This is a genomic window from Gimesia alba (genome assembly GCF_007744675.1).
GTDB classification, from domain to species: domain Bacteria; phylum Planctomycetota; class Planctomycetia; order Planctomycetales; family Planctomycetaceae; genus Gimesia; species Gimesia alba.
In genome coordinates this window covers 2,216,451-2,274,121 of record NZ_CP036269.1, presented here as the reverse complement: position 1 = coordinate 2,274,121, position 57,671 = coordinate 2,216,451, and the positions used below count along the sequence as shown (strand labels likewise).

Genomic DNA, 57,671 nt, shown 5'->3' with positions numbered 1-57,671 from the left:
AAGATAATCCGGTTCGTCGAGGGGGCCCCGGCGGTTTTGGACCTCCCCGACCTGACTCTCGAAGAACAGATACAAACAACCGCAGGCACAGGCGTGGCCCAGCCGGTCCGATGAATCACAGCCGCTCCACTCCTCGACCGGGAAAGAAAATTTCGCCGGATGACGTCCCTGTAATCAACGCAGACCTGTATACTCCGTTTGTGTTGCGGACGATCTTCATCAATTTCGAAAACAAGGACTGGGAAGCAGAACTGGAAGACTTCCATGGAACTGATGTCGAAGTTCCCGCCACACTGATTGTTGACAGGAAAGAGTACCCTGGTTGCGGAATTCACTTTCGTGGCATGTCCAGCTATATGATGGTACCTGCGGGCTATAAACGATCGTTGAACGTGTCTCTGGATTTTACCAACGAAGAACAGAGACTGCTGGGAGCGAAAACCCTGAACCTGCTGAACTGTAACGGCGACGACTCTCTGCTGAGTACCGTGCTCTATTCCCATATCGCCCGCAAACATATGCCTGCCCCAAAAGCGAATCTGGTTCGCGTGGTCATCAATGGCGAAAACTGGGGAATTTTTACGAACGTCCAACAGTTCAATAAAGATTTTTTGAAGGAAAACTACCCGTCAGCAAAAGGAACCCGCTGGAAAGTCAGTGGCTCTCCCAGAGGGGGAGGCGGACTCGATTACAGAGGTGAGTCACCTGAATTATATGGGTATCCCTATGAAATGAAGAATGGCGATGAAAAGTCGCTCAAGAAGTTAATCGAATTCTGTCGCATTCTGAATCAGACTCCTGCCAGTGAGCTGGAATCAGCACTGACTGACAAAGTGGACATGAACGAACTTCTCTGGTTCCTAGCCCTCGATAACGCGCTCTGCAACTCTGATGGCTACTGGATCCGTGCCAGCGACTACAGTATTTTTCTTGATAAACAGGACCGTTTTCATTTCTTTCCCCACGACATGAATGAGGCGTTTCGATTCGTCAGAGGAGGTCCAGGCTTTGGTCCGCCTGGTGGTCCACCAGGCAGATTTCGCGAGAGGCGTGCAGGCACGGGTTCTCGGGGAGCAGGACCACCAGATGGCTTTGGCCCTCCGGGTCCATCAGGTGGCCCTCCCCGGGGATTCCCCGCGCAACCCGGATTTGATCCCAGACATGCTAACGGCAAACAAAATGAAGGCGGCCAGCTGGATCCCCTGATCGGTCTGGATGATTCACAAAAGCCGCTCCGCAGCAAGATTCTGGCAGTCCCCAACCTGCGGGCCAGCTATCTGCAAAAGATTCGTATGATCGCTGAAGATCTTGACTGGAACGAACTGGGACCAGTCGTTGACCAGTACCGTCAACTCCTACTCAAGGAAGTCAAGCAGGACACACGCAAACTGGGTTCCTACGAGAATTTCCTCAAATTGACAGCCAATCGAATCCCCAGGTCTACTACCGGCGGTCATGGGCCGGGAGGTCATGGAGCCGTTAATCTTCACCAGTTCGCCAGAGAACGCCGCGAATATTTATTGAAAGTCACTCCCAAAGAATAACGAATTTCAAGCTTGGTGTTGATCTCGTTTTCCCCTGTTACATTACAATACTTTTGTCGATTCTTGAGAGGAGCCCCTGTTTTGGACTTGAATCATGTCGTGCCGGAATCTGACACCGTTCGTGTTTATCAGGCCAGGGATCGTCGCGTAGAACTCAAATTCATTCTTCCCAAAGCATTAAGCAACTCTGTTCGCAACTGGGCAAAAGAGCGGATGGATCCCGACCCGCATTGTCAGACGTTTCCAAGCGACAGCTATGAAATTCATACCCTGTATCTGGATACTTCATCTCTAGATATTTATCGCAAGACCGGGGTGGCAGGCTTAACCAAGCATCGACTACGGTGCTATGGCAATGAGAGCAATATCTGGGTGGAAACCAAACGTAAAAAAAACAATATCGTCCTGAAAAAACGCTCGACAATCTCTGCTGAAGAACTGGAATTCATTCATCAGCCTCACTCAGCAGAGTCACTCTGGACCGGTGCCTGGTTTCAACAACGGGTGCTTCAAAAAAACTTACAACCCACTGCCCTGGTTCACTACCAGCGATTTGCCCAAACGGCCCGTCATCAGAATCGAACGATTCGTTTAACAATTGACAGCCAGCTCACTGGTTGCAGAAGCAGTCTCTGGGAGGTTCCCAATCGTGCCCCCAGGTGGACCAGCCTGTCGCCGGAGATAGAAATACTGGAACTCAAATTTCACAATGTTCTGCCTCCCCTTTTCAAAAAACTGCTGCTTGAATTTCCTATACTCTCAACCGGCTTCTCAAAATATCGTACGGTGATGGCAGCCAGCGAATGCATTGCCAGTCAGCCTGCCTCACTCTGATTCCAGAATCGACGTTGTACAATGACAGACTGGTTTACCAATATCAGCGTTTCCTCCGAACCGGCAGTCGGTGTGATTCTAGTACACCTGCTCCTCTCTTGGGCTGCCGGCTGTGGAGTCGCTTATCTGGCACGACTCCATCAGAAAAATGTGACTGATGAAACGCTTTCGGTAACACTGGTTCTGATGTGTGTCCTGATCGCGATGGCGACACAAATCATCGGCGAGAATGTGGCGCGGGCCTTCAGTCTGGTGGGAGCGCTCTCCATTGTACGATTCCGGACAGCGATGCAGACAACACAGGATGTCGCGTTTGTCCTGTTTGCCGTGGTAATCGGAATGGCCATCGGAGCCGGTCAATACTGGGTAGCAACTCTGGGATTCATTGTCATCGGAGCCGCCACTCATTTCCAGCCATCCTGGTCCACCTTCCAGACCGCGGAAATCATGCATCCTGCGGGAGTCATGTTACTCCGCATGCAGATTGCGTTGGGGGCGGAAAATATCTGGGATGAAATCCTGTCAGAACTTTGTGAATCGTATGAAAATACAGGCGCAGAAACGATTCGTAAGGGAAGTGCCTTTGCTTTAGAATTTCACGTCATTCTGCGTGAACACATCAATGCAGACACGGTCATTATGCGTCTGGGACGGCTCGAACAAATTGAATCAGTCCAAATCAAACGTTGCCGAAAATAGTGCCTTCTAAAAACACGAAAATCAACTTCGAACTGATCTCAGCCGAACAATTCGGAAACGGCTTCGCCGGTATCGAGCAAAGGCATCGGGCGGTCCAGACGATCACGCAAGATCACACGTTGGGGATCGATTCCCAAATGTCGATAAATGGTTGCTGCGACGTCTTGTGGACCGACAGGACGTTCCACGACATCTTCACCACGGCTACTGGACCGACCAATGATCTGCCCCATCTTCATGCCTCCGCAACCCATCAGCACACTAAATGCTCGGCCCCAGTGATCACGGCCGGCATAGCGATTTATGCGTGGGGTACGACCGAATTCGCCCATCGCCACAACCAGCGTTTTCTCGTACAAGCCGCGGTCCATTAAATCGCGGACGAGACCTGCGATCGCTGCATCAAGCGGGGGAATCAGTTTGCGTGCTCCCTCTTCGGTTTTATACCGACCTGCAGAACCATGATGGTCCCACGGCACACAGTTAACGGTAACAAATGTCGCGCCATGTTCAATCAGTCTTCGAGCCAATAAAGCGCTTTGACCGAAAGTATGTCGGCCGTAACTGTCACGCAGGGAATCCGATTCTGCTGTGATGTCGAACGCAGATCGAACACCTTTTGAAGCGAGCAACTCAAATGCTTTCTGCTGATGCTCATCCAGATCGCGGAATGCTTTTTCATGATCGCGTGGCAACACATCGAGTGAGCCCAAGAGTTCCCGACGATTCTTCAATCTGTCTAATGTCAAGTTTTTTGCTAACGTGAGATTTTTGACACTGAAGCTGCTGGTATTCGGATCGGAATTGACAATAAACGGATTGCTGCCACCTCCGATATAGGAGGAATAATGAAACAGATTGTCGGTTCCCCCTCGTAAATGCGGCACCCCGACATAAGGTAGCATTCCCGCCTGATTTGCACCGCGCAAAAAGGAAGCCGCGGAACCCATCGAGGGACGCCTTTGCACACGGTTATCGGGGGCATTGAATGCAGGGCCTTCAAAGCCGGTGAGCATCCAGTGATTCCCTTTGGTATGATCACCAGAACCGTGATTGACCGTTCGCAAGACGGCGAGGTGCTCGGCCAGCTTTGCCTGCTCCGGCATCAATTCACTGAATTGAACGCCATCGAGACTGGTCGCGATGGATTGGAATGGCCCCCGATAATCAGAGGGCGCTTCCGGTTTGGGATCCCAGGTCTCCATATGACCGGGTCCACCACTTAACCAGAACAGAATGACGCTGGTATCCTGCTGCTTCGGATGAATCGCCCCCTCGGCTTTGAGCTTGAGCAGATCGGCCAGCCCCAAGCCTCCGGCTCCCAGTAAGCCAGCCTGCACAAAATTACGACGCGAAACTCCTTCGCAATTTGTCAGTTTCAGGGATGCTTGTTTTTTCATCGAACGATTTCTTCAGGCAGGAAAGCAATGAGCGATCTTAGCTTGCCATTACATAAGTACAATTTGATTTGTTGATTATCATCAAATTGACGTATCAGGTCAAGTACCGCCCTGCTCGTTTCCATCGGAAGCGATTGTCTGAAAGGCAGCCAGATCTTCGATCCTAAGTCAATTTGAATTCACGACTAACGACCAATAAAGTCCGGGTTTTCTGAACCCCGATATCAAAACAGTTCGCGAATGGGGTGTCCCGTATCGATGATACTTGTGGGGCGACCGGAGGCATCATTGAAATGCGTTTCCAGAGGAACCCCCAACCGTTGATAGATGGTTGCCAGCAAATCCATGGGGCTAGTTTTGCGTTCCACAACGCCACCACCCCATTTTTCGCTGGCGCCGACAACACGCCCGCCTGCGATACCACCTCCGGCAAACATTACCGTAAAACAGTTTGACCAGTGATCTCTTCCCGCGTGACCATTGATCATAGGTGTGCGACCAAATTCCCCCGCACAAAAAATCAGAACATCATTCAGCATGCCACGTTGTTCGAGATCCTGAATCAGTGTAGCAATTGCCCGGTCTAAAGGAGATAACTGTTCCTCGAGACCTTTTTCAATCTCATTATGGTGGTCCCAGTATCCGGTATTGATGGTCACACAACGACTGCCTGCTTCGACAAGTCGTCTCGCCAATAACGCACTTTGACCATATTGGTGTCGACCATATTGATCACGCAGTTTATCGTCTTCACGACTTAAATCGAACGCTTTACGCACGCGTTCCCCGGTGACCATTTCTAATGCTTGCGTTTTAAAAGAGTCCAGGCCTTCAATCACTCCGGATTTATCAACCTCGCGATTCAACGTATCAAATTTTTTCAGCAGTTCACGTCGTGACTCGACGCTTTTTAAGGTTAACCCATCGGGAAGAGCCAGGTTCGGGATCTTAAAGTTTTTGGAATTCGGATCCGCTCCCACTTCAAACGGATTATAGGATTTCCCCAGATAGACTGCTCCCTGATAACCAAAGGCTTCGGACTTGGGAATCGTCACATAAGGGGGCATATGCTCCGACTGTGCTCCTAACGTTCGCGAGATCACAGAGCCAAAGGATGGTTTTTGTGGTGCATTGCGTGCCAGCGTGGGACCAAAGTATCCCGTTTGCATCCAGTGCGCTGAAGGAGCGTGAATCCCATTTTCATGATGAACCGATCTGACCTGGGAAATATGATGCATGACTTTCGCCTGTAAGGGAAAGCGTTCCGTCACGTGAATGTCAGAAACGGATGTCGAAATGGGGCGATACATGCCGCGATATTCCGCTGGTGCGTCCGGCTTCATATCGTAGGTGTCCTGTTGACTCATCCCGCCATGCGTCCAGAACACAATCAATGATTTTTTTGACTTGGGACGGACCGATTCTTTCGCCGAGGCTTGTACTCTCAACAAATCGGCAAGCCCCAGTCCCAGGAGAGGTGCTCCCAACTGTAAAAAATTACGACGGCTGAATCCGTCATTACCGGAAGATCGAGTTCCTAAAACCGATAACATAAATTCGGTCTCCAAAGTCTGTTTTAAATTGCTGAGCCCGCCTGTGCGATCAATGATTCATCATAAACTCGTTGGTAGCCAATAAAGCCCATAACAGGGAACGATAGCCTTCCTGTCGGCTTTTCTCCGATTTCAAATACTCAACGGCCATTGCTTCTTCAGCCGCACGCGGATTGCGCGACAATGTCCGCAGGAAAATGTCGCGAATGTTTTCAGAATGAGGTTTGGTATTCGCTCCGAGCTTCTCGACATAGCCGTTTTTATCTGTCAGTTTGCGCTGGATCTCTTTCGAATTGACCAGTTCCAGCGCCTGTGACAAAGCGGGAGCATCGGTTCGTTCGCATTCACAAGCCGAAGTCCGGGACGGACGCCCGAATACATCCAGAAAATTGATTCGCACATTTTCATCAGGTAGATTCACCGCCCGCATTCCTTCCGGAAATTGCCCCGGTCCACCAGGAAAGATGGTCGGAACATCCAGAACCTGACTGATACCATCCAGAAGAATCTCGGCTGAGAGCCGTTTCGGATAATATCGGGCAAAGCATTGTGTATCTTCTGAATTCGTCTGATTGGGAACGGAACTGAGTTGATACGCATGGGAGTTGGTAATCAAACGAATCAACCTTTTCACGTCATAGCCATTGGCTGAAAAATCTTTAGCCAGCGCTTCGATCAGTGCTGGATTAGTGGGCGGATTCGAACTGCGTGCATCGTCAATGGGGTGAATGATTCCACGTCCGAAAAAGTGTCCCCACATTCGATTGACCATCGTACGCGCAAAAAACGGATTTTCCGGACTGGTCATCCATTCTGCTAAACTCTGACGGGGATCGTCAAAACGAGAGACTGCAAAATCCGGTCCCCCTAGGGGACGAGGTTGCATGATTTCGCTGGTACGTGGATTACGAACTTCCCCTTCATTTTTGAGGTAAATGATTTCATTCGTAGGAACCTCTGCATCGGCAAATCCCCCCTTACGTCCCACACGACTGAAATTGGCAGCGAATGAATAATAATCGTCCTGACTCCAGCGTTCGGCTGGATGATGGTGACATTGGGCACATTGAATTCGCACACCCAAAAATGCCTGCGCCACTGATTCCACATAACTGGTCGTATTGCGAACGGAACGGTACCAGATGGCAGGTGGGTTTTCTGCCTGACTGCCTGTCGCGGTGAGAATTTCAGAAACAAACTGATCGTAGGGCTTATTGGAGGCAATAGAATCCCGGATCCAGGCGGAGAATAACATGGTACCCGCGCGTTGTTTCCTGGTTGAATAACCACTTCCCCGATTCTGTAAAATATCGGCCCATTTCAAAGCAAAATAACTGGCGTATTCGGGGCGTTCCAGTAATCGATTGATGAGCCTTTGACGTTTTTGGGGTCTTGTGTCTTCCAGATAAGTCGTCACTTCATCAGCCGTTGGCAACGTACCGCAGATATCGAGCGTCACACGCCGGATGAATGTTGCGTCATCAGTGGGGGGCGACGGGGTGATTCCCAGTTTTTTCCATTGTGCCACTAAGAGCTGGTCAATTTTCGAGAGTTTCCTGTCAGATAAATCCATTTCTTCAACAGTGTTTTCTGAAGAGCCGTAAGGCACAACTCCTTGAAACACGGAAATCTGATCTCCAAACCGGGCCATTACGGCAAATAACCCACCACGGGACTGAGTTGTGACAACTCCTTCCTTATCCACACCAGCAATCTCGGGGTAATTTGATTCGTAAACTGCCTGCCGGGAAACATCGCGTTGTTTCCCATCAGAGAATTGAGCAACCACTTTTAAATTCAGACTGGAATTTCGTTTTAAAGCCTGGTCACGCGGTGAGACATTGATACTGACGAGAACCGGCGCATTGGGATCTGGCCCTGGCGCACCTTGAAGAATCCAGTTACGAAGTACTTTATAATCATCAGAATCGTATTCCAGCAACTTGCCTCCGCCATGCGGAACTCTACCGATGGCCTTTAGTAACAGCAGGCTCCGATCGGGGTCTGCGGGAAAAATTCGTCGGCCCCGTGATTGCAAAGTCATTGCCGAATAATCTAATTCCGGTTCGAAACCCAGTAAAGAAATCTTGAAGCCATTCTGGCCCGTCGACTTTCCATGACAACCGCCGCTATTACAGTTGAGCTTGGTGAGCAGTGGAACGACATCGGTGAGAAAGTGGACCTTCTGTTCCAATTGAGCCGGTTTTGCTTGATTTGAGTTCTCAGCAGCCTGCAGATCGTGACTACAAACCATCAACAGAGCGATCATCAGCCAGGCAACCAGTCGATTCCGGACTGCTAAATTCAAGTTATGATTCAAACGGCACATGTGAATTCGATTCGCTAATGAAAAGTCTACTCTGTAATCTCCAGATCGAGAAAACAGCTTCCATGATAGATTGGCTGATCTTCTACAACCCCGACAGCAAACAATCGTATGGAAGGCTGTTTTCCTAAAGGTGCATCGTCGTTCGCGATAATCTGGAGCGTTCCCTGCTCAGTTTGCCCGACAAAAGTCACTCCCCGTACGCGCAGCCCTTCTAATTTATCGGCGGCTTCGAGTTCGGTGTGAATCTTATTTATGAAACCATTAATTCGTTTCGCAGAATACTTCACCTGGATCGTTTCTCCGCGGCGAATCTTTTGGGGCGCTGAAGTATCGACGGCTACAACAAACGTGGCCGGTTTAACGTCAAACGTCACAGGATTACTAAATACAACAATTGGCTTCTTTCCGACTAAGGCTTGCGTCTGGACGGTAATCGTATACTGCCCCACCGGTAGATAGGGTGGTAAATAAAAACTGAGATACCCTTTGTTTTTTCCGGCCGGAATCGTAGCGGTCTGATTCTGAATCATACCAGGCAGGCTCGCTCCCACGAGATGTACCGGTTCATTCTCGCTAAGGTCACGTCGATCAAGATGAACCGCGATATCGAGAACAGAGCCGGGAGCGTGACGAAGCTCTAATTCACCAAACAGAATATGCTTTCGTACTTGCTGTCTCTCCGCGGAAATTTGAAACGGTGCGTCGTCTGTCACCGCCAGAGGAATTTTAGTCGTAAGTCGACTGGAACCATTGGGAATGTCTGTTCGCACGATCGTCCCGCCGTGGACTTTCCTGGTTCCAGCCTGATCAGAAAACCCATTAAGAGTCAGATCTCCCCAATAGGGTACGGCATGTTCATCCGCGGTAATCGTGAGTAATCCCCGATCCTCCCCCGGTCCCAACCAGATATCAGGACAATGAATTCCTTGCGGTAGATTGCCGGCGCTCACTCGAATCGAGTCGTTCATTCCTCGTTTCCGTAGCGCAATCACATCCAAAACGGCGCGACCACCGCGCTGTAGGTTCAAAGCTGCAGGCGTTTCCTGATGAGAAATGGCCGCCAGGTGGAATTCGGGGACCTGACGTCTGATGCTGAGTCGGTAGACACGCCGCTGATCCTCCGTCAGGCCGCCACGCAGATTCCGAACCATGATCACATACCGACCCTCTTCCGGCACAACCCATTTCCCGGCAGGATCAAGATGGTTGACAGGATATTTCTTCCCCGCAATATTTTTTACTTCATCACGAAACTGTTTCAATGTCTTCTTTGCCGACGCATCTAACACGCTGATATCGAGATCAACGGGAGAATTGATCCGTTGCCCGAACGCATCCAACCAGAGCACTTCTCCACGCTTAGCTTGAATGGCATACCAGTCTCTCTCATTCCCTGCAATCAGCTGACCACTGACTTCAGAGGGGCAGAAAACTTCCTGAGCTGTTTCAGGTGTCTGATGTGATTTGTTTTCCTGAAGGACCGGCACATCCGTCAAACCGATGAATAGCGGTGCGTGACAATGATCTAAATGAAACGCAAATCCATCCACGTCAGCTTGTTCGCTCCGCTGTCGAATGGGGAATGGTCTCACTTCATTTTCTGTGGGAGCTGTAATTGTGACGTCGATCTTCTCTAATTCATAATCCGTACTTGACAGATTCTGAGTGTCCTGTGACTCAGTCTCAGTTTTGACGTCGCCTAATTCCAAACGTCGTCTATCAGCATTCAGAGAGTTGTTACTGGCGATCTCCTGCTTCGAATGATTTTTGAGACTTCCCAGGTTCCAGCCATAAATCGAAACCTGTGAGGTCGCCCCGCGCTGAATGACTGCAGGAACGGAAAATAACATACGAGGGCCGGTATCGATATCAAGTCGGTAGAAATGGTCAGAGCTGCCCGAATAAACGAGATCAAATACCTTCACGAAATAGGTACCATCTACAGGCACCTTAAAATTGATTAATGGATCGATTCCTGAAAAGCCTCGATTCACGGCCAGCCGCCGTCCCCGGGAATCATAGACTTCCAATATCGCGCGCAGGCTTGAATCGATTCGATCTGCCCAACACTCGATTACAACGCGTTGTCCCTGCGCGGCCGAGAATTGAAAACAATCAACGTCCCCCTTTTTTTCAATCCGACCATTGACGGAAACATCAAGCAGAGTGGTTTGCGCAGCGGGAACCGTTTCGTTGGGTTCACTTTCGAGTAATTCCGACCGATTCCCGACAAAGAAGGTTCTCGGTGAACTCAAGCCATTTCGACAGAGCACCCGTAAATCGTAGACACCCTCTGGCACACTTTGGGGAATTTTGACGCGGAATCGATTCTTCGCAATCTTCTCTGTGTTGATGTCAGGCTGACTGCAAATCAATCGTGCTACGTCATCCAACCCCGTACCAGATACGGTCACTTCAATCAGACTACCTGACTGTGCTCCTGGAGGGAATACCGACTTCAGAACCGGATTCGGAAGCTCAGCCCAAGCAGATGTCACAACTATAACCAGATAGCTGAGAGCAAACAGACTGAATCGGCCCAGGCGATACACGATGACTTCCCTCTGTTCTCTCGGATTGATTTTCAGCGTCAAATTGACGTAGGCGAGATCTTCAACGATCAAATCACGATGAAGATTGATACAGCGGTGCAGGTTTTTTCTAAAGTTTACTTTACCCGAATCAAACAGTTAAAGTCAAGGTTTTCAAGCTATTCTGACGGCATTCTTGTATTTAATCGATTACCTAAGACAGTAGCCCTTTAACAACCTGGGCACCATCGACGCCAGTGAGTTTGAGATCGAGCCCCTGATATTTCACCGTAAAGCGATTGTGATCGATTCCCAGGCAATGCAGAACGCTGGCGTTTAAATCGTTAATGTGTACCGGATCTCTGACGATGTTATAGCAATGATCGTCGGTCTCGCCGTAATCGATGCCCGGCTTAAATCCGCCGCCGGCAACCCAGGTTGAGAAACAGCGACCGTGATGGTCACGGCCGTGATTGTCTTTCGTCAATGTTCCCTGACTATAAATCGTACGGCCGAATTCGCCACCAAAGATGACAACGGTATCGTCCAACAATCCCCGTTGTTTCAAATCTTTCACCAGGGCGGCTGCGGGCTGATCCACCTTATCACAATTATTGCGAATTGCTTTGGGCAGATTCCCGTGCTGATCCCAGCCACGCTGGAAGAGTTGAATGAAAGGGACGCCGCGTTCCGCCATCCGACGCGCTAAAATGCAGTTTGCAGCGAACGTTCCTTTTTTCTCTGAATCGGGGCCGTACATTTCAAATGTGGCTTTCGTTTCTCCACTCAGGTCCATCAAGCCTGGTACCGAGGTTTGCATCCGATACGCCATTTCGTATTGCGCAATGCGTGCTTCAATTTCCGGATCGCCTGAAAGCTGTGATTTTTCCGCATTGATTTTCGCCAGTCCATCCAGCATTTTACGACGCAGACCTCTGTCCAATCCTTTGGGATCGGACAGAAACAAAACGGGATCTCCGGCACTACGAAACTGAACCCCCTGATGGCGAGAAGGCAAGTTGCCACTGCTCCAAAGCCGCGAATAGAGTGCTTGCCCTGGTGCATTACCGACAGAAATCATCACCACATAAGCGGGCAAATCTTTGTTTGGACTGCCTAATCCATAACTCAGCCACGCGCCAAAACTGGGACGTCCCAACTGCTGGGTTCCCGTATTAATATACGTAATCGCGGGATCATGGTTGATGGCTTCCGTATTCATAGTCCTGATAATCGCAATGTCATCCGCAATCAATGCGGTATGCGGCAGGATGTCTCCATTGATCCAGGTTCCCCGTTCGCCGTAACGTTTGAAATTGAACATGGGCGCCACACAAGGAAACGATTTCTGACCGCTGGTCATTCCCGTGAGTCGTTGTCCCTTGCGAACCGACTCAGGCAGCTCTTTCCCGTGAATCTTCTTCAGTTCCGGTTTGTAGTCAAACAGGTCGATATGACTGGGACCACCGGCCATAAAGAGATAAATCACCCGTTTCGCTTTGGGGGCAAAATGAGGCAGTCCCGGCAAACCTCGTTGATCCGGGTTTGTTGGGCCGGCAGCAGATAGTTTAGGAACGTCTCCCAATAATGTAGCAAGCGCTGTTGCGCCCAGGCATCCACGAGAGCGTGATAACAATTGTCGACGCGTTAACTGTCGCTGGTATTCTTCCAGAGGATTCATTGCGATTTACTCACGAGTTAAAGTTTCGTCTAAATTTAAAATCATGTTGGCGACCACCGTCCAGGCTGCCAGTTGCGCGACATTCAAATTTTTATCGCGGGGTGATTCACCAACTTGAAGCAGTTCTTCTGCCGCTTTTAAATTGGTCTGATAGTGCTTCAGACTTTCAGCATAAACATCCAGAAGTACTTCTCTTTCTGTTGATCGAGGCTCTCTGGCCGTTGCCAGTAAAAAGGCATAACCAACCTGTTCGGCATTGGTTGCTCCCCCTTCTTTCAACATTCGTTCTGCAAGGTGACGGGCCGCTTCGACGTACTGGACATCATTCATCGTGACCAATGCCTGCAGAGGCGTATTTGTACGTGGCCGTCGGATCGTACACTTTTCCCGTGTTGGTGCATCAAAGATCTGCATCGACGGAGGGGGCGCAGATCGTTTCCAGTAGGTATATAAGCTGCGGCGATACAGTTTCTCGCCGTGATCCTGCACGAATTTGGGATTTCCCCCCAATCCCACTTCTTTCCAGAGTCCGGGTGGCTGATACGGTTTTACTCCCGGACCTCCCATTTGGGGATTAAGCAATCCACTGATGTCGAGCGCGCTATCGCGGATCATTTCTCCCTGTAAGCGAAAACGCGCACCGCGGGCCAGTAGTCTGTTTGCTGGGTCCCGCAAATAGTCTGCCCGCGATACATCCGATGACTGCCGATATGTAGCAGACATCACAATTTGTTTAAGCATCCGTTTCACATCCCAGCCCGATTCTTTGAAATCGACGGCCAGCCAGTCCAGCAATTGCGGATGACTGGGGAACGCGCCCTGTGAACCGAAATCTTCGGGTGTCGTAACCAGCCCAGTCCCAAATAACATTTGCCAATACCGGTTCACAGTGACGCGAGCGGTAAGAGGATGATTGTCTGCAAAGAGCCATTTCGCCAAGCCCAGGCGATTTTTGGGGGCGCCTTTCGGCATCGGAGGCAAAACCGCCGGTGTACCTGGTTCGACTTTCTGTTTGGTGGGAGCATCATAAGCACCACGGGAGAGGATAAATGTGTCGCGAGGCTTGGGCATGTCCCCCATGATCATGACCGTCGTCAGCGGTTTGAGAAGTTCTGTCTCCTCTGCTTTCAATTCCTGCTTTTTCTTGAGCAACGCGATATATTCTGCGTCTTCCCGTTCCAGATAGTAATTACGCAACTGCTGCTGTTGCTCTGCCGTTCGTTTCTCAGGAGACACAGCCAGGATGGTCGTAATCGGAAGTTGCTTTGTCAGTGTCTCCACTTCAGATTGACTGAGCACACGATTAAAGACAGAAACTTCATCGATAGTCCCCTTTAAACGAGAGCTGGGGTGCCGGCTGCCAATCAGTAACGTTTTGGGTGTGCGAATGGATTCCGTTAAGCGATCCTGCTCGATCTTCCAGTCCCACAATTGACCATCGACATAGATTTTCACGCCCATCGCTTTGGATGAACCATCATAGGTCACCAACACATGCTGCCAGGTTGAAGGTTTGAGTTTTTTCTTGGTCGTTACCTTAATCGCATTCGTAGGCCACGTATTGATGATATGTACCGATATTTGTTCGCCGGAGATGAGGATATCGTACCCGCGATAACTGTTGGCATCATCCATTTTTGCTAAAAGCGCGCCAGATCCTTTCGGGTCGAGATTAATCCAGCCGCCATAGGAAAATGAATCGGTCCGTTCAAAATCACACACGTTCCCCAGATCGACATAGGTTTTGCCATCAAAATGCAGCCCCTGATCGTAAGGAGACTTCACCCAGTCAGCCTTACCATGAATGGTTCCTTTGCGATTCTGATCCACTTGATCGACAACCTTGGTTCCTTTGCCTTCATCGAGCCTGAACTGCAGGATCTGTCCCTCAATCTGTGAAGGCGCTGCATGTTGTGCTTTTTCTTTCGCCGCCAACCAGGCTGTAAACTGAGGCTCAGCTGACTTTTGACGAGCGGCGATCTGCTGCTGGTTTTCTTTGATTCTCTCTCGTATATCCGGCAGTTTCTTTTGTTTTTCCGGATCAACCAGTGCCACCGTCGGTTTAGCATTTCCATTTCGTGTCTGACTACCGGCGTCAGCGCTGATATTGAAAAAACCGAAGAAGCGGTAATAGTCCTCATGTGAAATAGGATCATATTTATGCTCATGGCATTGAGCGCATTCCATGCTGAGTCCTAACCAGACCGTGGACGTCGTTTTCACCCTATCGACAGCGTACTCAACGCGGTACTCTTCCGGAATCAGGCCTCCTTCATCAGTTGTCCCGTTATTCCGATTAAATCCGGAAGACACCATTTGCAATGGCGTTGCATTGGGAAGCAAATCTCCCGCCAGTTGTTCTGTTGAAAACTGGTCAAAGGGAATATTTTCGTTATACATCTGCACGATGCGATCGCGCCAGGCCCACATATCGCGTGGCCCATCTGCATGATACACGCTCGTATCACCATAACGGGCCGCATCCAGCCACATCAGAGCCATTCGCTCGCCGTACTGTTTTGAACTTAGCAGACGGTCAACCAGTTTTTCATAGGCGTTAGGAGATTCATCATTCAGAAAATTGTTAATCTCCGGAATGGTGGGCGGCAGCCCCGTCAAATCAAATGTCAGTCGGCGAATCAAAGTACGACGGCTGGCTTCTCTTGAAGGCTGCAACTGTTGAGATTCTATTTGTGCCAAAACAAACTGATCGATGGGATTGCGTACCCACTGGTTGTTTTTGACTGCTGGTAATGATGATTTTTCTGGAGCGAGAAACGCCCAGTGACTGGTCCATTCAGCTCCCTCATCAATCCAGCGTTTGAGCAACTCTCTCTGCTCGGCAGTCAATTTTTTATTTGAATCAGCGGGAGGCATTTGAAGATCCGCATCAGTGCTGCTGATCCGTTTGTAAAATTCACTCTGATCCGAATGCCCGGGAACAATCGAATCTGCTTTCGCCGCTTCTTCCAGGTCTAGCCGAAGATCACCTTCGCGATGTTTCGTGTCGGGACCATGGCAATGAAAGCAGTTTTCAGAAAGAATTGGTCGAATATCACGGCTGAAATCAATTTTCGTTTTCGAAGCGGCGTCGTGTTTAGCCTGATCATTTCCAGCCAGACAGACATTGATTGTCAGAGCGAGAAAACTCGACCACAATAAGAAAACGGAGCGAGGAAGCATGCGCATACTCAATTATGTCCTTAAAATCTGAACACAATTAACGATCCTGGTGCGTCTCAAGAAATACCGAAACTGCGACATCGCAGCACGAGGAGAACAGGTGGGTCCCAAATGAATGATCGTTACTTAGATAGTAAGTTTGCATGAAGACAATTGTCAAGGCTTTTCAAGTCAAAGATGAATGCAGACTGCTGAATGGTCCCGTGTTGCATTTCTAACGTTCAGTGAAAGCAATCGACTTTCGCTACCATCTTCCCAAAACCCCTGATATATTGGGATCAAGAGTTCCGATTTATAGATCAAACCATTTTTGGTTTTCAATGCTGCTCAAAGGATATCTATCGTGAACGCAATCAAGATGATTTTGATCGCTTTGCCGGCAACGCTATTGACCTGCGTTGCTGCTGCAGAAGAAACAATCGAATTCAATCGCGATGTCCTGCCGATTCTCTCAAATCATTGTTTTACGTGTCACGGCCCCGATTCGGCAACCCGTGCAGCAGACCTGCGATTGGATCAGCGAGAATCAGCAATCGGCAAAGCAGACTCAGGCAAGAGGGTAATCACACCCGGTAAAGTGCAATCGAGCGAACTGATTCATCGCATCACGACACAAGATGAAAATGAGCGTATGCCTCCCGCTGATGGGCCGAATCCACTGAACGCAAAACAGATTGCCATTCTGAAAACATGGATCGAACAAGGAGCAGAATACGAAGCACATTGGGCCTTTGTCGCACCGAAACAACCGGCGATCCCCAAGACTCAGAATTCATCCTGGGCAAAGAACAACATAGACCATTTCGTACTTGCACGATTAGAACGCGAAGGATTACAACCCGCACGCGAAGCAAAACGTGAAACCTTAATTCGACGTGTGGCCTTTGATTTGACTGGCCTGCCTCCCACGCTTAAAGAGATCGACAAGTTTCTTTCCGATCAATCTCCGGACGCGTATACAACGATGGTCGATTACTATCTTGCCTCTCCTGCCTACGGCGAACACATGGCGCGGCACTGGCTTGACCTGGCCCGCTATGCCGACAGCAACGGTTATCAATATGATACCGAGCGAGAACAATGGATCTGGCGGGACTGGGTCATCAATGCGTATAACACAAATAAACCGTTCAACGAATTCACAATCGAACAGCTTGCCGGCGACTTGTTGCCAGCCGCCACCGATCAGCAACGACTGGCAACCGGCTTCAACCGAAACCACGGCATCACCATCGAGGGCGGCATCATTGATGAAGAGTATCGGACCGAGTATGTCATGGACCGGCTGGTTACGACGGGTGAAGTCTGGCTCGCACTTACCATCGGCTGTGCTCGCTGTCATGAACATAAATTCGATCCGATCTCTCAAAAAGAGTTCTATCAGTTGTATGCGTTTTTCAATCAGGTACCAGAACGAGGCATGCGAGGATTTGCTCCCAAACAACGTATTCCTTCGCCGCTTGCGACAGCATCGCAGCAAAATTTTGACGTCGAACTGACGCGACTGAAGACTGAGCTGAAGAAACCGATTAACATCGCCCAGCATTTGAATTCATGGTCAGAGCAGATCTCCACACAGCCGGAACATGGCTGGACGGTGATTGAACCACTGACCATGAAATCATCCGGTGGAACGACTCTTACGAAGCTCGCCGACAAGTCCATTCTGACCAGCGGGGCGAATCCTCAAAAAGATGTCTACGAGATCACCGCGAAAACTGATGCAACCAATCTGACCGCCGTCCGACTGGAAGCGCTCACACATGAGTCGCTTCCCGGCGGTGGCCCAGGTCGTCACAGCAATTCTAATTTTGTTCTGAGCGAATTTGAACTAACGGCGGTTTCTATCGCAGATCCCTCACAGCAGCAAACCGTGAAGTTTACCCGCGCAATCGCCGACTATTCACAGGCTAATTATGAAATCGCCAAAGCCATTGATGGGAGTGTGGCCGGCAACAACGGTTGGGCAGTAGACGGACCGACGCGCAAACTTCCCGCGACGGCCATGTTCATCGCGGCCTCCCCTTTCGGCTTTGAGGGTGGCACCGAATTGCAGTTTCGACTGCGTCACGACGCCGGTTTTGCGACACACGGTGTGGGGCGTCCCCGCTTTTCCATCACGGGCGACGCACCCCAAAATCTGCAGTTGCACGGTATTCCTGCCGACATTCGACAGATTGCTGCGAAAAAACGAAATCTCCGCTCCGCCAACGAACAGAAACAATTGCGTGAATATTTCCTCGCGCATCACAATCCCAGGCAGGAACTCAAGCAACGCATCGCGGAACTCGAAAAACAGAAAATGGCGGCGATCCCGGAAACCATGATCATGCAGGACATGGCTCAGCCACGCGCCACGTATCTTCTCGACCGCGGGCAATACAATGAACCCCGCGATCAGGTCAGCCCTAATGTTCCCGCGATTTTCCCGCCGATGCCCAAAACGGCAGCAAAGAATCGTCTGGGCTTCGCCGAGTGGCTGGTTGCTCCCGATCATCCACTCACGGCACGTGTTGCCATCAATCGCTACTGGCAACGCATCTTCGGGTTGGGATTAGTGAAAACGTCTGAAGATTTTGGAGTTCAGGGTGAATTACCCAGCCATCCGGAATTATTGGACTGGCTCGCCTTGGAATTTATTCGCAGTGGCTGGGACATCAAACAGATGCAGCGGTTGATTTTGAATTCCGCTACCTATCGGCAAACTTCACATGTCGGTGCGGCAGCCTATAAACAAGACCCGGAAAATCGACTTCTCGCTCGTGGCCCCAGAATGCGACTGTCTGCCGAAGAAATTCGCGATGCCACGTTAGTCACCAGTGGATTACTTGTGGAACGGCTGGGCGGAAAAAGCGTCTACCCGTATCAGCCGAAAGGCCTTTGGCTCGAATTGAATAACCGGCCGAATTACTCCAAAGCGTATCCACAAGGAACGGGGGAGGATCTCTATCGACGGAGTCTTTACACATTCTGGAAGCGGACGGTCCCTTCTCCCATGCTGAAAACACTCGATGCCCCGGAACGGGAATTCTGTACGATTCGTCGGTCACGAACCAATACGCCGTTACAAGCATTACTGCTGTTGAATGGTCCCCAATTCGTCGAAGCAGCCCGCAAGCTGGCCGAGCGGATGCTGTCTGAAGGGGGCACGACGGTTGATGAACAGATCAAATATGGATTTCGACTGGTCACGGCGCGACAACCCAGTGATTCTGAACTGGCTCTGTTCCGCGAAGCTTATGAAACCGATTTGAAGTTTTACGCCAATGATCAGGCAGCCGCACTTCGTCTGCTACAGGTGGGTGATTCAGCCTCAGATACAAAATTCAATCCAGCAAAGCTGGCGGCTTTCACCAGTCTGACCCGCGTGTTTCTCAATCTGGACGAAGCGATTACGAAGGAATAAAACGATGCTCGATCCCTTGTCTGAAATGCAATTACAGGTAAACCGGCGCCAATTTTTTGGACGCTCGAGCACCGGCATTGGTGTGGCAGCCCTGGCGTCGTTGCTCAATCGGGACCTGTTTTCGAAAGAAACAACCAGCGATGCATCACGCGTCGGCGGTCTGCCAGGTATTCCGCATTTTGCTCCCAAAGCCAAGCGGGTCATCTATCTGCTGCAGTCAGGCGCGCCTTCCCAAGTCGACCTGCTCGCTCACAAACCGTCTCTCGACAAACTGCACATGAGCGAATTGCCTGACAGCATTCGCAAAGGACAGCGACTGACGGGTATGACTGCAGGACAGAAGAAATTCCCTGTTGTCAAATCACCCTGGAACTTTCGACAGCATGGTGAATCGGGTACGTGGCTGAGTGATCTGTTACCGCATATGGGAAACGTGGCCGATGATATTTGCGTGATTAATTCCATGCACACCGAAGCCATCAATCATGATCCCGCGATCACGTTCTTTCAATCAGGACATCAGCAACCGGGACGTCCCAGTATCGGAGCCTGGCTCAGTTACGGCCTGGGAAGCGAGACGGAAAATCTTCCCTCGTTTGTCGTATTGCTTAGTAAAAATTCGTTCCATCAGGCACAGCCCCTGTATGACCGGTTGTGGGGTAGTGGCTTTTTATCGTCGAAATATCAAGGTGTCAAATTCCGTAGCCAGGGTGATCCAGTTCTCTACCTGAGCGATCCAGCCGGCGGAAATGATTCTCAGCGCCGAGTGATGTTGGACCGTCTGGCAAGGCTCAATCAGATACGTGAGCAAGAAGTTGGCGACCCTGAGATCACCGCTCGGATCGCGCAATATGAAATGGCATACCGCATGCAGACCTCGGTTCCGGAACTTGCCGATATCTCCAATGAGTCGGCCAGCACGCTCGAACTGTATGGCGACGACGTGAAGGAGCCGGGAACTCACGCAGCCAATTGTCTGCTTGCAAGAAGACTGGCCGAACGCGGCGTCCGCTTTATTCAAGTGTTTCACCGTGGCTGGGATCACCATAGCAATGTCCAAAAGTACCTGCCGACTCTGGCCAAGCAGACCGATCAGGGATCTGCTGCCTTGATTGCTGATTTAAAACAGCGCGGCATGCTGGATGAAACACTCGTGATCTGGGGCGGCGAATTTGGCCGTACGGTCTATTCGCAAGGTAATCCGAAATCGTTTGGCCGAGATCATCACCCGCGATGTTTTTCAATCTGGATGGCGGGGGGTGGTATCAAACCCGGTATCACCTACGGGCAAACCGATGATTACTGCTATAACATCACCGAAAATCCAGTTCACGTGCACGACTTTCACGCCACCATCCTGCACTGCCTCGGCATCAACCACGAGCGTCTGACTTACCGATTCCAGGGTCGCGATTACCGTCTTACCGACGTGCACGGAACTGTCGTCAAAGACATTCTGACCTGACGCGATTTGGAAATGAGAGGCTGCATTCAGTCTATCATTCTCTCAGATTTTCAAATTCCTACGTCTAACCTTAAGAAATGAGTTCTTTCACCACGTGAGCAGGTTCGACGCCTGTCAGTCTTTGATCGAGTCCCTGGAACTTATAGGTGAATTTCTCATGATCAAAGCCGAGCAGTTGGAGCACGGTCGCATGGAAGTCGTGAATGTGCAATGGATCTTTCACGATGTTATATGAGAAATCGTCGGTCTCTCCATAGATGGCACCGCCCTTTGCGCCGCCACCTGCCATCCACATACTGAAACAGCGGGGATGATGATCACGGCCGTAATTCTCTTTGGACAAACTTCCCTGTGAATAAATTGTTCGACCGAACTCGCCGCCCCAGATCACCAAAGTGTCGTCCAACATACCGCGTTGCTTGAGGTCTTCGAGCAATGCAAAACAGGGTTGATCAACGTCTTTACATTGAGAAAGCATGCGTCCTCCCACGTTGGAATGATGATCCCAGTTATTGTGATAAACCTGAATGAACCGCACGCCCCGCTCTGCGAGCCGCCGCGTCATTAAAGCGGTGTTAGCGAAGGTACCTGGTTTTTTGGCGGCTTCACCGTAGAGTTTAAACGTACTTTCGGATTCACTGCTGAGGTCGGTCAATTCCGGAACACTTGCCTGCATGCGGAATGCCATTTCATACTGGCGAATCCGCGTGTGCGTTTCCGGATCACCTAATGCCTGATAATTCAGTTCGTTGAGTGCGTTGAGCCCATCAATCGTTTTCTTTCTGATGGCATCGGGAACACCAGGAGGATTATTGATATAGAGAATCGGATCCCCCTTACTGCGAAACGAGACTCCGGAATGCACGCCGGGCAGGTAACCGGCACTCCAAAGTCGAGATGAAATCGCCTGTTCCTGCTCGCGGTTGGAGGGAGTTGCGACCAATACCACAAATGCAGGCAGATTTTCGTTGTCGGATCCCAGTCCATAGGAAGCCCATGCCCCCAGACAGGGGCGACCGGGGACTTGATTTCCCGTCTGCATCGCTGCGATGGCAGGTTCGTGATTGATGGCCTCGGTATGCAGGCTGCGCATCCAGCAGATTTCGTCGGCCTTCTTTGCCAAGTTAGGCAGGAGCTCGGTATTCATCCACATGCCACACTCACCAGCCGGGCTGAATTTGTATTTTGAGGGAGCAATGGGAAATCGTTTCTGGCCGCTGGTCATCGTTGTCAGACGCTGCCCCATACGAACTGAGTCGGGAAGATCTTTGTCGTAGAATTTCTGCATGACCGGCTTATAGTCGAACAGATCCATCTGCGAAGGACCTCCCACCATGTGCAGATAGATCACCCGCTTTGCCTTAGGGGGAAAATGACTTCCCACCGGTTGGCTTTCAGTCGTTGCTTTTGCTGAATTGCCGAGCAATGAAGCCAGAGCCGCCCCCCCCAGCAGATGTCGCCCGCGAGCAAAAAAATGACGACGTGTTTCCAGTTGATGAAAGTCTTCAAAGATGTTCATATTCAGAACCCCATAGTTAACCAATACAGTCATCCTGCACCTCAAATGAAAGTGCATCAGACTGGTTATTTATTTAATGTTTCATCCAGATTCATCAGTTCGTTGACCAGCATTGTCCAGGCAGCGAGTGTCGCCACATCAACCTGCTCAGCTGGTTTTGAATCGCCGACTGAAATCAGTTTTTTTGCGTCTTCAATATGTGACGTATAATAGGCGGCTAAATCGTCAAATGATGATTGGGCGATCGCCTGCTCTTCTGGTCGCAGATTTCGAGCCAATAAACGCTGTGCCACAAATTGCACTCGCTCTTCAAACTGATCCCCTCCGTTGAGAACCGCTTCCTGTGCCAGATTTCGGGCCGCTTCAACAAACTGCGGATCGTTTAATGTCACCAATGCCTGAAGCGGCGTATTCGTTCTTTCGCGCCGAACCGTACAGACTTCTCGGCTGGGCGCGTTAAACGTTTCCAGATTTGGCGGAGGTGCCATTCGTTTCCAGAAAGTGTAAATCGATCGGCGATAAAGGTTTTCGCCCTTGTCTTGCACATAGATCCGTGTATTGCCTTCGGGGAGCCCGACAATGTCCCAAATTCCTTCGGGTTGATATGGTTTTATTCCGGGGCCGTACATCTTTTTCGACAACAGACCGCTCGCTGCCAAAGAGTAATCACGAACCATTTCGGCATCCATTCGAAAACGTGGGCCACGAGACAACAGAAAATTATCTCGATCCTTTTCTAACTTTTCGGGCGTGGTGATTGCCGCCTGTCGATAGGTTGCGCTCATCAACATCAGTTTAAATAACTGTTTCACGTCCCAGCCCTTTTCCTGAAACTCAACCGCGAGCCAGTCCAACAGATCCGGGTGGCTGGGAGGTGCCCCCATGATTCCAAAATCTTCCGCCGTTGAGACAATTCCCTGTCCGAAAACTTCCTGCCAGAACCGATTCACAGTCACACGTGCCGTCAGTGGATTTTGGGAATCGACCACCCATTGCGCCAGTCCCAGTCGATTGGACGCAGCTCCGGCTGGCATGGCATGCAGAGATGCAGGGGGTGCGGCGGAGACCTGGTCACCTGGTTTATCGTAGGCACCACGCATCAATATGTGAGCCATCGCGGGGGAATTCGGTTTTTCTTTCTGAATGTGGGTCACCGGGCTGCGAGAACGAATCGCGGCCTGTTCTGCTTCCAGTCGGACTACCGAGGCAGCTAATTTAGGATAATCAGCATCGTGATTTGCAAGGTAATATTGATACAACTTCGCTGCCTGCTGAGGTGTTCGTTTCTCTGCAGCGATCGAAAGCAGTTTCTGCATCGAAGAATTCTCAGCAATCGCGGTAACTTCATTGCCACTAAGTTGCCGATCATAAAGGCGGACATCCTGAACAGCGCCCCCTTCAAAGATAGCCCCTTCACTCCTCTGGCCAACACGTAAGGGGGTGGGCGTGCGAATCGAAGCGTCTGCTTTGAGAGACTGCTGTTCGACACGAATCGGCTCTTCCCGTCCATCCACAAATATCTTTACGCCGGCAGGTTTGCCAGAGCCATCATAGGTCACGAAGACATGCTGCCATTTTCCCGGTTTCACCACTCTGTTGCGCGTAACGACTTTCAGAGCGTTTCCGGGCCAGGCATCAATAATGTGGGTACCGAATGACTGGCCGTTCTGCCACAGGTCCCAGCCACGATAAGCGGCTTTCACATCCATTTTCGCAAGGATGCCTGCCTGGGCATCCTTGCGCGCTGTCTTCACCCAGGCACCATAACTGAAAGCGTGATTTCGATCGAAATCACCAACACTCCCCACTTCCAACGTCGCCCCGGATGTAATCACGGGAGTCGGACCTGACTGACCATTCTTGTCCCAATTCAGTTTTCCCACCTGAATGAGTGATTCTTTCAGACCGATCGCTTGCAGTTCCTTCCCCTGCCCTTCATTGAGTGGCAGATGCAATACGAGCTGATCATTGGGAATGTCCTGACCGATCGAATCGGGCGTCACTGAGTCCAACCACTTCTTGAAATCGGAGCGCGCGTCTTTTTTGCGTGCCTCGCGTTTCTGTTTTGCTGATGCGATTTCATCGGGCAGCACATTCCAGCGTGGCTGATCCTCGGCGGAAGGGACCATTATAGAAGGGCCGCGGCCATCGGCCACGTTTCCATCTTTGGGACCTTGTGTTGTATTTCGGAAGAAGGCGGCCAGCGAGTAATAGTCTTTCATCGTGAGCGGGTCAAACTTGTGATCATGACACTGAGCACAGTTGGTTGTTAAACCAAGGTAGACCCAGCCAAATGTCTGTACACGGTCAGAGGCATAATTTGCCAGATTTTCCTCATCGATTGTGCCCCCTTCGTTTGTGGTGATATTGCACCGTTGAAACCCGGTCGCTATCAGCTGGTCCGTCGTTGGATCGGGTAGCAGGTCTCCTGCCAGTTGTTCCACTGTGAACTGGTCAAAGGGCAGATTCCTGTTAAAGGCGCGAATGACCCAGTCACGATAAATCCACATTTCACGATAGTTATCAAAGTGCAAACCATGAGTGTCACCATAACGCGCCGCATCCAGCCAGTAACGAGCCCGGTGTTCTCCCCAGGCTGTCGTTGACATTAATCGATCAATCCATTCCGAAAGAGCAGCATCTTTTCGCTGACGATAATCGGCTACAAACTGCGTGACTTCTACGGGAGCCGGTGGAAGCCCCGTGATGTCGAGATGCAACCGACGAAATAATGTTGACGCGTCGGCTTCTGGTGCCGGCGACAGTCCGTTGGCTTCCAGCCGAGCCAATACAAAACGATCAATGGCATTCTTACTCCAGGCCTTATTCTTGACAATTGGCAAGCTGGATCGCTTCGGTGTGATAAAAGACCAGTGGGGTTGATAATTCGCCCCTCCAGCAACCCACTGTTTCAAAGCAGCCTTCTGGTCTTCGGTAAGGGGATTTTTCGACGCATGTGGAGGCATCACCAGATCGGGATCATCACTCAGAATACGTGCGATCAATTCGCTTTCATCAGGCTTCCCTTCAACGATTGCACCTGATTCCATTGCCGCTTCACGCTGATCCAGTCGCAAGTCCGCTTTACGAGCCGCACTGTCCGCACCATGACAGGCAAAGCAATGATCTGCCAGTATAGGGCGAATGTCACGATTATATTCCAGAGGCTCAGCCGCACGAGAAATCTCCGGACTCAACAACAGTGTCACGAACGCCAACAAGACTGTCATGTTGCGCACTGACAGATAATACGACGATGTCATCATAGTTTTTACTTGCACTTTCCTACGTTCTCCGCAGCTCAAGTTGCTCGATTCATCAACACGAACTAAAACACACATTAATTTATAACACGCCCCAGAAGCGGAAGCAATGCCACGAATGAACGCTTGTTATTCAGTGTAGACTAGCATTTCCCGGATCAGAGAGAGTCGCCCTCAGTCAACCTGTTCAATAGGAAGCAGGCCACTTTGGTTGATATTAAATCAACCAGCAATGCACGTGCGAGCTGAACTTCGGGCTGACAGGAAGTTGTCTCGAAACAGATTCAAAGAATTCTGTGTGCCTAATGGAGCCCGTAACGACTCATTTTGTAGTGCAGTGTGCGGACACTGACTCCGAGCATTTTTGCGGTTTTTTCACGATGGTAATCACAAACAGCCAGGGCAGCCGAGATCGCTGCTTTCTCTGCGTCTTCTGTGACTTCGGCTAAGGTTTTTAAGGGTTCACTTGAAGATGAAATGGCTGGATTCAGGTCGTCAGGTAAATCCGTAGCATGTATCACATCGCCCGGCAGAGTGACAACCAATCTTTCGATCACATTACGAAGTTGGCGAACATTCCCGGGCCAGCGCGCACTGACCAGCTTCTGCATTGCTTCAGGGGAGATTTTCTTATGAGGTCGATTGTGACGCTGACAGAAATGAGTCAGAAAATGTTCGACCAGCAAAGGGATATCATCCCGGCGTTCGCGCAATGCCGGAACATGAATTGGAATGACATTTAGCCGATAGAACAAATCCTCGCGGAATGTCCCCTCTTCAATTAATGGCTCAACTGATTTATTGGTTGCAGAAATGATGCGCGCATCACTTTTCATCACCTCTTCCCCACCCACGCGCATAAACTGTTGCGTCTCCAGAACCCGCAACAGATCGACCTGACTTTTGGCCGGCATCTCTGTGACTTCATCCAGAAACAGTGAACCACCCTGGGCCTGTTCGAAGCAGCCGGGCTTTTGTCGTGTGGCACCGCTGAAAGATCCTTTCTCATGGCCGAATAATTCACTTTCGAGAAGTGTCTCGGGCATCGCTCCCAGATTGACGGCGACAAACGGACCACTGCTCCGATTACTCAGGTCATGCAGTGCCCGGGCGATGAGCTCTTTCCCTGTCCCGCTCTCTCCCTGAATCAGAACCGTGGCATCAGTCGCCGCGACCTGGCGAATTTGCTGAAACACGTCGTGCATGGCAGCGCAATTGCCAATGATGTTCGAAACTTCGCCTGCATTTACAAGACGATTACGCAGCTCACGATTTTCGATCTGCAGGCGGTGATGCTCTCGCGCTTTGCGGACCTGATGACGAATCAGGTTCAGATCTAAAGGTTTGGTAATGAAATCGAATGCGCCCAGCCTCATCGCTTTGACAGCCGTTTCGACCGTTCCGTGTGCTGTGATGATAATGGCTGTGGTTTGCGGACGACTACGCAGCATCTGCTGGATCAGCTCTAACCCGTCCATTTCACCCGGCAGGCGGACATCTGCAATCACCAATTGAAAAAAACCTTCCTGGAACCGAGCCAGCCCCTCTTCTCCATCATTGGCGGTTTCCACAACATCCGCTTCTCTGGCTAACCCTTTGGCAAGGCCAGAGCGAATGTTTGGCTCATCATCAATTATCAAAATCCCAAAACCGTCTGATTGCATAACTACTCACTTAGAGGTAATAAAACAGTGAAAGTGGTTCCGCTCGTTCCTGTGGTTAGTTCAATTGTACCATCATGTTGACGCACAATCTTTTCACATAGAGCAAGTCCCATGCCGGTACCCTCATTTCGTGTCGTAAAATATGGATCAAAGATTCGCTCGCGAAACTCGATCGGAATCCCTTTTCCGGTATCGCTGACATCAATTCGATACCAGTCTCCTTTTCGGCTCAGACTGATAGACAATGTACCCGAGTCAGGCATTGCCTGTAGGGCATTTAATGCAAGATTGAGCAGTACTTGATCAATGTGAACTGAATCTGCCTGCATGGCAGGAAGCTTTTCTTCGGGTAGATGGACTTCAATCTTCACCTGCTGCTGTTCAGCCTGTGGCCCAATGAACCGCACCAGTTTCTTGATCAAGGCAGACAGATCAACGGCAGAACGCCCCGGTTCTGACATGGATGCATAATCACGAAACCCTTCCAACACGGCAGCCAATCGGGTGATCTCAGTTCGAATGACTCCCAGCATTTCATCAATTTCTTTTGTAGAAGACTGTTCCACAAGTGCTTCGTCAAGCAGTTGAACATGGAGTGACAAGGCACTGAGAGGATTCTTGATCTCATGCTGAAGCCCCGTCGCCAGCGACCCCAGCCCCGCATACCGTTCCATCCGCCGCAGCCTTTGTTCCATGAGTGCCCGCTCGGTGACATCGCGTACATGGAGCACAGTTCCCAGTTCTTCCTGACGCTCATTTCTCAGCAGGCTGCAACCTGCGCGAAGAGTTTGCTCATGTCCCTGGCTTGTAATAGTATAATCGCAATCTCTGACGGGGGAGTGATGTGCGTTAACATGGCTGCAAATCACGCATAATAGAGTGTGTTCTGTTCCCACATCAGACAGAGGGCGCCCAATCACGGTCCCCTCCAGGCCAAGCAGTTGGCGGCCCCGTGGATTGATACTGGTAATGATCTCTTTGCGGTCCGTGGTCAGCACCCCCTGATCCATGCTGGCGAGCACATCACTTGCCAGTACTTTGACTTCACGGAGGGAACGTTCGCTGTTCAGATAAGCCCGCACCAGTAATACAACCGCAATTCCGGTCGCGATAATATTCAAGACAAGCAAAATCGATAATTGAGATTGGAAACGGAGTTCACCCGCGAGCTCTCGTGCGACGGCCAGATCACTGTCGGGTAGATCTCGAATGATCTTCGCCACGATTTCCTGCTCGCGCTGAAAGTCGGCTAGAATCCAAAACGTAACAACCAGCGCGGTCAGGCTTAATAACGCCAAACCTCCAATGGCCAGTTGAAATCCGCGACTGACTCGTGTTTCGTAGACATGAAACATCTGCTGTCTCCCGCCCCTGATCTATTTTAGCCCATCCCGGCATCAGAGACACATCGTTTTGTGTAAGGGAGGCAGGGGTTTGCTTGAGAGGTATGAAAGGCCGATCACTTGATCTGTAATAAGGCCTCTATAGATACAACAATTCTATGCCTCAATTCAAATTTTCTCAATCGACTAAAATCAAACCGGCTCACATGGCTAATACCCCTGCAGCTTTTTGCAGAGTGTGTGCAGATCATTGCACGATTCTTTAACCCAAATCCTGTTTTTTAAAATCTTAAATGATTTTATCACGTTGGGCATGCTCTCATCCGATACAGACCACTGAGTCTCCGTATTCCGTAAACTCGTGAGGTGGAACACGCGTGACAACCAATCTCCCGCCAGTTGGTATCTGAGTTGCTTTGCTTGAAAGCATTGACCAATTAAAGGATTTTGAGGGAAACAAAAGTAATGAACCAAGAAACGGATTTTCAAGAGACCCCATATTTCTCAGCCTCACCCAACAAGCGCAATGACATCGAATTACCGTCTCTGCGAACGATTTCGATCTGGTTTCTGACCCTGTTATTCGTGTTGACACTATCTGTTTCAGAGGGCCAGGCACAACCACCTGCTCCGGAACCAAACGAAATCGGAGTTCATTCCCACCTTCAATCTCTGCAGAGGCAGATAGATGAATTGAGATCACAACAGACACTGATGAATCAATCCCCGAATGGACCCATTACATCAGAAGATGATGACTACGATTCAGATTTGCCTTCGCCCCTCAGCAACGATCCTGCAAACGGAAACAAATATCCGACCGCGCGCCTGACGGGATTCTTTCAAGCCGATGCAGTCTGGTTTCATCAAGATACCGGCAATATCCAGGCGGTAGGTGATTTACAGGATGGCGCTGATTTTCGTCGCGCCCGACTGGCAGCCACCGGTGATGCCTGGGAGAACGTAGGGTATATGCTTGAGATGGATTTCGCGTTCCCCGGACGCCCCAGTTTCATGGATGTGTGGCTGGAAGTGCGCGAAGCGTTGGGAACGAATACCGTGAGGATCGGGCAATATCGACAGCCTTTTGGAATGGATGGACTCACAAGCGTCAAAGAGCTCACGTTTCTTGAACGGGCGCTCCCCTTTGCTTTTTTGCCATTCCGACAAATCGGTGCGATGACCTTTGGCCACTCAGAAGATGAACAATCAACCTGGGCACTCTCCGGATTTCGATTTCCTACCGACACCTATGGTGGAAACGTGGGTGACAGTGGAGGTTATGGTCTGGCGACACGTTTGACACATTTGTTGATCGACAACGGAGATGGTAACGGGCTCTTGCATATTGGTGGGGGTTACAGCTTTGGCAATCCGGCAAACAATCTGCTTCAGTATCGTAATCAACCAGAAATCTTTGTCTCAGAAACCGGTGGAGCCGCTCAAGTCCCGGTAGGTGTCCCCACGTTTGTCCCCCCCTTTGTGAACACAGGCCTGATCCCAACTCAAAACTTTAATCTCTTCAATGCTGAATTGGCCTACGCTATTGGATCTTTCTATGCCCAATCGGAAGTGCTGTATTCCCATGTCAGACAGCGGAACGGACAAACGAATTCGTTTTCCGGGGCTTATGCCCAGTTCGGCTATTTTCTCACAGGAGAGTCTCGTGCCTATAACCGTAAAGGTGGCGTATTTGGGCGTGTTGTTCCCCTCGATCCATATAATCGAGACGGCGGCTGCGGTGCCTGGGAAGTAGCTGGTCGCTGGTCCTACATTGATCTGAACGATAAGGATATTCAGGGCGGTCGTTTGACGGATCTCACATTCGGTCTCAACTGGTATCTCAATCAATACACCAAATTTCAATTCAACTACATCCACGCATTTCTTAACAGTAGCCCTGCAGTGAACGGCCCTGTTGTCAACAACAGCAATGCCGACATCCTGGCAGTTCGCGCACAAGTTGACTTCTAATCCTCAATTCCAAGATCTGGCATTTTAATCCCAACACTTGTAACATAAGTTCTCTGGTTTGGATTAATGCCAGCTTAGCAAGCGCCTATTAAGAACGATTCTACCATTACTTCTTAGACGGGATTGATCAATGCAGTCGACCGTTTTATCAATTATGTCTCAGAGCGATCTCTTTCGAGGATGTACACCGCAATGTCATCAATTGATTGCAGATCGCCTGCAATTTCACAGCTTTTCACCGGGAGCAACCATCCTTCAAGCCGGTCATTCTGATCGTGCTTTATGGATTGTATTATCGGGACAATGCCGGGTGATTGGTATCACGCAAGGTGCCGGCGAAATAGAACTGGCTCAGCTTGATCCTTCCAGTATTTTTGGTGAATTATCTTTTTTTGCTCCGGCTGCTCATCGCGTCTCCGTTCTTGCGAAAACGGAGGTTCAAGTTGCTCAGTTCCCTCGCGATGATTTCGATCGTCTGGCTCAATCCCATGTGACACTCGCCCATCAACTCACTTGTAATGCAGCAACCATTCTTGCCAGGCGATTACAACGTATGGACGAATTAATCTGCCGTACTGTAGCTGAAGCCAGAATGGCCCATCACAGTGAGTGGCAGGAGTTTTGTCAGCTGATGCATACCACTCCAGACCGGACGCATTAAGATAAACTGGGGCAACATAGTACGTTTTCCGATACAGAATTGCTCACCAATTCGCCTTATTTCATTTAAAGGCTTCGCCACTTCTGTTCTCTCAGAGTGTTTCCTGTCTCGATTGAGTCGCGAAGCGGCTGAGAAGTAGATCACAACCAAACGGGAAATTTCAGGCTCGCTGAACGAGGCCTGGTTGCCTGGTAGTTTTTATTTATTAGTTCCGAATGTGATTCCCAGGACCGCAACCTGACCCAGGTCGGTTTTAACCGCGGCTAACGCCGTGCGGCTGATCCGGTTTTTGGTGATTTCCTAGCCGGAATGACTTATTAGCCGAAGGGCGTTAGCCCCGGTTCATCCTCATTTGTAAGGACAATTCGAATTAAGAAACGCTACCTAGCAGGTTTATACAGTGAAAAAAAGTGCCCGCCGTTTCGCTCAGGCTATTGACCGGGAGTCACGAAGTTGCCAGTCACCCGTCATGCTAGCTACCCGCCAAAGTAAGCACATGAAGGTGACTGGCAAACTACGTTCACAACAATAAATCAATAACTTGAGCCACTCCGCTCAAGTGAATACGGGATACGCGTAACAAACAGCCTCAGGAATCCCGCACGACGGACACTTTTTTGCCTCATTTTGAAACGCATCTCAATTGATTCGAAACCTGATCAAGCGATGAATTTATTTGCATCTCGCACACGAACTGATTCCAGATATGCAGTCACAGCATGAGCTTCATAGCGCGGTTGACGGCAATAATCGACAATCGCATCTGCGATCGGTTCTGTCGTAATGATTTCTATCCGGGTCTGAGAGTGACCGATAAACGGCTCATCATACACCTGATGATGCCCTTGCCCCCAGCAGTTCATGCAAGTAAACCCTTTAATACCCAATTCGCGAAAATGATTTAACATTTCCGCTTCAAAATGGGTCTCCGTAATGACGATGACCTTGGTTAATTCTGTTGTTGCAGACATGAAAGGATATTCCTATGAAAGTTATTTTCTAATGACCAGCAAAATTGAAAACGAATGAGTGGGTTGTCAAAAAGAACGCAATGGAGAGCTATCCCAATCCAACCCACTCATCCACTGGTGAAGTCTTAATGAGTTTATAAAAGCGTAGTGGGTAACACTCATCGATTTGATGAAAATGACTCTGGCTGGTAAAAGGGCGTCATCCAACCAGAGTCTGGCCCGGTTATGTGACAGGAAACGCTGTCATGACTGACTGTGCAATCAACATATAAACGGGAATCCCAATCGTCACATTGTAGGTAAATGTCAGCCCCAGCGAAGCTGCCAGAGGCAGCGTGGGACTGGCTTCGGGAATCGCCAGTCTTTGTACCGCCGGCACCGCGATATAGGAAGCGGCACCACACAGTACGGCAAACAATGCATACGTTCCCAAGTCAAAGGGTTGACCTAACACAATGCTGTAGCCATGAGCGACGAGAATACCCACGAACGCAAACACGTTGGGAGCCAGTACACCGAAGAGAATAAATCTCCAACCAGCTGTTTTCAGATCTTTTAAACGGCGACACGCAGTAATTCCCATTTCCAATAGGAACAGGCATAACATACCATGGAAAATATTCACAAACAGAGTGTCATCCGCTCTGGTCACAGCTTCCCCTTGAAGTCGTCCGAGAAACCCGATAATGATTCCCCCAAACAACAGGTATAACCCCGGGTTCAGAAAGACCTCATGTAGCAGTTCTTTACTGAAAACTGGTTCTTTCTTGGATGCTTCTTCTTCATCTGATTCAATCTCTAAATCATCTGCAACTTCCAGCTCCGCTGCCAGTTGTCGCTTTGTCTCTGTCTGTGGTGGGTCCACAACAGCGGTTGTAGAGCGACCATGTGAGGGATGATCATTATGCTGGCTGAAAGACTCTCCTTGTCCCCCTTCTGAATCTTCAATTTCTGCTCCGCCTGTCGTTTCCAATGCTGGCTGAGTTGCTGGTTGAAAGCCGGGCTCGTAAGGCATATTTCCATGCGGGTCCATGCCTTTTTGTCGTAAGCGAGAAACAAGAAAAAGGGCCACCAGACAGCCAGGAATTTCCATCACAGCCAGCATCACAGGCATATAAGCTGCATAAGCAATATTCGCGGCTGCAATCACTCCCAGACAGGTTACAAAAGTTCCTGCCGAATCTGAGCCGTAGAAACCGGCAACAGTCGCTGCATCGACCTGCCGCAACCGGGTGGTTTTCTGAAGTATAAAATAAGCAAACAAGCCAATACACAAATTCGTGACAAACCCAATCGCCATGAATCCCAAAGCCTGGCCAAATTCTGCCAATGAGAGCGAAGCCAGTTCCTCTCCGCCGTGCCAACCAATGGCCACGAGCAGGTACAGGGTCAACCCCTGGTAGACTGCTTTCGGAAATTCAAACGGGACCTTGAGAATGGGAATCAGGAATCCCATGTAGAAAAACAACAGCAGAGGTTTGAATAGATTATGAGCAAAATTATGTAAAAAATCGGCTAGCATAGCATGGTTTCCTCTGGTAGGTAATCAAGACGGTATCAATACCGACATGGGGAGACATGCGGAAAGGAACTTCCCGCTGAATTGATAAAATGGAACGCACAGAAACACCTCACGCAAGCGGTATGCCATGCCGGATATTTTTCTGATTCTTTTTTTGCCAGGGAGAAATGCGTCCTTAGAAAAAGGGAGCAATCACTTGGGAAAAACGCTTTTCCTATTCGAGACAGATGCTTTGATGAAACCAGCTTAAAGCAGTCTTGCCTCACCCTGCGTGCAATAATCTGCAGATAACACGCAAGATCATGCAGCCCATAGCACTTTCCCTGATGAACACGCTTTCTACCAGCGATATTCAACAGCCATCCCCGTTGCATCGGGATACGCAATCGGAAACACAGACCAGTTCCGCTCTGCATTTTGTGTAGCATCGACAGCGTTCGTAGCGATCCAGGCCATCCACCAACCGAGCAAGACTTGTGATGGATAGTGTCGATTGTCATTGACCCGCGACAACGGTGCCAGAGTCGAACCAGCATAGAACACCAGCTTGAGAAGCGGTTTATCGGTCACTTTGGCTGCTGCTAAAAACGGGATCGCCCCCATAAAACTATGTCCGCTCACACCGTTATTGTCCTGAAATGGTTTCCATTTCGCATTCGAGGTCGTCTCTCCGGGTCGTGAGGCACCGGTGACATACTGCATTGCCAGCATCGGTGGTGTACCTACAATAATGGCCCGAATCGAACGTTCGCCCCATTCCCCTGAGGCATTCACCAGTGGGATCTTCTCAAACATCGCTCCTGCTACCCAGGCAGCTGCGAACAGTGGCAGCGTGTAGCGACCATTCCCCAGTTCTTTTTGCGCATGCAATCCATGCAGCCACTCGTCCGAGCTGGCACTGTGCACACTGGACTGAAAGTGATTCTGGATTCCGCCATCGAGCGAGGTATTCGCCATGATGGCTCCCACACCGAAGCCCCCCGCCAGCCAGGTGAGTGACTCTCTTGAATAATAGTTGGCATGATCTGTCTTTATCTGGCTCCAGAGGGTCAATTGCTCCTCTGGCGGTTCGTCGTCAAACGCACGACTAAAATCTTCCAAAGAGCTATTTGATAAAAAGCCTTCGATCGTGATCAACGCCGTCGGTTCGTTGTTTTGCGAGATTTGATCGTCCCCGATTTGATCTGCCTGATGCAGCGGTGGATAATGAATTCCCTCAGGTGGCATGTGAAGCCAATCCGGGTAGGACGAACTGTTATGCACTGCACCGACAGTTTCAAAATCAGTTTCAGCGCCGATCGGATCACTGACTCGCTGGTAACCTGGTGACTTAATAGAAGCATTGGTTGTATCGCTCTTGACAAATGATTCGGCCCGTATTGTCTTTTTGCTGGTAACACAACCCGACAACAGAACGAGCGCGCCGACACAACAGGTGACCAGAATCTGGTATCCACCTACCCGGCATGCCGCATAACATGTATGCACTGTCTGCGCTCTCTGTGCGATCATTTTTTCAAGTTGGTATCAGGTAAAATATCGAGAAAGGAAAAGCAGAAGAGAATCGAGAAGGGGGACATCGTAGAGATGAGAGCTGTCTCAATCAGCACGCTGAAAACTGACTAACAAGTATGTCGGCTTATGTCGGCTTGTGTCGACAACTGGTTGCTAAGTCAATTTCCAGATTAACGGGAGCACTCGTGATAATCTATCAGCAGGTTGATTCAACTTGATTATTCATAAACTCCAGAATGAACTTCAGCCCTAATTTGTAGAAATTTGACCGTGACTCATTTTTCGTTTCACAGTCTGTGTATCTTTGATTCTTATATTAAAATCGGGAAACCACCGATCTGAATAATAAAGTTCAAACGCAGATTGAAAATAAGAAACCGCACTTTTCATCATGTTCTGATCGGGAACGAGTTGCTGCTCCAACTGGTAACTGGTTTGATCAAGCGTAAAGCATTCCGCTGACTTACCAAACCCAAGTACAACCATCTGATTTTGTGAATCCAGTAGTGCGACATCGTGATTGTGCTGCATGATAGCCCGGCCTTGCTTTTGATTTACTTCCAGAGCATCGTAGCCAAAAAATACAGAACGGTAGTCACCACCAAGCCTGCCCATAATGGTTGTAGGGATATCCAACGAGCAGGCTAATGTACTACAGCGTGTTCCCTGCCCTGTTCCCTGCGGCTGAATCAGCAACACAGGCACTCGATAAGAACTCATTGGAAAAAGCTGACTGCCGGAAACGCGAGCCCCATGGTCGCCCATCACAACGAAGATTGTATTCTGATAAAAATCGTGTGACTGTGCTTCACGAAAGAAATAGCCCAGCGCCCAGTCGGCATATTTGACTGCGTTTGCACGCGTCTGTTCATTCTCTGGAATGCGCCCTTCCGGATACGTATAAGGCCGATGGTTGGAAACAGTCAGAATCGTTGCGAAAAACGGGCGACCCGATGTATGTAAGCGATCAAGTTCACCGAGTGCCTTACGAAACAAGTCTTCATCGCTAACCCCCCAGGCATTCGCAAAAACCGGATCCTGAAAGTCTGACTGCTCAACAAAGTGATTAAACCCGTTCGACTTCATGAATGAGCGTACTCCATCAAACAAGCCTCGTCCCCCGGTCATAAAGAGCCGTTCGTAACCGCGCTGGGCGAGCACACTTGCCAGCGTAAAAACACGATCTGAATGATCTCGCTTGAGTATCGATTCTGTGGGTATCGGCGGCATAGACGTCAGCACCGCCTCTAATGCACGCGCAGTTCGATTTCCCGTGGCATAAAAATTGTCAAACAAGACCCCTTTTCTGGTCAGTGCATCGAAATGAGGAGTGAGCTTGCGGCCGTCTCCCAGCGCTCCGACAAAATCGGAACCCAAGCTCTCTTCCAGAATCAGGACTACATTAAAATCCTGCTGTGGCTTCCCCGTATTCACAATACGATCAACGGGATTATTCGAGTCTGTTTGCAGTTCATCTCGCTCTTCGACAATCTGTTGCCTTAACTGCTGGTTGACTTCAGAGCTTTCCAGGGTGATATAATTTTTATTGAAGTCAAAACGACATGTCCACGCGTAATACACAAAGCTGTATAATCCGTTCCAGGTGCATTCGTTAGCAACACGATCGCGAGTGACCTGACGACTTTCCGCACTGGTTGTTGTCCACAATACCATTATTCCCATCAGACTAGCCAGCAGGAATGTATAGCGCCTCGTCCAGGGCATGGGTGCCGCTATTTTATTGTGGAAATGCTTCCGTAACAGAAACCAGAGAATTCCTCCACAAAGACTGACGACCGCTAGAAGTTCGACCAGGGGATACGACTGCCAGATATTGCAGCAGACCTCAGTTGGATAAACGATATATTCAAACGCGATGTAACTCAGACGCGATTGAAACTCATCAAAGAAAATATATTCGGCAATACACAGGAACGGCAGAAACAGAAATGCAATGATCCATGTTGCATCCAATAACCAGCGGCTCGTTCGCCCTGTAATCCTCTGGTTTGATACCAGGGTGATGTGTAATAATTGTGGTACAACAAAGCACAGCGCAACCAGCACATCAAACTGAAATCCGACGAAGAACAGTCTGAGTCCCTGCCAGAAAGAAAGTTTTACCAGATCAACATAGGTCAGCACCATCACAGTTCGCAGCAGGATCAGATAGGACACCGTGATCGCAAAAATCATGGCAATCACGGTATACCGGCCTGACCATGTAGAGAACGCTGAAAACCAGTTTCGACGATTCAACGCTCTGTTTGGGGAGTTAGATGGTATGGTAAAGTCGGGCTCTGATTGATTGAATTCAGTCCCGGAAGCAGGCAAGTTATTTAACATGTCTCGAAAATCCTTCTTCGAAAACCTTTTCACTGTTCGTTGTAGTTCAAATCAATGCTCATCGGAGTCGAGATAAAGCGTCCTGCCCCAACTCCGATTTTTTTAGTAGTTCTTCATAAAAAAATGCAGTATCCCATCTCTGTTCTGCAACTGCTCGTACTCCTAACTTCTTAGTATTACGAGACAAAAAAAATCACCCACGTTTATCTTGCTGCGATTCCTGATCGTTTTTTTCTGGTTCCTGATGTTCTAACAGTTCATGTAATTCCATTCGGCCGTTATAGGCTTCAAAATCATGTACTGAAAACCCAAAGTCATGCAGCGTGCCTGCAGTCCAGCTCGGCCAGGGAGACCAGTTTGCACGAGGCGAGGCTAGCACATCGACAGGCACCCATACACATCCAATGAAAACAGCTAGAGTGACAAGACAGAAGGATGCCGTGAATCCTGAGACAAATTTTCGACTGCTCGCACCTTGATTTTTCGCGATTTGTGTCAAACGCCGTGCGCGTTTCGCCGTAAGACTCTTTCCCCGGCTAAATGCCAGTGTTGTCGGAGTTTTATCTGTCTGTGATGCGCTGTATTCAATAATCGTTAACAGCGTGCGCAAGTACATGGCGATCTCCGCTGGTGAGTCGATGGCTGCCTCATCACAGGCAAATTCTCGGCTCAAAGCAGACTGCTGCGATGCCCACCAGACCATCGGATGAAACCAGAAGACTGCCTCCACTAAACGCTGAAGAAATAACTGCAGAGGATGCCCCGTTTTGAGATGTTCCAATTCATGCCGAATAATGAAGTTCAGTTGTTGTTGGTCAAACCCAAGCAAATACTCGGGCAATACAATATAAGGATGATGAAATTGTGAGCAGAATGGAGTCATCAGCCTGGTACTCGTCAGCAACCGGATTCTTTGTTTCAACGGAGTGCTTGATGTTCCAGGTATCTGGTTCTGATTCTGATCAGAAATCATTTGATGGGGATCAATCAGCTGACATGTTTTGAGAAATTGATTCACTTGCACAGCACGGATCAAAAACACCAATAGAGAGATAACGGCTCCGGTTGACCAGATCAAAAACATTGCACGTCCCAATTGAAGTTCGAGACTGACCAGTGTCGTTGCGCTCCCTGAATCGATTGCAGACCAGGGTTGGAACAATCGGGGATGTGGAAACAGCAAAGCAACAACTACCAATGTCAATAAGACCACGTAGCAAATCGTCCAAAGCCGGCACTGCACACGTTCACTGCTTACCAGTCGCCCCAGCCAATGGGCCACGATAATCACAATTGCAGCCTGCACAGAGACTGAAACAACCATCTCAAGAAATTGAGTTGAGGTCATACATCTTTCTCCAGAGACTGAATTGCCTGTTTTAATTCTTCGATGTCTGATTGCGACATGGAATCGCTCCCGACCAGACTAAGTACAAGCGACTTTACCGAGCCACCAAACAACCGCTGGGTCAGGTCGTCAGCCATACTGCGACTGACCTTCTCACGTGAGACTGCTGGCTCATAGACAAACGCGCGGCCTTCTTTCTTTTTATGAACAACATTTCGTGTTTCATCGAGTATTTTCAATGTCGTCATCACGGTCGTATAGGCCAACGGACGTTCCAGAGAATCGACAACTTCCTGGACTGTTGCACGGCCTTTTTTCCAGACAATATCCATAACTTCGAGTTCACATTTGGTTAAATGAAGTTTTGTCATCAATCAATTCCTTTCACTCGAATGGATATTCACTCTATTCTTACAGCTCAATAATTGCATCAAAACACTACCAAACAGACCACATTTAATGCCCAACTCAAAGCGAATTTGCCCTGCGAGCCAGTTGCTGGTAGGTCAACGTATCCAGCGATTCGGAGAGAATTCGAACTCTGCCATCTCCCCACAAAAAAAGCGAACCACCGGGATGCCGACTGGAAAATTCACACTCATCGCAGAGTTTACAGTTAGGCGAGGTCATTGCACTGCCCACAATGCGGCATGCGGCATCCTCTCCTGAATAGTCTACCCCCAACCAGGTTGAAGGCACCTGCGCCATTGTTCTTTCACCAACAATGATTGTATTACTTAAACCACGCTCTAACTGGGCAAAACGAATCGGGATTGATTCACGAAAAGTCCCATCTCCCGGAGGTGCTGGTATACCATCGTCTGCCTCGACTGTTCCATAAACACCAACATAACTATCCGTCGGAAGCTCAATGAGCGGGACCATCGTCGCGCTGACTACATTTTCCTCATAAAGCATAAACGTGGGATCAACGATATCTGATGGACACTGAAAGTTTGCAATCGAAACACTTCGAGCAAGCTGATTGGAGGGGTGACCGATCACCAGATTTCGATCGATTTGATCATAAATGGCCCGTTGTTCCAGATAGGGTAACAAGGGAACTGCCCAGCCATAGATGGAATTTTTCGAGTTTTCCCACTGCCAGCCAGCAGGTAAACATCCACTGGTCTCGTGATAAGAGTGTAGCGCCAGGCCGATTTGTTTGAGTTGATTTTTACACTGTAACTGACGTGCTGCTTCACGGGCAGAACCAACGGCGGGAAGAATCAGACTGACTAGAGTGGTGATCACACCAAAGGTTACCAACAGTTCCAGCACTGTAAAACCACGGCGTCGAGAACCATTCCACAGCGGAAGCCGCATATTTCCTCTCTTCTGATTCGATCCATGATTCATGAGATTCGCTTCTTTTTCAGTACCGAGTCCATTGTGAAGCCGGTTTTACTAATCTCTTAGTATTTTGTCAAGCGTATCTTTTCAGCAGCATTACACTGCTTGTCTGCACCGACTGCGCCAGAATTCAGGACTGTAAAACTCCACGAGAAAGGCATCTTGAAGTGCCATGCCATTCAGTTGCTCTTTCTAGAACGTTTGAATATTTTTTCAATTTCCACTGCCAGGAAAACGATAGTTGAGAGCGCCAGCGTGATCGCCAGCTCCCCGACCGTGAGTGGTACGGTCTTAAAAATCGGGTTCAAAAATGGGACATAAATCGTGAGCATTTGAAGTGTGAATGTGAGCAACACGGCTCCGAGAAGTGGCTTATTCGAGAGCGCCCCTTGAGTGAAGAAGGATTCCTCTTCGGATCGAATGGCCAAGACGTGCCCCATCTGACTTAAGCAGAGGACCGTAAAGACCATGGTCTGCCAGTGGGTCTGTTTACCGTCGATGAACCAGGCCTGCGTCATGATGGAGATAGCGCCCATCAGCAGCCCCACCCAGATAATATGCGTTCCCAGACCGCGTGCAAAAATACTCTCTTTTGGATCACGGGGAGGACGCTTCATGATATTTCTCTCCCCCGGCTCGGCCGCCAATGCCAGACCAGGGACACCATCAGTGACCAGATTGATCCATAGAATATGAATGGGAAGCAGAGGAATCGGCAACCCGAGAAGAGGCGCCAGGAAGATCGTCCAAATCTCTCCCAAATTGCTGGTCATGGTGTATTTGATAAACTTGCGAATATTATCAAAAATCCGCCGCCCCTCTTTGACTGTTTTCACGATGGTGGCAAAGTTGTCATCCAGTAGCAGCATGTGAGATGCTTCCTTGGAGACATCGGTGCCAGTGATGCCCATCGCCACTCCAATATCAGCCCGCTTTAAAGCTGGTGCATCATTGACGCCGTCTCCCGTCATCGCCACAAAGTGCCCTTTATCCTGCAGTGCTTTGATGATTTTCAATTTTTGCTTCGGAGCCACTCTTGCGTAGACTCGAATCTTTTCAACTTTATTTTCAAATTCTTCGAGGGGAAGCTGTTCCAGTTCCTGACCAGTCATGACAGACTCCCCTTGCCCACGGAGAATTCCGACTCGCCTGGCGATCACTTCGGCTGTCAACGGGTGGTCCCCTGTGATCATTACCGGATGGATGCCTGCGGAACGACATTGTGCCACCGACTCCGCTGCCTCGGGTCGAGGCGGGTCCAGCATACCGACGATTCCAATCAGGACCAGATCTGTTTCCACCTGCTCTGAGGTCAAAGGATCAGGGAGTGCGTCCCAGACACGCAGCCCCAACCCCAAAGTCCTCAATCCATTACCGGCAATCTGTTCCGATACTTCCAAAACCTTTGCACGGTTGATTTCTGCCTGGCCTTCAGAAGTCAAAATTTTTCCGGAACGTTCTACGATTTCTTCAGCGGCCCCTTTGGTGAAAGAAATGACCTGGCCGTTTTCCCAAGGGTGGAATGTCGTCATCAACTTGCGTTCCGAGTCAAAGGGGATCTCGGCTAAACGAGGATACGTTTCAATCAGCTTCTCGCGCACGAAGCCCTTCTCTTGAGCCAACTCGAATAGCGCAATTTCAGTGGGTTCACCAATGATTTCCCCCGAAGAACCAAGCTGCGCATCATTACAGAGCGCCAATGCGATCAGCAATTTATTGGATTGATTTTTTTCTAATCCAGACTCACCAGAAGATGAGTCTGGTTGAGAAGACTCCAGGTCTTCAGTTGGACAAACATGCTCATCGATGTAGACCTGCTCCACAGTCATCCGATTCAAAGTCAATGTCCCTGTCTTGTCAGAGCAGATATAGGTCACTGATCCGAGTGTCTCCACAGCCGGTAGTTTTCGAATCAGCGCGTGTTGTTTGACCAGTTTCCTGGCTCCGAGTGCCAGTGAAATCGTAATCACTGCAGGTAACGCTTCGGGAATGGCTGCGACCGCCAGAGAAATCGCCGTCAGCAGCATGAGCAAAGGGGGTTCGCCGCGCATCAGGCCGGCTAGAAAAACAATGGCGCAAATCGCCAGCACCGCATACGCCAGCTTTTGACTAAACAGACTCAGTCGCTTCTGAAGTGGTGTCCGCCCTTCTTCCTGATCCTGCAGTAAGACAGCGATCTGCCCAAGTTCCGTCTGCATGCCTGTGCCAACAACCAGACCACGCCCGCGGCCGAAAGTAACCAGCGTCCCTTTATAAGACATATTTTTTCGGTCGCCGAGAGCAAGATCTTCTTTTTTGAGTGACTCAGTCTGCTTCTCGACGGGCAGAGACTCTCCAGTCAAAGCCGCTTCATCGACTTGAAGCTGGACCGCTTCCGTCAATCGAAGATCAGCCGGCACCACATTACCCGCTTCCAGAACGACCAGATCTCCGGGAACCAGCTGCTCTGCGGTGATAGATTCAATTTGCCCATCTCGTATCACGTTCGTCGAAGGGGCTGCCATTTTTTTCAGTGCAGCCATCGCCTTTTCAGCGCGATATTCCTGAACGAACCCGAGGACGGCATTCAACAAAACAATTACCGCAATGGTGATCGTATCAGCCGGTTCGCCAATGACTCCCGCGATGACGGCTGCGGCAATCAACACCAGGATCATGAAATCCTTAAACTGATCCAGAAACATCATCCCTAAGGATTTCCGCTCTTTTTCGATCAGTAGATTCGGCCCGTAGCGTTCCAGGCGTAGCTGCGCCTCCCGGGAATCCAATCCCTGATCGGACGATTCTAATTTCGCCACAACCTCTGACAAATCAAACTGGTGCCAGTTAATTGATTTTGTATCTTCTGCGCTCATCACATACCTCTAGCAAACCGAATGAAGCTTGAGGCGTATTGAGACCAAACAACTCCCCTCGATTGGGATTCCATATATCTGATTTTGATACCCATCACCATCACTGCTCAAAAAGTGGTTCCAGCCTTCGTGCAGCAGAGCGTTCTGTGATTTTATCGAATTCTCCCCGATTCAGCTATGGTCATCCGAATTCCGCGATGAGAGAAGAAGTCAAAATTAAATCCGTAAAACAATTTGAACTGATTACGCAATAGACGTGATGGCACATGTCTTGTTAGAATGAAAACTCAGCAAGTCAGGGACAGTCAGGAAACAATTTTAACGATTCCGGGATCAATCATTGTCAGACGGGATTGACCACAGCTTGTTCTATTGACGCCATTCGAGGAACAGGAGATTCACAATGAATGACCGTGTGCCAGGAAACCGATTCTCGCGTCGTGAATTACTGCGTGTTGGCGGTTTGGGCACGCTGGGCATTTCCTTGCCTCAACTGCTGGCAGCACAAACCTCGGGTGCGGAACAAAGGAATCAGCAAGCTTCAAAAGCAGATGCTTGTATTGTCATTTTTCTGAATGGCGGTCCCAGTCATCTCGACATGTGGGATATGAAGCCGGCGGGACCGATTGAAATTCGTGGTGAGTTCGATCCGATCCCTACGTCTCTCACAGGAGTCAACGTCTGCGAACACCTGCCGCTGCTGGCCAGACAGATGCATCGCGTGACTTTAATTCGATCAATGAATCACAGTGTGAACAACTCACACGCAGCAGCCGTCTATGCTGCACTCACCGGACACGACCGAGGCGAACAGGGAGGCGGTGCCAAACCAGACGACCATCCCTCACCAGGCGCAGTCCTCGCAAAACTGCGTCCTGCTCCCACAGGTGCGCTCCCCTACATCACACTCCCTTACAAAACAAAAGAGGGAGCGGCTGGTCCCCTGCAACCTGGCTTTTTAGCCGGATTTATGGGTGCGGCTTACGATCCGTTTTGGGTCCTCGATGATCCCAACAAACCCGATTTTCACGTCCGTAATCTGTCCTTACCGGACGGTCTGGCGCTGGAGCGTATGAATGCCCGTCGTGGACTGCTTTCATCGCTGGACCGAGGTTTGGGCGGCAAGTCGAACCAGACTCTGGCTTCGATGGACGACTTTCAAAGGCAGGCATTTGAACTGTTGACGTCGAATCAGGCACAACGGGCTTTCAAACTGAACGAAGAACCTGCGAGTGTCCGCGACCGTTATGGCAGAAATATCTATGGACAAAGCGTTCTGCTGGCACGTCGATTGATTGAAGCGAAGACGCGCGTCGTAACGATGTCGTGGGCGCCACACGCCAATGCCACCTGGGACACCCATGGCCAGAATTTCAGAAGCCTGAAAACAACACTATTGCCACAGTTTGATGCCGCCTGTAGCAGTTTAATTGAAGACCTCGCCCAGCGCGGCTTACTGGAACGAACTCTGGTGGCGGTGCTGGGGGACTTTGGTCGGACCCCCAAAATAAATAATAATGCCGGACGCGACCACTGGAACTCATGCTACTCGATTATGCTGGCCGGAGGCGGTATCAAAGCTGGTCTGGTCTACGGTGCCAGTGATCGCTCGGGGGCCACGCCGATCCAGAGCCCGGTTACGCCTGGAGACATCGTAGCGACAATCTATCGATTGCTTGGCATAGACCATCATCACATTCTTTATGACACACTCAACCGCCCACACACGGTTGTTCCTCAGGCGCGCATCATTCAGGATCTGATTGCCTGACCAGAACGAACTCTACTGATTTTCCAAATCGGTCTTCCAAGACGCTCATCATGAATTTTTATGATACCAGAGATGGAGTCCGTTGAATCCTTGACTCTGCGAATCGCACCGGTTCTAATCACTCGTTCACGCAGTTTCTTATCTGGAATGTGGGGAAAATAAGTTCTAATGAGCGATATTAAAATTGAAGTGTGGGACGCCACCGGAAATAAAAGGCAAGTTGTTGAAGTTCCGAGTGATGCCGAAATTGATCGTCTCATCTCTGTTCTGATTGGAAAGATGAATCTTCCGAGTCACAGCCCGGACGGACAGTTGATGAGCTATAAATTTCATCACAAAAGCTCAGGACGCCAACTCTTACACTCTGATACGCTAGAGTCTGCTCAGGTTCAAGATGGCGACATTCTCCGCCTGCAACCCGAAATCACTGCAGGATCTTGAACAAACAGGGTGAAAGTGAATCTTATGAACGATGTTCTGAATTTGACTGATCTCGACCAGCCCGATGATCGGTTTTCGCGATTTAATTTGATCGGTTGGTGGGATCAGGAAAAACTGTCTTCCTCGAATGCTCTGGTCATTGGTGCGGGAGCAATTGGAAATGAGTTGATTAAGAATCTTGCTCTGTTAGGCATCGGCAATCTGATGGTTGCCGATCTGGATAACATTGAGAACTCCAATCTGTCACGATCTATTCTCTATCGTGAAGCCGATTGCGGGCGCAGCAAGGCAGAAGTTGCTGCGGAGCGGGCGCGTTCAATCTACCCGGAAATGAAATCGAACTTCTTTCACGGCAATGTTGTCTATGATTTAGGGTTGGGTGTATATCGATGGGCCGATGTCATCCTCGGCGGACTCGATAATCGAGAAGCACGTGTTTCGATAAATCAATCTGCTTCACGTGTTGGTAAGCCCTGGATTGACGGTGCAATAGAACGGCTTGATGGGGTTGCCAGAGTGTTCAACTCTCAGACGGGTCCATGCTACGAATGTACGATGAACGAAGTCGACTGGAAAATGCTTGAGTCTCGAAGAAGCTGTGCCCTGTTAACGCGTGACGAAATGGAACAGGGAAAAGTCCCGACAACTCCGACAACCTCATCCGTCATTGCAGGGATTCAGGTTCAGGAAGCGGTAAAGATGATTCATGGACTCGAAACGCTTGAAGGACAAGGGTTTGTTTTCGATGGTACGAATCATCAGAGTTACCTTGTGAAATACTCTCGCCTGGAAGATTGTCCAACACATGAAATATTTGAACCAGTCATTGAACTTTCGCAGAACAGTCAGATCCAGGCTGGTACGTTTCTTGAGCTCATCTTATCTGATCTCGGTCCGGAAGCCGTTGTTGAGTTTAATCAGGATTTAATCGAATCATTCACGTGTCATTCCTGTCAGGAAACAGAAATTTACCACTCTTCCCTGGGTCAAGTCACTGAGAGCAATGCCATTTGTCCCGATTGTGGGGAACAACGGACACCTCATTTTTTTCACTCTCTCAATTCTAATTCGAAATTCCTTGATCTGACACTAAATGAACTGGGAGTCCCCTTGTGGGATATTCTTACGGGGCGAGTGGGGATGGAACAAAAATTTTATGAATTATCTGGAGACCGCCAGCAGGTGTTGGGACCTCTAGAAGCAGGGAAAACAAAATAATGGCCGGCCCCGATATACATCAGTTAAAAAATGAGAAGTTCCCGGAAGCAGAATTCCCGATCAAGCCACGCTCTGATTTTCGACTTTTAATCTCCCCGACAGTCCACCAGGGCATCCAGGATCACGCTGCAAACGATACCAGCGTCGAAATTTGTGGTGTTCTTGTCGGAGAATGGCAACAAGATGAGAATGGCCCTTTTGCCAATGTCACTCAATACATTCGTTGTAATCAGGCAGCCAGTAAATTTGCCGAAGTCACATTTACACATGAATCATGGTCTCAGATCAATAGTGAAATGGATTCTAAATATTCGGACTTGAGAATTATTGGCTGGTATCACTCTCATCCTGATTTTGGAATTTTTCTTTCTGATCGTGATGTATTCATACAGGAGAACTTTTTTTCCGGGCCCGGTCAAGTTGCTTATGTCGTCGACCCCGTTCGCAAGCTGGAAGGCGTGTTTGAATGGCGAAACGGAAAACCGGTTCTCATGAGTCATTATTGGGTGGGAGAAAAAGTCTGGAGCCTTGAAGCCAGCCAAACACCTTTAACTCAGACCGGCAGTATCTCGCAATATTCCACGCCGGATCCGCGCGCGGCTGCGACACAGCAGCATGAAGAGCACCCTCTAATGCGAGGATCCATTCAACTTTTGATGGGGCTCTGTCTGTTTCTGATTGGTTACCTGCTCGCCGGAACAAAATCAAGATGGGAGCAGGAAATGATTGTGACCGGTGTTGTCGAACACTATGGCACAAATAAATTGATCAAGCCTGGATTCGAGGATAAACTCAGAGAAGTGAATCAGCGCCTACAGGAAGTCAATCACCTGTTTGGAACTCTTTCAACAACAATGCCAGAGGACGCAACCAAACAGCAGATTGAACTGGAAAACAAGAAGCGAACAGCGATTTCACAAACACTTACCCTTTGTTCGCAAGCGTTGAGCATGATTCAAACACAATATGGTCTGACAGATCAGGAACGCAAGGCACTGACAAAGTATATTCAGCGAAAGCAAAGAGAGCTCCAAAATGGCTCGAAAACAAAATCCAAATCGGCTGATGCTTCACCTGAAAAACAAACCGTAAAGCAAGAGGATTCCGAGAAGAAACCAAATGCCAAAAATAAAGTATCTCAAGAATCTGAGATATTGAAATCAGAGAGCCAATAGGGATACACTATTTTACCGCCATCATATTTATCTGTGATGAAACGATAAATAAACAAAGGGCGAATTCATCAATTTAAGGATCACATGATGTCAGATTCCATGAAGATCACGTCAGATGAGCTCTATGCACCTGATGTTGATGAATATGTCGAACTGCAGTCTTTTCTCCGGAGAGATGCAGGCCCGATCAATGATCGCCCCTGGATCGTTCGTGTCATCTACGCCAACTGGTTCTATATGGCATTTTGCGGTGGTGTGGGTGCATTTCTGGGGTGGCTGATACTGGAACCATTCTTTGATGACAATGAAATCGGCGAGGAATTCAATCTTGCAGCACTGCTTCTGTTTCCCGTAACGGCTGCTTTTATTGGTCTTTTTCTGGGCGCTGCAGAAGGCCTGATTTGTAGAAACAGCCTGCGGGCAGTGAAATCGAGTGTTGTCGGCCTGGGTGTAGGATTTCTCGGGGGGCTCCTTGCATTATTTCCCACGGGAATCGTATTTGGCATCATGTCTGCCATCGCTCTTGGCTTAATGGAAGACCCTCTCCCTGGAGAAATGCCGACGGGCATGGCCCTGCTGGTCTTGATGATGGGACGGGCCGCGGCATGGAGTATCGTTTCGATTCCTGCAGGCATCGGACAGGGAATTGCCTTGAAGGAAAAAAAAGTCATTATCAATGGCCTGGTGGGAGCCGTTTTAGGAGGTCTTATCGGAGGACTTTTGTTTGATCCGATCAGTCTGGTCCTCACCAGTGAAGATGGCCAGGCAACCTACTCCAGAGCAGTTGGACTCACAACCATTGGGATCTTTGTGGGACTGTTTATCGGGCTTGTTGAGGGTTGGACGAAAACAGCCTGGGTCTTGATGCAGAAAGGACCGCTCGCCGGAAAACAATTTATCATTTATAAAGACACAACCGTTTTGGGCAGTTCACCGAAAGCCGACATCTATCTATTCAAAGACGATGCGATTGAACCGCGACATGCGTTAATTATTAATCGAGGGGGGCGTTTTGAAATTGAAGATTGCAGTACCCCTGATGGGACCTATGTCAACGGGATTCCCATCAGCGCCAGCACCTTACATGACAAAGACCAAATTGTACTTGGAAAAACAGTACTGGAGTTTTCTTTGAAAGAGAACGCCAGTTGAGACACCTTTTTTTCCTGATCCCTTTTAATCCATCTCATTCAATCTTAGACCAAGAAAAATTGCACTATGTCTATTCGTGTAACATGTAGTTTTTGTGGAAAGCAAATTAAAGCCAAGGACTCCGCTGCCGGAAAAAAAGCGAAGTGTCCAGATTGCGGCGGAGTCATCAAAATCCCGAATCTTGATGAAGAAGAAATTTATGATGCCGAGTCAACAGGTGAGGATGATCCTTTCGGTTTTGACGATTTCGAACCCAATGAAGGAGAATCCATTCCCTCCGCAAAAAGAAAGGCTTGCCCCAGTTGTGGTGAGGACATCGCCAAGTCAGCATCCAAATGCCGATTTTGTGGTGAAATTTTTGATCCGGCACTGAAAGCGAAAGCCAAAAGAGAGGCTAAAAAAAACCGGAAGAAAGACAATGCGTACGTCGATGAAGATATGACAACAGGCGACTGGGTGGTTGCCGCTCTTTGTTCAGGCATTGGATGTATTGCAGGAATTGTCTGGATGATTCAAGGGAAACCCAAAGGGGGAAAAATGGTTCTGGTATCAATCGGTTTTGCCGTCCTCTGGAATGTCATTTCTGCTGTGATCAGAGCTCTGAATCAGAATTAACCGTTTTTCACAGTACAGTAAATTCATCGAAGTCTTAGAACCCGTTTACCCGACAAAATGACTTCCCTTATTGATGCTTCTTTTAAGAAATTCCTGACGTGGCTGATAATATCGTAACTTGTGAATGTGGCGTGAAGGTTCGACTTCCTGATTCAGAGCGAAACCGTTCATTCCAATGCCCTAAATGCAAGAAGTTGATCGCATTAACGACGGATTTGAAAGTTCTATTCAGTGCTCCTCTGGATGTTGGCCAGACGGCGGTCTGCCCGATCTGTCAAAGCGATATCCAGCCGAATGAAAGTTGTGTTCAATGTCCCGATTGTGATCAAACTCATCATCGTGAATGCTGGAGTGAAATTGGTGGATGCGGAACCTACGGTTGTCAACAGGCGCCAGCTCCCGTCGACTCTGACAAAACTTCGCAAGTAACATTAACCGCATGGGGGGATACCAAGGAGTGTCCCGCCTGCGGAGAAGTAATCAAATCAATCGCCCTGAAATGCAGATACTGTAGTACAACGTTTGATTCCACCGATCCAATGTCTCTCAATGATTTAAAAAATCAATACGATCGAGGAGAACGTGTTGATTCCATGAGGAACAGTGTGATCGGTCTGTTTGTTTTTTCGATGATCGGCATTTTGGCCCCACTCGCACTGCTGATCAGTTTGATTTATGTACTACCGCGAAGGAAGCAACTTTCGCAATCAGGACCGATTATATCTATTCTTGCCTGGGTTTCGGTCGCTTTAAACATTTTTTATACCCTTTTGATGTTTCTGTTCTTTATACTGAGTAATTGAGGATACCTTGATCTCCTTAAATGACAAACAGCAAGATCGGCTTCCGGTTTTGTTATTTTTAACCTGGATGAGTCCCTATGGATCAGAGCAGAAGCAGTTCAAAAGAGAGCCCGTATATCCGCGTTGCAGGAGAGCGAGAAGCGGGAGTTAAATGTGCGCGGTGCAATAAAGAAATCGAACAGGGAGAATTGACCGCCAGTTGTATGCAATGTGGGGGAATTCATCACCAGACATGTTGGACAGAATACCAGCAATGTGGGTCTTATCAATGCTCTCAAGGTACTATGAGCAATGCCTCCACATCGGCACTCGTCATTTCACGAGACGATTTAAACCATGCAGAGCCACTTCCTGTCATTCCAAGTTACACGGACAACGCGCTGACCATTTCTGAAAAACCAAAACAGTTATGGAATAAGCTTGCAATCTGGGCATTCATCATCGCGCTCCTGGGCATCCCGCTATTTGGGATCATCACGGGACTCTTCGCCATGATCCTGGCCTGCATAGCATTAGTTTCTCATCCGACTCACAAGAAAGGATTCGCTTTAGCCGTTGCTGGGTTAATGATCGGCTTTTTCGAAATCATTGGCTGGTCTGCAGGATTGTATTTTTATATGGACACGCCCCGTACCAATTCGATTGCATTCAGTGAGTATGCCTTTGATCCTTCTTCTCTGGACAATTTACCAGCCGACTTGAAGAGAGCGATGAAGTCAAATGTTCTGATTGAAGTCAACAACGGCCTGTTCGGCCGAGGAATGGGGAGTGGAGTCATTTTAACATCAGTCGATGGGAAGTCTTTGATTGTGACAAATCGTCATGTGATTGACCCTGAGTATAATGGCGACTCTCGGAACGTAACTGAGGACTTTGACAAATCAGATCCGGTCACAGTCCAGGCCATTGGTCAAATTCCTGTCCAAGGCCAGATTGAATGGATTGCACCACATGGAATCGATCTGGCCTTGATCTCAGCACCACTTGACAAAGAAGTCGTAAGTGATGCATTCTGGCACAAGGATAAAGCCCCGCTGATTGGTTCAAAAGTCTTTGCCATCGGAAATCCGCATGCCCTTGGCTGGACGCACTCCACTGGCAATCTTTCTCAGTATCGGAAACAGACCAAGGGCGCGTTTACTTATCAGATCATTCAAACAACCACCCCGCTGAATCCCGGAAATTCAGGTGGCGGGTTATATGATGAGAACGGATTTCTCATTGGCATCAACACGATGACGGGAGATAAAAGAGTCGCAGAAGGTCTCGGCTTTGCCATCTCAATAAATACGCTGTTCGACTTGATACCAGGCACTTTTCAAATCCCGGCTCAGCAGGGTAAAATAGAAAGCGATGATGCCAATGTATCCGAAACAAATAACTAATCGTAATAATCAAGGTTCCATTTAGATGAGCAATGTTCGACTGCGGAGGCTCGCTGCTGACTATGCCAAACTGAAAGAATATGTTCGCCTGCATCCGCGTGTTTCTCTTTTGCAAGTCACCGGAGATCCACCTGAAAAATTTCAGTTGCAATACGTCATCAAAAGCGTCCGTATGCAAAACCAGGAAGTGGTTCCAGTTAAAACCCATACTGTAGAAATTTCTCTACCCCGGAACTACCCACGAACACCACCACAGTGCCGTATGCTCAGCCCGGTCTTCCATCCCAATATCGCACCACATGCAATTTGTGTCGGCGATCATTGGAGCGCTGGTGAGTCATTGCAGTCAATCATCATCCGTATTGGTGAAATCCTGGCATATCAGAGTTACAACCTCAAAAGCCCACTCAATGGAGAAGCCGCCCGCTGGGCCGAACAAAACAGTGAGGAATTTCCAACAGATACCGTGAGCCTTCTCCCTGAAGAAAAGAGTAAGAAAAAACAGCCTGTATCCAGGACAAAAGAATCGAACGAGAAGACTCAGAGTCAACGAATACTCGTTTGCCCTTCCTGTCAGGCTAAATACCGATTACCAGCAGAATTCCAGAAACGCAAAGTCCGCTGCAAAAAATGTGAAGCAATCATCGAAATCCCTGTTGTATAAAAATCATGGATATCCATATCAATCAACATCAGCGCCCCTTCACTGGTAGTTCTTCGCAAATTCGAGAAGAGGGAGAGAGCGAAGCGACTCAAATCAATCAACTTCCTGATGAACTCGATGAGACTCACGAAGAGATTGATGAGGAATACTTACAGGCGCGAATCAGAGTGTTCCGAAAACGGCAACGTGTTATGCTGGGACTCTCTATTTTTGTCATCCTGGCGGCCTTCAGCATGAACACCCTGGACACCGGGAAGGTGGAAGTCAGTTGGTTTCCACAACTGCCTATCCCCGAACTGTGTGGCTCTCGTGCCATATTTGGCGTCAGCTGCCCGGGCTGTGGTCTTACCAGAAGTTTTATCGCTTTGGCAGATGGAAATCTCGCAGCATCATTTCAACAGAACCGAATCGGCTGGATCATGGCTTTGACGTTGATCGCTCAAATCCCGTATCGCATTTATATGATGCGCCAACCACCCCTGTCGGTAATGGACCTCCGCTGGCCGAAATGGTTCGGCACACTCCTGATTGCCATTCTCATCGGAAACTGGTTGTCCAAGGCCCTGATATAACTCTCTAGGTGACAGCAGCGCCGCTGACGAAAGAAAAAGAATCAAGCCGAGGTTGGCAGAAGTTCGCGAATTGGCTTACCAAACGGCAAAATTGGCACGGGGCGCCCCTGGAGATCATGTAATACAAATTCATGATCAATTCCCAGATGCCGGTACACGGTTGCCCAAAGATCATTGGGAGTCAAACGGCGTTCAACCGGATATTCTCCCTTGGGATTTGTCGCACCAATCACCTGACCGGTTCGCATTCCGCCACCGGAAACCAGAACCGACATTGCTTTCGGCCAGTGATCACGACCGGGCTGCATGACTCCGGTCTGCGTTCCTCGTTGAACCGAAATTTTAGGAGTCCGTCCAAATTCACCGGTCACAACCAGCAAGACTCTACGGTCCAAGCCACGCTGATAGAGATCTTCAATCAGAGCTGAAACAGCCTGATCGTAAGGAGGCAAACGCCAATCACAATCTTTAAACAGATGCGCATTGACGGCGTGCGAATCCCAGTTATAGGCAGCCGTTTTGGGTGTTGGTTTCCCGGGAAATGGGTGCTCCCAAACCATTGTGACAAATCTCACGCCTGATTCCACCAGCCGTCGCCCCAAAATGGCCCGCTGACCATACGCATTCCAGCCATAGCGATCGCGGATTTCTTTTGGCTCTTTGGAAAGATCGAATGCGTTGCGTACTTTTTCACTGGTCAACATATCGATGGCTTGACGGTTAAAGCTGTCCATCGCTTCCATTGAGCCGCTCTTATCGACGTCACGCCGGAATTTATCAATCCCTTTCAGCATGGCAATCCGATCATCCAGCCGGGTTTCCATCGAAGCTTTGACGCCGATGTTCTGTACTTTGAAATCGGGATTACTGGGATCGCCGGCCACCATGAACGGTGTTGAGGAAGGTCCGAGATAGGCCGGTCCCATCGCAAATGTATCAATGTTCGCCCGAGAGGAATCCACTTCAGAAACACAGACCGGCATTTCGTTGCCATTTTTCTCCAGCATTTTTTTTACGATGCTGCTGACTGCGGGAGCGTCATTAATCGTTCCCACGGGTGTTGCAGGAATGCGACCTGTCATCAACCGTTTATGTCCGCCACCATGATCGGCAAATTCATGATGAATAGAGCGGATCAGTGTGAACTTATCTGCGATCTTCGCATGCTGGGGAAGCATTTCACACACATCAAGACCAGGCACGTTCGTCCGGATCGGATCCAGTTCGCCCCGATACTCTGCCGGCGCCCCTGGTTTCATGTCATAGGTTTCCATATGAGGCGGACCGCCGGGAAGCCAGACAAAAATCACCGAAGTGTCTTCCGTAGAATCCCCGATCGCTTTCGCCAAAGCCTGTTGACGAAGTAAATCGCACATCCCCAGACCAAGCATGCTCGATCCACCAATTTCCAGGAACGTACGGCGTTTCATGGGGCCAGCGCAGCGACCTTTTGAAGATCTCACACTCATTATTATCTTCCCAATCGAAAAAATCTCGTTTATTACTTCTCAACAAGTACACATCAACGTATTGTAATGTATATTGCATCGTTTAGAATAGAAATTCAAGTTCAATTTATTTCAGAATCTCTAGGAATTAAAATTGAAATCAGTCAAATTGTCGTTAAATACGGTTTTGTAGCCAATTTAGGCCTTTTTAGTCAGGCTGGTTGGTTCCAATACTGATGAGAAGCAATTCCGCTGGTTTGAAGACTGTGGGAAGATTTATGAAATTCAAATCCATACTTCTGATGATCGCTGCCTACCTGGTAATTCTGTCTGGAGGGGCTCCTTCCCTGTCTTATGCAGGCCAACTTACAGGGTATATTCCGAATCAGGCACAAGTGATTGAGTTAAGTGATCCGGACGCCCGGCAACAGTTACTGGTCACCCTGGAAGAAAAACCGGGGACTGTTCGTGATGTCACACGAGAAGTGACCTACCAGGTTCAACCAAAGGGGATTGTCCAAGTCAGCAAAACGGGCTACGTCACCCCTCTTGCCAATGGTACAGCGACGATCTCTGCACAGTTCGCTTCAGCAACACCGCTCAACATCCCTGTGCGTGTCTCATCGTTTGAAAAGCGCCGTCCCGTTAGTTTTTACAATGACGTCATTCCACAATTGACTCGCGGCGGCTGTAACAGCGGCGCCTGTCATGGAACTCCCTCCGGAAAAAATAATTTCCATCTTTCGCTGCTCGGTTTTGAACCAGTGAATGACTTTGAATATATCACGAAAGAATCTGTGGGACGCCGCATCAATCCGGGAGCGCCCGAATTGAGTTTATTGCTGAGAAAAGCAACCGGTGATCTCCCACATGGCGGAGGCAGTCGATTCAAAAAAGATGGTGCAGAAGTCAAACTGATCAGCCGTTGGATTCAAGAAGGAATGCAGTACAATCCGGAAACGGAACCGACGGTGGAACGGATCGAAATCTTTCCCCAGGTTCGCGTTCTTCCAGTCCATGCAACGCAACAGCTTGTCGTAACCGCTTTTTTCTCTGATGGTACAACGCGGGACATTACCCGCATGGCAGAGTACAAACCGAACCAACCCAAAATGTCCGAAGTGGATCACCACGGCGTGGTCCAGCTCAAAGATCTCACCGGAACGACATCGGTGATGGTTCGCTTTCAAGAACATGTTGCCGTTTTTATGACAACAATCCCGTTAGGCAAGCCGACCCCAAACCTGCCATCACCTGAAAACTTTATCGACGAACATATTTTCGCAAAACTGGCCGTGTTAGGTTTACCCCCTTCCCCCTTATGCGATGATTCCACATTTCTGCGACGAGTGACTTTAGACATCACCGGCAGAATTCCGACGCTAGAACAAACTCAGGATTTTCTGGCAGATCAGAGGCCTGATAAACGGGCGCGAAAAATTGACGAATTACTCGACAGTCCCGGCTATGCCGATCTGTTTGCTTCTAAATGGGCAGGCATTCTGCGAAATAAGGCAGGAGGCAATCTGGAGCAGATTGCTCGAGAAACTTTCGGCTTTCATTCCTGGATTCGTACCAGCCTTTCAACCAATAAACCGTACAACGAATTTGTCACGGAATTAATCACTGCACGAGGAAAACCGGGCACTAACCCGGCGGTTTCCTGGTACCGTGCTGTCAAAGACCCTAAAGATCAAATGGCCGACATTGCACAAGTTTTTCTGGGAGTTCGAATTCAGTGTGCTCAGTGTCATCACCACCCCTATGAAAAGTGGAGCCAGGATGATTTCTACGGGTTTCAGGCATTCTTCACCACATTAGGACGCAAAGAAGTTTACAAGCTGCCGGAAGATGACATCGTCTACCATAAGCGTATCGTAGCGGTTGCCAAAAACCCGAACACCAACCAGGAACTCAAACCGACGCCCCTTGATGGAGACGCATTAGAGATCCCGGCTCAACGGGACCCGCGCATTGATCTGGCCAACTGGGTCTGTGCACCGGAGAATCCGTTTTTCGCCAAAATCCTGGTGAATCGCTACTGGAAGCACTTTTTAGGTAGAGGGCTTGTTGAACCGGAAGATGATATTCGCGTTACGAATCCCGCGACACACCCGGAGTTGCTGGACCAGCTGGCGGAATCCTTTGTCAAATCGAATTATGATTTGAAAGAGGTCTGCCGTACGATCTGCAACAGCCGGACTTACCAGCTCAGTTCGTTCCCGAATGAATATAACAGGGATGATGATCAAAACTACGCACGCTATTACCCGCGTCGCCTCTCTGCTGAAATCATGCTGGATGCGATGAATGATGCTGCGGGAGCAAAGAATAATTTCAATCACCAACCGGTGGGAGTGCGGGCGGTCGCATTGCCGGATGACTCGGCGAATGTCGAATCGTTCTTTCTGCGTGTCTTTGGACGCCCCCAAATGGATACCGCCTGCGAGTGCGAACGGACTGCCAATGCTGACCTGGCTCAGAGTCTGCATCTGATCAACTCCGATACGATGCAGAAAATTTTGACAGCATCCGATGGACGTGCCCTTCAACTGGCACGCGACAAAAAGAAGGATGACCGCACTCACATCACTGAACTGTATCAACACACGTTATCACGGCAACCGACTCAAAACGAGCTTGAGACGGGGCTGGCGCATCTGGCCAAGAAGCGAAACCAGTCAAAAGCCGACCCTCAGAAATTATCACTGGAGCAGGCTGAGAGAGAAGCCTACGAAGATATCATCTGGGTGGTCATCAATACCAAAGAGTTTTTATTCAATCATTAAGCTCAACGAGTGAATTTCCCATGAAGACAATCAAACAGATCAAGCCGCGCGCCATTTATCTTCTGATGATGTTGCTGATCGTATCGTACCAGCAGACTGCATTCGCGCAGCTCCCGACAGCAGATCTGCGGCGGATTCAGCCCTTTGCTGCACCCGCAGGAAAAACTGTTGAACTGAAAATTTCAGGCTCAAATTTGGATAATGCATCGGAACTACGATTCACTCATCCGGGAATCACAGCGAAACCCGTCATGCTGCCGGCCGATGAATTTCACCCTGAACCCCGAGTTCAAGGCTCCCAGTTCACGGTTACGGTCTCTCCCAATGTCCCGCCGGGAATCTACGAGGCACGCGCCGTTTCTTATTTCGGCTTGTCCACGGCACGACCTTTCGTCGTTGCAGCTTCGGACAGCCGGGAAGTTCCTGAGACGGGAAATCATGCAACACGCGAAACAGCCATGCCTGTGGAGCTCAATTCAGTGATCACTGGCGATGTCCCTGCGCGGGGGATTGACTGGTATCAATTTAACGCGAAAGCAGGCCAACGCGTTCTCGTTGAACTGACCGCAGAGCGAATCGATTCTCGACTGGATGGGCAGATCGTGGCGTACAATTCCCAAGGGCGCGAAATTGCCCGCAATCGGGACTGGCATGGCCGCGATCCGTTTCTCGAAATCCA

The 57,671-nt window shown here is 49.3% G+C and carries 38 protein-coding genes (2 of these 38 cut by a window edge); 19 read left to right on the top strand and 19 right to left on the bottom strand.

The annotated features are described in order from the left end of the window. The 3 genes from Pan241w_RS08515 to Pan241w_RS08505 form a co-directional block, all read left to right on the top strand. A protein-coding gene (locus Pan241w_RS08515; protein WP_145213796.1) for a CotH kinase family protein crosses the window boundary here: on the top strand, positions 1 to 1,544 show its 3' portion. It extends 286 nt beyond the left edge of the window; 1,544 of the gene's 1,830 nt are visible here — the last part of the coding sequence; the start codon falls outside the window, past its left edge; the stop codon is at positions 1,542 to 1,544. 81 nt (positions 1,545 to 1,625) lie between these two features. After that, a complete protein-coding gene (locus Pan241w_RS08510) occupies positions 1,626 to 2,378 on the top strand; it encodes a polyphosphate polymerase domain-containing protein (RefSeq protein ID WP_198000410.1) in 753 nt (250 codons plus the stop codon). Positions 2,379 to 2,399: 21 nt separating this feature from the next. Then, complete coding sequence (locus Pan241w_RS08505; protein WP_145213791.1) at positions 2,400 to 3,077, top strand: DUF4956 domain-containing protein; 678 nt, start codon at positions 2,400 to 2,402, stop codon at positions 3,075 to 3,077. 38 nt (positions 3,078 to 3,115) lie between these two features. Here Pan241w_RS08505 and Pan241w_RS08500 read toward each other — a convergent pair whose 3' ends face one another. The 6 genes from Pan241w_RS08500 to Pan241w_RS08475 all read right to left on the bottom strand — a co-directional run bounded on the left by Pan241w_RS08500 (position 3,116) and on the right by Pan241w_RS08475 (position 15,760). Further along, positions 3,116 to 4,477 (bottom strand): DUF1501 domain-containing protein, encoded by a 1,362-nt coding sequence (locus tag Pan241w_RS08500; RefSeq protein WP_145213788.1) that lies wholly within the window; start codon positions 4,475 to 4,477, stop codon positions 3,116 to 3,118. 224 nt (positions 4,478 to 4,701) lie between these two features. Beyond that, positions 4,702 to 6,030, bottom strand: coding sequence for a DUF1501 domain-containing protein (locus Pan241w_RS08495; RefSeq protein WP_145213786.1), 1,329 nt, complete (start codon positions 6,028 to 6,030; stop codon positions 4,702 to 4,704). Positions 6,031 to 6,079: 49 nt separating this feature from the next. After that, the gene (locus tag Pan241w_RS08490) at positions 6,080 to 8,338 is read right to left on the bottom strand and encodes a DUF1549 and DUF1553 domain-containing protein (RefSeq protein WP_198000409.1); all 2,259 of its coding nucleotides are present in this window, start codon (positions 8,336 to 8,338) and stop codon (positions 6,080 to 6,082) included. 47 nt (positions 8,339 to 8,385) lie between these two features. Then, entirely contained in the window at positions 8,386 to 10,911 is a 2,526-nt protein-coding gene (locus Pan241w_RS08485) for a PPC domain-containing protein (protein WP_198000408.1), read from the bottom strand. Between the two features lie 193 nt (positions 10,912 to 11,104). After that, positions 11,105 to 12,571: a DUF1501 domain-containing protein gene (locus Pan241w_RS08480; RefSeq protein ID WP_145213777.1), complete on the bottom strand. Its 1,467-nt coding sequence runs from the start codon at positions 12,569 to 12,571 to the stop codon at positions 11,105 to 11,107. 6 nt (positions 12,572 to 12,577) lie between these two features. Next, entirely contained in the window at positions 12,578 to 15,760 is a 3,183-nt protein-coding gene (locus Pan241w_RS08475; RefSeq protein ID WP_145213774.1) for a DUF1553 domain-containing protein, read from the bottom strand. Between the two features lie 337 nt (positions 15,761 to 16,097). Here Pan241w_RS08475 and Pan241w_RS08470 point away from each other — a divergent pair, with 337 nt between their 5' ends. Further along, the gene (locus tag Pan241w_RS08470) at positions 16,098 to 19,160 is read left to right on the top strand and encodes a PSD1 and planctomycete cytochrome C domain-containing protein (RefSeq protein ID WP_145213770.1); all 3,063 of its coding nucleotides are present in this window, start codon (positions 16,098 to 16,100) and stop codon (positions 19,158 to 19,160) included. Positions 19,161 to 19,164: 4 nt separating this feature from the next. Then, positions 19,165 to 20,625: a DUF1501 domain-containing protein gene (locus Pan241w_RS08465; RefSeq protein WP_145213765.1), complete on the top strand. Its 1,461-nt coding sequence runs from the start codon at positions 19,165 to 19,167 to the stop codon at positions 20,623 to 20,625. A gap of 70 nt (positions 20,626 to 20,695) precedes the next feature. Here the strand turns inward: Pan241w_RS08465 and Pan241w_RS08460 are convergent, their stop codons facing one another. From Pan241w_RS08460 to Pan241w_RS08445, 4 genes are all read right to left on the bottom strand, one after another. Further along, complete coding sequence (locus Pan241w_RS08460) at positions 20,696 to 22,144, bottom strand: DUF1501 domain-containing protein (RefSeq protein ID WP_145213764.1); 1,449 nt, start codon at positions 22,142 to 22,144, stop codon at positions 20,696 to 20,698. A 65-nt stretch (positions 22,145 to 22,209) separates the two neighbouring features. After that, on the bottom strand, positions 22,210 to 25,410 hold the full coding sequence (locus tag Pan241w_RS08455) for a DUF1553 domain-containing protein (RefSeq protein WP_145213761.1): 3,201 nt from the start codon (positions 25,408 to 25,410) through the stop codon (positions 22,210 to 22,212). Positions 25,411 to 25,709: 299 nt separating this feature from the next. Next, complete coding sequence (locus tag Pan241w_RS08450) at positions 25,710 to 27,071, bottom strand: sigma-54-dependent transcriptional regulator (RefSeq protein WP_145213757.1); 1,362 nt, start codon at positions 27,069 to 27,071, stop codon at positions 25,710 to 25,712. Positions 27,072 to 27,073: 2 nt separating this feature from the next. After that, a complete protein-coding gene (locus tag Pan241w_RS08445) occupies positions 27,074 to 28,426 on the bottom strand; it encodes a two-component system sensor histidine kinase NtrB (protein WP_145213754.1) in 1,353 nt (450 codons plus the stop codon). A 453-nt stretch (positions 28,427 to 28,879) separates the two neighbouring features. On the opposite strand from Pan241w_RS08445, the gene Pan241w_RS08440 reads away from it, so the two are divergent. Beyond that, positions 28,880 to 30,388, top strand: coding sequence for an OprO/OprP family phosphate-selective porin (locus tag Pan241w_RS08440; RefSeq protein WP_232107388.1), 1,509 nt, complete (start codon positions 28,880 to 28,882; stop codon positions 30,386 to 30,388). Positions 30,389 to 30,518: 130 nt separating this feature from the next. After that, the gene (locus Pan241w_RS08435; protein ID WP_145213750.1) at positions 30,519 to 31,049 is read left to right on the top strand and encodes a cyclic nucleotide-binding domain-containing protein; all 531 of its coding nucleotides are present in this window, start codon (positions 30,519 to 30,521) and stop codon (positions 31,047 to 31,049) included. 659 nt (positions 31,050 to 31,708) lie between these two features. On the opposite strand, the gene Pan241w_RS08430 is transcribed toward Pan241w_RS08435, so the two are convergent. From Pan241w_RS08430 to Pan241w_RS08395, 8 genes are all read right to left on the bottom strand, one after another. Continuing rightward, entirely contained in the window at positions 31,709 to 32,020 is a 312-nt protein-coding gene (locus tag Pan241w_RS08430; protein WP_145213748.1) for a P-II family nitrogen regulator, read from the bottom strand. A gap of 223 nt (positions 32,021 to 32,243) precedes the next feature. After that, a complete protein-coding gene (locus Pan241w_RS08425) occupies positions 32,244 to 33,542 on the bottom strand; it encodes a sodium-dependent bicarbonate transport family permease (protein ID WP_145213745.1) in 1,299 nt (432 codons plus the stop codon). A gap of 339 nt (positions 33,543 to 33,881) precedes the next feature. Then, positions 33,882 to 35,030 (bottom strand): phosphatase PAP2 family protein, encoded by a 1,149-nt coding sequence (locus Pan241w_RS08420; protein WP_198000407.1) that lies wholly within the window; start codon positions 35,028 to 35,030, stop codon positions 33,882 to 33,884. A gap of 276 nt (positions 35,031 to 35,306) precedes the next feature. Next, on the bottom strand, positions 35,307 to 37,403 hold the full coding sequence (locus Pan241w_RS08415; RefSeq protein ID WP_145213739.1) for an LTA synthase family protein: 2,097 nt from the start codon (positions 37,401 to 37,403) through the stop codon (positions 35,307 to 35,309). Positions 37,404 to 37,596: 193 nt separating this feature from the next. After that, complete coding sequence (locus tag Pan241w_RS08410) at positions 37,597 to 38,751, bottom strand: M56 family metallopeptidase (protein ID WP_145213737.1); 1,155 nt, start codon at positions 38,749 to 38,751, stop codon at positions 37,597 to 37,599. Further along, positions 38,748 to 39,122 (bottom strand): BlaI/MecI/CopY family transcriptional regulator, encoded by a 375-nt coding sequence (locus tag Pan241w_RS08405; RefSeq protein ID WP_145213734.1) that lies wholly within the window; start codon positions 39,120 to 39,122, stop codon positions 38,748 to 38,750. The genes Pan241w_RS08410 and Pan241w_RS08405 overlap by 4 nt, the downstream gene beginning before the upstream one ends. Before the next feature lie 97 nt (positions 39,123 to 39,219). Further along, complete coding sequence (locus Pan241w_RS08400) at positions 39,220 to 40,110, bottom strand: DUF1559 domain-containing protein (RefSeq protein ID WP_145213731.1); 891 nt, start codon at positions 40,108 to 40,110, stop codon at positions 39,220 to 39,222. A gap of 173 nt (positions 40,111 to 40,283) precedes the next feature. Beyond that, positions 40,284 to 42,959 (bottom strand): cation-translocating P-type ATPase, encoded by a 2,676-nt coding sequence (locus Pan241w_RS08395; RefSeq protein ID WP_145213726.1) that lies wholly within the window; start codon positions 42,957 to 42,959, stop codon positions 40,284 to 40,286. Between the two features lie 403 nt (positions 42,960 to 43,362). Between Pan241w_RS08395 and Pan241w_RS08390 the strand changes: the two genes are divergently transcribed. The 10 genes from Pan241w_RS08390 (at position 43,363) to Pan241w_RS08345 (ending at position 52,755) form a co-directional block, all read left to right on the top strand. Continuing rightward, positions 43,363 to 44,730, top strand: a complete 1,368-nt coding sequence (locus Pan241w_RS08390) for a DUF1501 domain-containing protein (RefSeq protein ID WP_145213724.1) — start codon at positions 43,363 to 43,365, stop codon at positions 44,728 to 44,730. 168 nt (positions 44,731 to 44,898) lie between these two features. After that, a complete protein-coding gene (locus tag Pan241w_RS08385; RefSeq protein ID WP_145213721.1) occupies positions 44,899 to 45,171 on the top strand; it encodes an EsaB/YukD family protein in 273 nt (90 codons plus the stop codon). A 24-nt stretch (positions 45,172 to 45,195) separates the two neighbouring features. Beyond that, the gene (locus Pan241w_RS08380) at positions 45,196 to 46,389 is read left to right on the top strand and encodes a HesA/MoeB/ThiF family protein (RefSeq protein ID WP_145213720.1); all 1,194 of its coding nucleotides are present in this window, start codon (positions 45,196 to 45,198) and stop codon (positions 46,387 to 46,389) included. Then, positions 46,389 to 47,564, top strand: coding sequence for a Mov34/MPN/PAD-1 family protein (locus tag Pan241w_RS08375; RefSeq protein ID WP_145213718.1), 1,176 nt, complete (start codon positions 46,389 to 46,391; stop codon positions 47,562 to 47,564). The genes Pan241w_RS08380 and Pan241w_RS08375 overlap by 1 nt, the downstream gene beginning before the upstream one ends. 99 nt (positions 47,565 to 47,663) lie before the next feature. Then, a complete protein-coding gene (locus tag Pan241w_RS08370; protein ID WP_198000406.1) occupies positions 47,664 to 48,716 on the top strand; it encodes an FHA domain-containing protein in 1,053 nt (350 codons plus the stop codon). Positions 48,717 to 48,782: 66 nt separating this feature from the next. Then, complete coding sequence (locus Pan241w_RS08365; protein ID WP_145213712.1) at positions 48,783 to 49,331, top strand: hypothetical protein; 549 nt, start codon at positions 48,783 to 48,785, stop codon at positions 49,329 to 49,331. A 98-nt stretch (positions 49,332 to 49,429) separates the two neighbouring features. Beyond that, positions 49,430 to 50,134 (top strand): RING finger protein, encoded by a 705-nt coding sequence (locus tag Pan241w_RS30015; RefSeq protein ID WP_198000405.1) that lies wholly within the window; start codon positions 49,430 to 49,432, stop codon positions 50,132 to 50,134. A gap of 77 nt (positions 50,135 to 50,211) precedes the next feature. Beyond that, the gene (locus tag Pan241w_RS08355) at positions 50,212 to 51,519 is read left to right on the top strand and encodes a trypsin-like peptidase domain-containing protein (RefSeq protein ID WP_145213709.1); all 1,308 of its coding nucleotides are present in this window, start codon (positions 50,212 to 50,214) and stop codon (positions 51,517 to 51,519) included. Positions 51,520 to 51,544: 25 nt separating this feature from the next. Continuing rightward, entirely contained in the window at positions 51,545 to 52,183 is a 639-nt protein-coding gene (locus Pan241w_RS08350; RefSeq protein ID WP_145213706.1) for a ubiquitin-conjugating enzyme E2, read from the top strand. Positions 52,184 to 52,188: 5 nt separating this feature from the next. Beyond that, positions 52,189 to 52,755, top strand: a complete 567-nt coding sequence (locus Pan241w_RS08345) for a DUF2752 domain-containing protein (RefSeq protein ID WP_145213703.1) — start codon at positions 52,189 to 52,191, stop codon at positions 52,753 to 52,755. Between the two features lie 41 nt (positions 52,756 to 52,796). Here Pan241w_RS08345 and Pan241w_RS08340 read toward each other — a convergent pair whose 3' ends face one another. Beyond that, complete coding sequence (locus tag Pan241w_RS08340; protein WP_145213700.1) at positions 52,797 to 54,224, bottom strand: DUF1501 domain-containing protein; 1,428 nt, start codon at positions 54,222 to 54,224, stop codon at positions 52,797 to 52,799. Between the two features lie 257 nt (positions 54,225 to 54,481). Here Pan241w_RS08340 and Pan241w_RS08335 point away from each other — a divergent pair, with 257 nt between their 5' ends. Beyond that, a complete protein-coding gene (locus Pan241w_RS08335; protein WP_145213697.1) occupies positions 54,482 to 56,992 on the top strand; it encodes a DUF1549 and DUF1553 domain-containing protein in 2,511 nt (836 codons plus the stop codon). 20 nt (positions 56,993 to 57,012) lie between these two features. After that, positions 57,013 to 57,671: the start of a hypothetical protein gene (locus Pan241w_RS08330; protein ID WP_145213694.1), read on the top strand. Its footprint extends 1,747 nt past the window's final position; only the first 659 of its 2,406 coding nucleotides appear in the window; its start codon is at positions 57,013 to 57,015; the stop codon falls past the right edge of the window.

Bases quoted from the DNA above. Each gene is read 5' to 3' on its own strand.
- Pan241w_RS08410 (WP_145213737.1), bottom strand. From the start codon at position 38,751: ATGACCTCAACTCAATTTCTTGAGATGGTTGTTTCAGTCTCTGTGCAG.
- Pan241w_RS08505 (WP_145213791.1), top strand. From the start codon at position 2,400: ATGACAGACTGGTTTACCAATATCAGCGTTTCCTCCGAACCGGCAGTC.
- Pan241w_RS08350 (WP_145213706.1), top strand. From the start codon at position 51,545: ATGAGCAATGTTCGACTGCGGAGGCTCGCTGCTGACTATGCCAAACTG.
- Pan241w_RS08400 (WP_145213731.1), bottom strand. From the start codon at position 40,110: ATGAATCATGGATCGAATCAGAAGAGAGGAAATATGCGGCTTCCGCTG.
- Pan241w_RS08405 (WP_145213734.1), bottom strand. From the start codon at position 39,122: ATGACAAAACTTCATTTAACCAAATGTGAACTCGAAGTTATGGATATT.
- Pan241w_RS08365 (WP_145213712.1), top strand. From the start codon at position 48,783: ATGTCTATTCGTGTAACATGTAGTTTTTGTGGAAAGCAAATTAAAGCC.
- Pan241w_RS08480 (WP_145213777.1), bottom strand. From the start codon at position 12,571: ATGAATCCTCTGGAAGAATACCAGCGACAGTTAACGCGTCGACAATTG.
- Pan241w_RS08475 (WP_145213774.1), bottom strand. From the start codon at position 15,760: ATGCGCATGCTTCCTCGCTCCGTTTTCTTATTGTGGTCGAGTTTTCTC.
- Pan241w_RS08430 (WP_145213748.1), bottom strand. From the start codon at position 32,020: ATGTCTGCAACAACAGAATTAACCAAGGTCATCGTCATTACGGAGACC.
- Pan241w_RS08340 (WP_145213700.1), bottom strand. From the start codon at position 54,224: ATGAGTGTGAGATCTTCAAAAGGTCGCTGCGCTGGCCCCATGAAACGC.
- Pan241w_RS08380 (WP_145213720.1), top strand. From the start codon at position 45,196: ATGAACGATGTTCTGAATTTGACTGATCTCGACCAGCCCGATGATCGG.
- Pan241w_RS08445 (WP_145213754.1), bottom strand. From the start codon at position 28,426: ATGTTTCATGTCTACGAAACACGAGTCAGTCGCGGATTTCAACTGGCC.
- Pan241w_RS08385 (WP_145213721.1), top strand. From the start codon at position 44,899: ATGAGCGATATTAAAATTGAAGTGTGGGACGCCACCGGAAATAAAAGG.
- Pan241w_RS08435 (WP_145213750.1), top strand. From the start codon at position 30,519: ATGCAGTCGACCGTTTTATCAATTATGTCTCAGAGCGATCTCTTTCGA.
- Pan241w_RS08370 (WP_198000406.1), top strand. From the start codon at position 47,664: ATGAAGATCACGTCAGATGAGCTCTATGCACCTGATGTTGATGAATAT.
- Pan241w_RS08345 (WP_145213703.1), top strand. From the start codon at position 52,189: ATGGATATCCATATCAATCAACATCAGCGCCCCTTCACTGGTAGTTCT.
- Pan241w_RS08390 (WP_145213724.1), top strand. From the start codon at position 43,363: ATGAATGACCGTGTGCCAGGAAACCGATTCTCGCGTCGTGAATTACTG.
- Pan241w_RS08465 (WP_145213765.1), top strand. From the start codon at position 19,165: ATGCTCGATCCCTTGTCTGAAATGCAATTACAGGTAAACCGGCGCCAA.
- Pan241w_RS08425 (WP_145213745.1), bottom strand. From the start codon at position 33,542: ATGCTAGCCGATTTTTTACATAATTTTGCTCATAATCTATTCAAACCT.
- Pan241w_RS08375 (WP_145213718.1), top strand. From the start codon at position 46,389: ATGGCCGGCCCCGATATACATCAGTTAAAAAATGAGAAGTTCCCGGAA.
- Pan241w_RS08440 (WP_232107388.1), top strand. From the start codon at position 28,880: ATGAACCAAGAAACGGATTTTCAAGAGACCCCATATTTCTCAGCCTCA.
- Pan241w_RS08355 (WP_145213709.1), top strand. From the start codon at position 50,212: ATGGATCAGAGCAGAAGCAGTTCAAAAGAGAGCCCGTATATCCGCGTT.
- Pan241w_RS08500 (WP_145213788.1), bottom strand. From the start codon at position 4,477: ATGAAAAAACAAGCATCCCTGAAACTGACAAATTGCGAAGGAGTTTCG.
- Pan241w_RS08335 (WP_145213697.1), top strand. From the start codon at position 54,482: ATGAAATTCAAATCCATACTTCTGATGATCGCTGCCTACCTGGTAATT.
- Pan241w_RS08415 (WP_145213739.1), bottom strand. From the start codon at position 37,403: ATGTTAAATAACTTGCCTGCTTCCGGGACTGAATTCAATCAATCAGAG.
- Pan241w_RS08455 (WP_145213761.1), bottom strand. From the start codon at position 25,410: ATGATGACATCGTCGTATTATCTGTCAGTGCGCAACATGACAGTCTTG.
- Pan241w_RS08460 (WP_145213764.1), bottom strand. From the start codon at position 22,144: ATGAACATCTTTGAAGACTTTCATCAACTGGAAACACGTCGTCATTTT.
- Pan241w_RS08495 (WP_145213786.1), bottom strand. From the start codon at position 6,030: ATGTTATCGGTTTTAGGAACTCGATCTTCCGGTAATGACGGATTCAGC.
- Pan241w_RS08450 (WP_145213757.1), bottom strand. From the start codon at position 27,071: ATGCAATCAGACGGTTTTGGGATTTTGATAATTGATGATGAGCCAAAC.
- Pan241w_RS08395 (WP_145213726.1), bottom strand. From the start codon at position 42,959: ATGAGCGCAGAAGATACAAAATCAATTAACTGGCACCAGTTTGATTTG.